We start from the raw sequence: 57,671 nt of genomic DNA on the forward strand, positions 1-57,671 counted from the left end.
CGGCGGAATTTTCGGGTGAAGTATCCGTCAAAAAGCTCACTCCACCAAGCCCAGGTCGGCCAGGTTCAGCACGCTGCGGTACTCCAACCCTGCCTCGCGGATAACGTCCGCGGCGCCGGTCGCACGGTCAACGACGGTGGCCACACCAACAACCTCCGCGCCCGCCTCGCGCAACGCAGCCACCGCGGTCAGCGGAGAATTACCAGTCGTCGTAGTGTCCTCAACGACCAAAACACGCTTGCCGACGATATCCGGCCCCTCAATGCGGCGCTGCATACCGTGACGCTTGGCCTCCTTGCGCACCACAAACGCGTCAATCGGACGGCCCGGCGCATGCATCACCGCCGCGGCAACCGGATCCGCGCCAAGAGTCAGACCGCCAACATGGTCGAAATCCCAGTCCGCGGTCATCTCACGCAGCAGCTGGCCAATCAGCGGGCTAGCTTCGTGGTGCAGAGTGGCGCGGCGCAGGTCAACGTAGTAATCCGCTTCCTTACCGGAAGAAAGAGTGACCTTGCCATGGACGACGGCAAGTTCCTTCACCCACTCGGCAAGGCGGGACTTGGCATCACTATTCATCTGCGGCTGGGGCATCAGCGGACTCCTTCTGCGGGTCGTTCGGGGTTGCCTCGGCTGAGGATGCGTCGGCTGGGGTTGCCTCAGCGGGGGTTGCCTCAGCGGGGCGGGCATCATCAAAGATTGTAGAAGCGGTGGACAGGCGGCGGATAATCCGGCCACCAGTGTTCGACGCACGGGTGTGGTCTGGGTCCGAACCAATCGCCGGCAAATGCGGCGACTGCGGACCATCGGTAGTCGGGCCACCCAGATTCGGGATATTCGCGACATCACCATGGGTTGTGCCGCGACTGCGCGACGGCAACTCCACCGGCTCCGTCGGCGCCATGAACGGTGGCTGCGCTGGCCGCCACACCGGCTCCTCCTCCATCGACACCACAGCATCCGGCACCGCTGGGACGGCACGCAGATGCCCGCGGTGGTTCGGATCCGACTGCTCCTCATCCTGAATGGTGAAGGGGCGCGGGCGGGATGGGTCGCGGAGCTGATCGTCGGAATGGGTGGTCAGGGCGCTGCGCGGCGGCAACATACGCAGGCAATCTGCGAGGCCAGCCAGCGGCTCGAATGTCGACTCCCATGCCTGCGGCGTGGTGCGATCCACCAGCTGCGCCAACACCCAGTCGCCTTCCGCCCACACTGCGGTGACTTCCGGTGGCATCGTGCCGAGGGCGCGGTCGGTGCGCTCATCGAACATGCGATGAATTGCCTCTTCATCATTGGCATACACGGTAAAGCCCTGCGCATCGCCGACTTCGTACAGGTCATCGGCGTCATCGTCGGCGACTGGGGAGTCCGGACGGCGGGCATCCATCACAACATTGGAAGCGCCACCACGACGCATCGCCACGACCGTGGTCTCGCCGAGGTCGGCGATGTGGATTTCCCGGCCGTTGACGGCGCCCGATACAACATCGCGGGTGGAATGACCGGATGCGGCGGCACCTCGAGCCCATTCCTCGGACAGGAAACGGTCTTCCTTTGCGAAATCAAAACCGTTGGCGAGCGCCCATTCTCGGCGCTGCTTGCGCAGATTGTTGCCTAGGTTCAGCAGGCCCGATAGCGGGTTGGTCGGGCGCTGGGCAACGTTATGCGGGACTGATTTCGGCTCGGCAGGTTCCGCAGGTTCGGGCTCTGGTTCGGGCTCTGTGTCCGAAGGCTCGGGCTCGGATTCGGTGTCGTGTTCGGTGTCCGCAGGCTCGGAAGGCTCGCTGCCACCAAACCCACCTTCACTAGATTCAAGGTCGACGTCGTCGGCGAAATCAGCGTGCTCGTGGAAGCCGAGACCACCAAATTCGTCTTCTTCGTCCGCGACTTCTTCCATTTCCGGTTCCGGCGCGGCCGCATCAGCCTCAGATTCGGCGTCTTCAGCATCAGTTTCTTCCGGAACCGCTAGCTGCTCCGGCAGCTCAACTGGCTGGTCATCGGCCCACGCAGCTTCGAACTCGTCAGCGTCGACCGGCTCAAGTACTTCCGGCTCAGCCACAGACTCCGGCTCGACCTCTTCGTCCAGCTCAGCGTCGACGGTCGCCGACTCAGCCACAGGTTCCGGCACCACAGGTTCCGGCGCCACAGGTTCTAGCTCGACGAGCTCCGGCTCCTCGTCAACCACTTCCCCATCAATCGCGCCCGCTGGCAACTCCGCAGGCGCATCCGCCCCTGCCGCCACGGGCTGCGGAGCTGATTCCGGCTGCTCCGAAACGTCAATAAGCCCATTGGCGGAACGCCGGCGCGCATCAACAATTAATAACGCAACACCAGTAAGAATCAGGACGGCCGCGGCGGCAATGAGTACATACATCACCGCCAATATTAGGCTAGTGACGTTCGAAAGGACGGGAAGCGTCCACCGACCACTGCGACCAACCACCAATGTAATTCGCCGCGCCCGGCATGCCCACGTTGTGCATCGCCGCAATCGCCAACGACGAATGCAGCCCGCTGCCCGAATACAGCACCGCCTGCGACGCATCCGTCACGCCGACCTCGGCAAACAGCGTGCGGACCTTATCCTCCGACGCCCACCCATCCCGACGGTTGTACAGCTGATCCACCGGAATATTCACGGCACCCTTGATATGCCCGGCCTGAAAATCAAGCTTTTCCGTCAAGCCACGGAACCGATTAGGTTCACGCGTATCGACGATTACCTTCCCGGCGTTCATCCACTGCAGCACTTGTTCAGTGTTCAGCGACGGGATCGAATCCAGCTGCACCTGATACTTCGACCGATTCGCCAGACGGCCCGGGCCACCGACAATCTGCAGCGCTTCCGCTTCCCACTCCTTGATGCCGCCGGTGAGGATTTTCACGTCGCGGACGCCCGCCCAGCGCAGCACCCACCAGGTGCGGCCTGCCATTTTGCAGTTCTCTGTGTCGTAAACAACGACGGAGCTGTCCGACGTAATGCCAGCTTGGCGGAGGAACCTCTGCAGACGGGAGGCCGTCGGAATCGGGTTGCGGCCCGCTTCGCGCGACGGCCAGGAACACATCGCTTCTTCAACGTTGCAGTACAGCGACTGCGGGATGTGCGCCATCGTGAACTGTGAATAAGACAGGATGCCCTTAGTCCAACGGGTGTCCAGGATTACTGGGGTATTGCCATCGTGAATTTGCGCGCTCAGTTCCTGAGCGGAGACAGACAGAGCCATACCCCTGACCCTAGTTCGGTGGCGGCGATGGCGCTGGGTGGGCGGTGTTGGTGCTGTGGAGGTGGGGCGTTGGGTGGTGCTGGGTGGGCGGTGGTGGTGGGCGGATTAGCTTGCGGCTGTACACACTAGATCGCGCATTTGCTGCTGCACCTTGTCGGTGAGTGCCGGGATGGCGAAGTGGGTTGGCCACATTTCACCGCTGTCGAGTGCGGCGGAATCGTTGAAGCCGAGCGTGGTGTAGCGAGTGTCGAACTTGCTAGCTACCTGTAGGAACACTAGGACGCTGCCGTCTTTTTCGTAAGCAGGCATGCCATACCAAGTACGCGGCGCGAGGTCAGGAGCGACTTCTGTGACCGCTTGGTGCAGCGCAACGGCGATTGCGCGATCGGCAGGCGGCATTTCGTCAATCTTTTCCATGAGGGCCTGCAAGTTGTCGGCCTTCTTCTTGCCGCCGCGCTCGCCTCGCAGCTCTTCAGCGCGCTCCTTCATGGCTTGGCGTTCAGCGGCGGAGAAACCCGTGCCTTCGGCTGTCGAGTTCGTGGCGGTGTTGGTTTTGGCTTCGGTGGCTTCGGCGTGTGGATTCGGTGGCTTCGGCGGTGGTAGTGCTGGTTTTGTCAGGTTCCGTTGACATGTTTCCAGCGTAGTGAGGCCTGAGTCGGGACGGAAGATCGTTTAGCCCGGCGTTTCGTAAATAAATAGGCCTAAAAAGGGCCCCTAATTTACGTTTTGCCGGGCTAACGAAAAATATGGTCATCAAAGAAGAAGTACCGCACATCTTGGGTGCAAAAGCGTCCATTCCGTGGTCACACGCGTCCATTCAGTGAGAATCGACCGAGGATATAAGGCGCCGCCACCTCGTATGCATAAAGAATTAATGTCAGCCGCCATCGGCGGCTGTCAGTAATGCCTTTTAGGGATCAAATGCTGGAGCCCTAGTTAGTAACCAGAAACTCACCGCTGAATGACGCGCTTACCGGCACCAGAGCGCATCATTGACGGACGAAACAGCGAAGAGGTGGTGCTGAAAACAGCACCACCTCTCCGGAGCGATTGGCTACCACAGTCCGCGGCCGGCTTAGCCCTACTCCGCGGCCAACCCACTCCCGCCCGCCTACTCCACGACAGTCTGCGCAGTAATGGTCAGGCCTTCGGCCTCATCCACATCGCCAGCAACGTCGACGGTGACAACGTCGCCGTCGCGGACGTGTCCGGCCAGCAGTTCCTTGGCCAGCTGGTCGCCGATTGCCTTCTGAATCAGACGACGCAACGGACGGGCACCGTAAGCAGGCTCGTACCCGCGGGTACCCAGCCACTGCTTAGCCGCATCGGTCACATCCAGCGTCAGGCGACGCTGTGCCAACCGGTCTGCCAGGCCGCGCAGCTGGATGTCGACAATGCTGGTCAGCTGGTCGGCAGTCAGTGCGTGGAAGATGATGACATCGTCCAGACGGTTAATGAATTCTGGCTTAAATGCTGCCTTCACAGCCGCCATAATCTGCTCATCCGACCCGCCGGCCCCCAGGTTGGATGTCAAAATCAGGATGGTATTCCGGAAATCAACAGTCCGACCCTGGCCGTCGGTCAAGCGACCTTCATCAAGCACCTGCAAGAGCACGTCGAAGACGTCTGGGTGAGCTTTCTCCACTTCGTCAAAAAGCACAACGGTGTATGGCCGACGTCGAACCGCTTCGGTCAGCTGACCGCCGGCATCGTAGCCAACGTATCCCGGAGGCGCACCAATCAAACGTGCGACGGAGTGCTTCTCGCCGTACTCGGACATGTCGATACGAACCATCGCCAGTTCGTCGTCAAATAGGAACTCCGCCAACGACTTTGCCAGCTCAGTTTTACCGACACCGGTGGGGCCGAGGAACATGAACGAACCAGTTGGTCGGTTCGGGTCGGCGACACCAGCGCGGGTACGGCGCACCGCATCCGACACCGCTTCGACGGCCTTTTCCTGCCCAACAACGCGGCCACGCAGCGCTGCTTCCATGTTCAGCAGCTTCTCGGTTTCACCCTGCATCATGCGGCCAGCCGGAATGCCAGTCCATGCCGACACCACTTCCGCGATTTCGTCTGGCCCAACTTCCTCATTCAGCATCTTCGACTCTTCAGCCTCCGCTGCCTGCTGTTCCGCCCCAACCAGCTGCTTCTCCAGCTCCGGAATCTGCCCGTAGCGCAGCTCCGCAACGCGCCCGTAGTCGCCTTCGCGCTCGGCCTTCTCCGATTCAGTGCGCAGCGCTTCCAGCTCCTCGCGCACTTCACGAACCCGGTCGATGGAGCCCTTCTCCAGCGACCACCGTGCGGTCATCTGGTCGAGAGCTTCCCGCTCGTCAGCCAATTCTTCCCGCAGTTTCGCCAGGCGCTCCTTCGACGCTTCATCGGTTTCCTTCGCCAGCGCCATCTCTTCAATTTCCAAGCGTCGAACCACGCGCTGAGCGTCGTCGATTTCCTGTGGGTTGGAATCGATTTCAATGCGCAACCGCGAGGCAGCTTCGTCAACCAGGTCAATGGCCTTGTCCGGCAGGAACCGCGAGGTGATGTATCGGTCCGACAGCGTTGCCGCCGACACCAGCGCCGAGTCCGTAATCCGCACACCGTGGTGCACTTCGTAGCGTTCCTTCAGGCCACGAAGAATACCGATGGTGTCTTCCACGGAAGGCTCGCCAACGTACACCTGCTGGAAGCGTCGTTCCAGCGCAGCGTCCTTTTCGATGTACTTGCGGTACTCGTCCAGGGTGGTCGCGCCAACCAGTCGCAGTTCACCGCGGGCCAGCATTGGCTTAATCATGTTGCCGGCGTCCATGCCGGATTCACCGGTGGCACCAGCACCGACAATGGTGTGGATTTCATCGATGAACGTCACAATCTGCCCGTCGGATTCCTTGATTTCATCCAGGACAGCCTTCAGCCGCTCCTCGAATTCACCGCGATATTTCGCACCCGCGACCATCGAACCCAGGTCGAGGGAAATCAGCGTCTTACCCTTCAGCGACTCTGGAACGTCACCGGCAACCATGCGGCGGGCAAGCCCCTCCACAATGGCGGTTTTACCGACACCAGGTTCACCAATCAGCACTGGGTTGTTCTTCGTGCGCCGCGACAGCACCTGCACCACACGCCGAATCTCCGCGTCACGCCCAATCACTGGGTCGATTTTGCCTTCGCGGGCGCGAGCAGTCAGGTCAGTCGAGTACTTCTCCAAGGCCTGGAACTGGCCTTCTGGGTCCTCGGTCGTCACCTTCCGGTTGCCGCGGACCGACGTCAGCGCACCTTGGAGCGCATCAGCTGTGGCACCGGCGTTTTGCAGGGCTTTTCCGGCTTCCGAGTCGCCCTTGGCAATACCAATGAGCAGAATCTCGGTGGAGACGTATTCGTCACCGAGTTGCCCGGCAAGCTCTTCAGCTGCGGTCAGCGAGTTCAGCGCATCCCGGTTGAACTGCGGGTTCGCCATGTTGGAGCCCGATGCCTTTGGGTAACCGTCAACAATGCGCTGTGCTTCGGTGAGCAGCGCCTTTGGGTCCGCCCCGGTGGCCTGGATCAGTGGGCTGGCGAGGCCTTCAGCCTGCTCAAGGAGAGCCACAAGCAGGTGCGCTGGCCGAATATCTGGGTTGCCGGCGGCCGATGCGGATTTCAGCGCCGCCTGCAGGACCTCAGCTGTCTTGGTGGTTGGGGTAAATGACATCTAATTTCCCCTTTCTGTGGGCGGTCATTTATGTGTTTGTGTGTTTGGTTTCACTAGCTATAACGCCCCAAGACTTGAGTCTGTTCCGCTCAACCTTCCAAACCGGGGTGACTTGTCTCACATGGTAGCCATGTGGGTTCGGTCGTGCGTTTCCACGGTTGTGGGTTTCCACGGTTGTGGGTTGTGCCTTTTGACGATTATGAGGGCAGCTCGGGCACCCTGCGCAACATGCAGGCACTATGGATGTCATGCGCGTCAATATCGTCGAGGTCACTCATCGCAATCGTACTGTCACCGTCATTCGAGCGCTCGCGGCGCCAGAATCGGAAACCGAACCATCGCCGGGCTCGGTCGCACATGCGTCGCACGTTCCTGGACAGTCAATCCAGGTGCAGGTGCCACATCTTCCCGGGCAATGGCTCCAGGTGGAGTCCTCATTAGCGGCCAACCCGGACGGGCAGTTCGAGTTCCATCTACCCGCACATGAAGATGCTGGGGTGCTTCGCGAGGTCGCCCGCGTCACGCGTTCCGGCGACCAATGGGAGCTCGGCGCGAGCTCCGGCGAAATGACTTTCGACCCGCAAACGGAAACTCTCATGGTTGCCGACGGCCTAGGTTGGGCAGCTATGAAGTCGCTGCTCACCGGAACTTTTGGCGGCCCCACCCCGATTTCGCTGCACCTGTTTCTTGGGGCGGACTCCCCCGGAAACCTCTACGACCTGCAGTATGTCTGGCATCTAGCGGCCACCAGCCCATGGTTACACGTGCACCCTGTGGTGCGGTCGCTAGAGGATCCGTGGTGGCTCGGTGCCGGTCCAGATTCGCGGCCACCTGCTGGCCTGGGGATCCCTCAGGTCGGTGAAGTCGGCGAAATTGTGTCCCGCTTCGGGTCCTGGCGGCACGCCGATGTGCTGGTAGCCGGTGGCGTGGACCAAGTCCAAGCGATCCGCACGTTCATGGAAGCCAAAGGCACGCCGTCAGAGCTCATCCAAACGCACACCGTTGCGCAGATTTAGGTGATGTTGCGTTCGCGGATTGCGAGCACCGGGATTTCTTTGCGAATGCGGGTCACATAAGAGTCCACGTCGACGTCAATAAGCAACGATGCGGGGTCATATCCCGCCTCCCCCAACCGATGTCCATCCGGCCCAATAACCACCGAATGGCCAATTCCCGTCGGGCCCTCACTTGGCCCAGCGTTGGCCGCCCCGCCCGGACGCGCCTGCCCCGCCGAGACGAGCACGCACGTGGAATCCAGCGCGCGGGCAGCGGTCACTGTGCGCCACTGCTCCAACTTGCCCGGACCATCATTCCAGCTGGTCGGAAGGGCAATAAGCTGCGCGCCAGCGAAAGCCAAACTGACGAACTGCTCGGGGAAACGGACATCGAAACAGGTGGCCAAGCCCACCGAAACCCCAGCGATTTTCACGACCGCTTCCTGGTGGCCCGGCGCGATGGTGTCTGACTCGCGGTAGCCGAAAGCGTCGTAAAGGTGGATTTTGTCATAGTGCGCGTTCGTTTCCCCGGCGACCAGCAGCGTGTTGTAGATCCGGTTAATGGTTTTTCCGTCGCGTTTCACCTGGTCAGCGGGGCGGAACATCCCAAGTACGACAGTCAGGTTCGCGTCCTTTGCGGCCTGACGCACGGCACTGGCAAATGGGCCATCCAGCGGCTCTGCAACGGTGTCCAGGCGGCCCGCACCAAATGGGTACATGGCGGCTTCCGGGAAAACTACCAGGTCAGCGCCGCTGACTCCGGCGCGGGCGATGCGTTCGGTGATTTCCTGCAAATTCGCCTGCTTATCAGGGACGGCGGACATTTGTTCCACAGAGATGCGCATAATCCACAGCCTAGCGACCGTGGCGGAGTAATCCACAGGTTTGCGGCGAAGCGGCGCCATGGGCAGCTGCGGGGTCTGGGCGGTTTGTCACAGTGTGGCCATGACAAATGCGACTTATAGCCACGTACACATCATCCCAGCTGACGTCACTGACCTCGCCACCAAACTCGATGACGCCGCGATAACCGCCGGTGGCGCTGCCCCGCCGAACTACACACCCGCTGGGTGGGCTGGCACAAAAACAGCAGCGGCATTAGCGAAGGTCGGTGAATTCTTCGCGGACCAGGCGAAACAGATGTCACAGCACGGCGGTGGGTTAGCCGGGCAGGCGCGCATCACGGCCGCGGCGTTTGCTGAAAGTGACGCAGTCATCGCTGCAGCTATGCAGGAAATTGGGTAGCTGCAATGACGCTAACTTTTGCCCAGGCCCGAGCGCTGAACCCGGAAGCACTTGCCGGTAGCGCACTGGATTACGCCTCCTGTGCGCAGACGTTGCTGCAGGCGGCGACCGACACGAAGACGAATATGTCGGGGCTGAGCACGGTGAGTTGGTCCGGGCACGTGCGCGATCAGGCGGAGCGGGCGGTGAAGGGCTGGCTGCGGGCGCTTGCGGGCAATGAGCAGCGAGCGGAGAAGGCAGCGGAGCTGATTACCAGTGCGGTGCTGGACTTTTCGGCAGCCTCGAAGCTGCTGCTCGGCGCGGTGACTCTGGCGGAAAACGCTGGGTTCGTGGTCGACAAGACGACCGGGGCGGTGACGGTTGCGGCGGGTGCATCCAAGTTAGTGACTGGGTTGGCGGCGCAGGCGGCTGCGGATGCTGCGGCGGCGATGTGGTCAGCGCTGATTAAGTCGCTGGTGGAGCTATTGTCGCTGCGTGATGAGCTGCTGGCCGGGGCACTAAAGCTGTTGTTGGCGCCAACTCGGGCAGGTGTGCCGCGTACGAAGGAAGCGTATGAAATCGGTTCGGTGGAGTCACTGGATTCGCCGAGTGGCCCACCGATGGCTGCCGCGCAGCTGAATTCGCATAATCGGCAGAAGTTGGCGCAGGATATTGCGGCGCTGGAGAAAAAGGTGGCGGAACATGGGCCGCTGACGTCAAGCAATCCGAAGCTGCTGGCGGCGAAAAAGGCGTATGCGCAGTTGGAGCGGTTGCGGAGTCTGCAGGAATCTTTGAACCAGCCGGATATGTACCTGTTGCAGTACACCGATGAGACGGCGGCGGTGAGCTACGGCAACCCGGATACTGCGCAGACCGTGGCGACCTTCGTGCCGGGTACCACGGCAAATGTGCACAGTTTCCCGGGCTATACCGCGTTGTCGCAGCAGTTGACGGGTGCGGCTGGCGGGCCATCATCGTCAATCCCGGGGGCGGCGGGTGTGGGGCCGAGTGGTTCGACGGCGATGATCACGTGGTTGGACTATGGGGCACCGCAGTCTGCGGCGAACGCGGCGTTTCCGCATGCGGCGCATAAGGGCGCGCCGAAGTTGCGGGAGTTCCAGAATTCGCTGGCTGCGCGCAGCAATGGCGATCAACGGTTCGTCGTGATTGGCCATTCGTATGGGTCGACGGTGGTTGGGGTTGCCGCGTCCGAGGAGGGTCTGCGCGCCGATGATGTGCTGTTTGTGGGCTCCCCCGGCGTTGTGCATAACAGTGCGTCCGACATGGTGCTTATTGACGACCATGGGCAGCGCCTTCCCGCGGATGCGGTCGCGGAGCGGGTGCATGCGACGGTCCTGCCCAATGATGCTGTCGGGTGGATTGGCGCTGACCATGTGGGTCACTTTGGTCCGGATCCGGCGCAGGATGGGTTTGGCGGGCAGACTTTCAGTTCAGAGGATCCAAAATGGTCGGGGTGGCGCAAGCTGTCTGACCCGATTGGTGTGCATACTCGCGGGTATTGGGAGTCGGAAGCTTTCCAAGACTACTTGCGTGATTTGCTGCTGGCGCGAAAATGATGCCCAAAACGCCACAGCGGCCGCGCCCTAGCGGGCACGGCCTAGCTGGAGCTGGTTGGTTGGGGCCGCCTAGCTTTGGCCACTTAGCTGGAGCGGCGGCTGCGGATTGGCCGAGGCTTCCAGAGCACCACGGCTGTGGACGGCTCATGCAGGATAAGTTCGCGGGAGGGCGCCTGTGGTTTGGCGCGTTCTGCGAGCTGCCTACGAAGAGTGACGTTTTCTTCCATGAGCTGGTCGACGCGTTCAGTTAGTTCGATGATGGATTTGATGCCGGCGAGGTTGACGCCTTCGTCTTGGCTGAGGCGTTGAATTTCGCGGAGTCGTTCCACATCTTTATGGCTGTAGCGTCGGCCACCACCGCGGGTCCGCCGCGGTTGTACGAGCCCGAGACGGTCGTAATTGCGCAGGGTTTGCGCGTGCATGCCAGCCAGTTCAGCTGCCACCGAAATGACGAAGTATTCGACGCTACTGGTCGGATCGCGATCCGGGCCGCCTTGCGGTCCTGGTTGCATTGCGCTCACCTCCTTTGTGCTGCGCACTGGTTCCACAGTCTCGGATTAGTTTTTGCCTACCCAGTTGGCACGTGGGTCGAACCCGCTTTGCCGCTCGGCTTCTACGTAAGAACGCAGTGCCGATGTGGCTTGGTCATCCAGATTCTTCGGGATGGCAACCTTAACGGTGACAAGCAGGTCACCTGGTTCACTGTTGCGTTTCTTCACACCGCGGCCACGAACCCGCAGGGTGCGTCCGTCTGCGGTACCGGCTGGTACCCGCAGTCGAACCGAGCCATCAATGGTTGGCACTTCGATGGTGCCGCCCAGCGCGAGTTCACCGAAAGACACCGGGACGGTGACTTCCAGGTTGTTGCCAGTTCGGGTGAAGACTTTGTCTGGTGCGACATGCACCGTGACGTACAGGTCCCCGGATGGTTTGCCTTGCATGCCAGCTTCACCGCGGCCGGCTAGACGAATCTTCTGCCCGTCGGTAATTCCTGCTGGTACCCGAACAGTCATGGAACGAGTCCGGGTGACTACGCCGGTGCCATTGCAGTCTGGGCATGGGTCTTCGATGTACTGGCCTGTGCCGTGGCAGTGAGTACATGGCCGAGTCATGGCGAATCCGCCACGAGTATCGGTTTCATAGCCACTGCCGTCACAGTATGGACACTTGACCGGTGGTTTCCCGTCACGGGAACCCGACCCGTGGCACGTGGTACACGGTGATGGCTGAGTTAGTTTGATAGGGACATTCGCACCTTGGACGGCTTCACGGAAGTCCAGAGTGATTTCCGTTTCGACGTCCGCGCCACGCTTACTGCGGGCTTGTCGACCAGCGCCACGGGTAGCGCCGCCACCTGTACCAGCTCGTTCGAATAGGTTGGAGAAAATATCCCCAAAGGAAGTCTCTTCACCAGATGCACCGGTAAAGACGTCTCCCATATCGAAGTTGCTGGTGCCGCCAGAGAATCCACCGCCAGGGTAGCCCCCGGAGCGGCTGAAGCCGCCGAACCCGCCTGGTGCAAAACCGCCACCGAAGCCAGAGCCCAGCATCTCCTTCATCTCGTCGTACTCTTTGCGCTTATCGGCATCGCCGACCACCGAGTAAGCTTCCGAAATCCGCTTGAAGCGGTCTTCAGCTTTCTTGTCACCCGGGTTGGAGTCCGGGTGGTTTTCTCGAGCCAGCTTGCGATATGCCTTTTTAATCTCTACTGCCGATGCGGACTTAGAGACGCCTAGATCAGCGTAGTAGTCCTTTTCAGCCCATTCGCGATCTGCCAAAGCTCATCTCCTTCCACATCGCACAGTTGAAATGGGTATTCAGTTGTCGTGTTCAGTTGTCTTATCTCGAGACGTTGTCGTATCCGACTACTCGGTTGGGTCACCAACGATGACCATTGGCAGGCGCAGGTTACGCTCGCCCATCCGGTAGCCCTTGTTCAGAATCTCAACCAGCACTTTGTCATCACCGGTCGACAGGTCTTGGACGGCCTGGTGCTTTTCGAAGTCAAAGACTTCGCCCTTCTCGCCGAAAGGTTCCACACCCAAGCTGCTCAGCACACTGGTGAACTTGTCGGCAAAAGCCTTCAGTGGGCCTGCTTCCAAGTCGCCGTGCTTTGCGGCTAGGTCTAGGTCGTCAGCCAGTGCCAAGAACTTCAAGACGATGGACGCCTTGGCGTTGTCCGCAGCGGCTTGACGTTCCCGGTCGGTGCGGCGCCGGAAGTTAGCGAACTCAGCAGAGACGCGCTTGACGTCATCCGTGCGTTCGTCAAGCTCTTCCTGCAGGCGTTCAATTTCCGACTTGCCGGTGTCCTCGGAAGAGTCAGCCGCGTCGCGGTCTTCGTCATCAAGCCCACCAGCGTCGGTGTCTGATGCACCGGCACCGGCAGCGGTCGAGGTACCAGCGTGGTCGGCAGTTTCCATGCCTGCTTCGCCCTCACCAGCGGCGGCCGAGGCGGCCTCCGCGGTGTGGTCTGGGTGTTCCTCGCCGGTGCTCATTTACTTGTCTTCCTTTGGTTCATCTTCGTCGACAACCTCAGCGTCAACGACATTGTCGTCTTCAGCTGCAGCATCGTCGGCAGCGTCAGCCTGGGTGGCACCGGAAGCAGCCTGTGCTTCGTAGATGTGCTTACCCATTTCCTGGGACTCGGTGGACAGCTTCTCCACTGCGGACTTGATGGCATCCAGGTCGTCGCCCTTCAGTGCCTCTTCCACAGCCTTCGCTGCTTCCTCAACGCGGTCCTTCAGTTCTTCGGTGACCTTGTCGGAGTTGTCCTCGACGAACTTGCGGGTCTGGTAGACCATGCCTTCCGCCGAGTTGCGGACTTCCTGCTCCTCGCGGCGCAGGCGGTCTTCTTCAGCGTGCTGTTCAGCGTCCTTGACCATGCGGTCGATTTCTTCCTGAGACAGGCCGGAACCGTCCTGAATGGTGATGTCAGCTTCCTTACCGGTGCCCTTATCCTTCGCGGACACCTTCACGATGCCGTTGGCGTCGATGTCGAAGGTGACCTCAATCTGTGGCACACCACGTGGAGCTGGAGCAATGCCAGACAGTTCGAAGGAGCCGAGCAGCTTGTTAGCCGATGCCATCTCGCGCTCACCCTGGAAGACCTGGATCTGCACCGAAGGCTGGTTATCTTCAGCAGTGGTGAAGGTCTGGGACTTCTTCGCTGGAATGGTGGTGTTGCGCTCAATCAGCTTGGCCATCACGCCGCCCTTGGTTTCAATGCCCAGGGACAGTGGGGTGACGTCAAGAAGCAGAACGTCCTTAACTTCACCGGACAGCACACCAGCCTGCAGAGCTGCACCTTCAGCAACGACCTCGTCTGGGTTGACACCCTTGTTTGGTTCGCGGCCGCCGGACAGTTCCTTCACCAGTTCGGTCACAGCTGGCATGCGGGTGGAGCCACCAACCAGAACAACGTGGTCGATGCCCGAAGCGCTGATGTTAGCGTCCGACAGCACCTGCTGGAATGGCGCACGGGTGCGGTCCAGCAGGTCCTGGGTGATCTTCTGGAACTCAGTGCGGGTCAGAGTCTCATCCAGGAACAGTGGGTTCTTGTCGGCATCAACAGTGATGTATGGCAGGTTGATGGAGGTCTGCTGCTGGTTAGACAGTTCAATCTTGGCCTTCTCCGCTGCTTCACGCAGACGCTGCAGAGCCATCTTGTCCTTGGTCAGGTCGATGCCCTGAGCAGCCTTGAACTTCTCTACCAGCCAGTCAACGATGCGCTGGTCCCAGTCGTCACCACCGAGCTTGTTGTCACCGGCAGTTGCGCGAACTTCCACAACACCGTCGCCAATTTCCAGCAGGGAGACGTCGAAGGTACCGCCACCGAGGTCAAAGACCAGAACGGTTTCTTCGTCTTCTGCCTTCTCCAGGCCGTATGCCAGCGCAGCTGCGGTTGGCTCGTTAATGATGCGCAGCACCTTCAGGCCTGCAATTTCGCCGGCTTCCTTGGTGGACTGACGCTCAGCGTCGTTGAAGTAAGCCGGGACGGTAATAACGGCTTCGGTGACAGATTCACCGAGGTAGGACTCCGCGTCGCGCTTCAGCTTCATCAGAGTACGAGCAGAGATTTCCTGCGCAGTGTACTTCTTGCCGTCGATTTCGACGGACCAGTCAGAGCCCATGTGGCGCTTAACCGAGCGGATAGTGCGGTCGACGTTGGTAACAGCCTGGTTCTTTGCGGACTGGCCAACCAGAACCTCACCATTCTTAGCGAATGCGACCACGGATGGGGTGGTGCGGGAACCTTCAGCGTTGGCGATAACCTTTGGTTCGCCACCTTCCAGAACTGCTACGACCGAGTTAGTGGTACCCAAGTCGATACCGACAGTGCGTCCCATAGTTTTCCTCCTGTGGATGCGGGCGGACTGCCCGCCCAGTTGACTTCATTGTTTTGGCCGGTTGAGCCGTATTGACTCAACCTTCTGCCCCTTACAACGACCCACATCCCAAAATTGTTCCCACCCGACTCAACTTTCTTTCTTGTGATTGCGGTCACAGCCTATTTTTTGACGGGACACCGCTGCCCCATGTCCGGCTTCGGCTTTCGCCTACTTCCGACGCAGCGCCAATGCCACACCAACGGCCGCCATCACAATCGCGCCCACGCCGACACCGATGACGAGCCACTTCACCTTGTCCCAAGTGCTTTCGGAAGCAGTGTTCCCCACGTCGGGACTATCAGAGCTATCAGAACCGTTCTGACCACTGCCGCCAGCTCCGCCCTCGGCGCCACCTTCTGTGTTGTCGCCAGGGGCAGCTTTCACCGGAATCGGCCCGCTGGCGTCGAGGACCAGTGCGACTTTGTTTCCTTCCGCGCCATGTTCGCTTGGTGACGTATTGGATTGAGCGCTGGCTATGTGCAACGCGCCGAACGCGCCAGTAATAAGGAGCAAACTAAAAGCGGCCCAGATACTGACAAGTGTTGTGGACGGGATGCGTTGAGGCATGACTAATCACTTTCGTTGGCGAAGAGCAATAAAGAGCACAGCTTGGCTTTGCCGAAGAAAGTATCATGGTCGCTTCCGGCGGGAGGGGTGAAGTTTGCGCTTACCTGTGTAAATGCGCAGGAATTTTAATGTTTAGTTATGAACTGGGCGTAATTTGTGCACTTGCCCCAATTTTCGGCGTCCCGTCGATTCGGTGGTGCGGGAGCCAACGGAAAATCCACGGTGATGCGAAAACGGCAACAGCCATGATGGAAGCAACCGCCCCGAGACCGAAAGTCCAGCCTGCAATAACAGCGATGGGGGCGATGATAGTCATGCCAATTTCGAAAGGCGCAAAGCCAATATAGGCAACGCCATATTCATTCAAGGTGCCGGATTTAAGTTTCGGGTCCACAATCTTGAGCAATGCAATACCGGTGGCAACCGCTGCGGTACCCCAACCCCAGCTGAAGACGCCACGTTCCAACCAGTTTTCGCCGAAGAACACCGGCGCGACGAAGATCATCAGCGCCGCACAGTACACAATGCCTAGGACGAACAGCACGATAAGCGGCACCAAGTAGTCGGCGAGGGCCTGCGGCACAATGGAGGCAATACCGAAGGCAATGAGGTAATCCGTGGAGGCTCCGGAGACGGACTTCATGGTTTCTTTGTCCAGGTAGCGTGGCTTATTCGCTAGTTTCAGCAGTCCCATGCCGATGCCGCCGAATACAAACGCTACGGCGAATAGTGGGATGGCAACGTTCGGGAACATACCGGTGATCCACTGATTAAATAGGTACGCCAGCATCACAGTGAAGGCGAGGACACCAACGTGTAGCCCAAGGGAATCGATGGCAGAAGGGTTCGTGGTGGCGCGGCCGATGGATGGGCGTTCGGATTCCTTGTCGATGTATCCGGAGCGCATTTCCCATGGCAGTTTCCCTGGCACTGCTGCGGTTTTGCCGCGTTTGATACCCCAGCTGGTGGCAATCAGTCCACCAATAATTGCCGCTAGCGTGCCGACGGTTGCGGCGGTGAAACCAAGAGAGCTTGCCGCGTCAGCGCCGATGGTTTCCAGGGAGGTGCCCACGGCCGCGGCGGTACCGAAACCGCCGACGAAACCGACCGGCAGCATCATGCCGAACCAGTCTTCAGTGCCCCACACTGGGGCAAAGAGGAAGACACCCAGCAGGATGAAGAAGCCCCATTGACCGAGGAACATGGCGGTCGAGTACGCCCACATAGTGCGGGCGCCTTGTCGGACTCCGCGGTCAAAGGTCATGGAGTACGGCATTGCCGCGAAGACCACCGCAATGAGCAGCGAAGTGTAGCTGCCCATGTGGCTGGAAAATCCGAGTAGGCCGAGGACCTGCGGCCCAAGCAGCAGACCGAAAAGGCCCGCGACGATGGGGCTAGGTAGGAGCAGAGTTTGGAAAAGTGGGATGCGCCGCCGCAGTTCACTGCCGATGAGCATTAGTAGCGATATCCAACCAACGTCAATAAGCAGGGTATATGCGGTAAATTCCATCTCGATTCCTTTTGATTGCCCGTTGGTTGCGTGGATTTCGCACCTCATACGAGTCAACCATTAACCGAGGTAGCATTTCACCTGCCCCGCGGGTTTATTGCGCCTGCCCGGCGCTAATTCGGAAGCACCGCAAACGCCCTTGCCGGGAAGCCAGTGCCTGCCTGTGGCTTTGGCCAAGACGCCACAATCAGCGCGCCAACTTCAGGCACTTGGTCCAGGTTCGCGAGCAATTCAATCTGCCATTTATCTTGCTGCAGCAAGTACAGCTCGGTTGGTAATTGCCCTTGCGCGGCCACGACCCCTGGGTCAGTGTCAGTGGTTTCGTGGCCAATGGCGGTAATGCCTCGCTCTTCAATGAGCCATTGCACGGTGGGGACGTTCCACCCTGGGAAGCGAGTGATGCCGTTGGCGTCCTTGTTGGCGACGGCGGCGGGGTCGGGCCACCGTTTGTGCCAGTCACTACGGAAGGCGACGAAGGCGCCCTCGGGGATGCGGCCGTTGCGCGCTTCCCATGCTGTGATGTCAGCGACGGTTGGGGAGTAGTCGGGATTGTCGGCGACTTCGGCAGTGAAGTTGAGCACTACCAGCGGCAGGATCATGTCGGTGACGGGCAGTTCGTCGAGGGTGCGGGCGCGTTCGACAAAGTGGACGGGTGGGTCGACGTGGGTACCCCATTGGCCGACGAATTGGTAGTTGTCGATTTCAAATCCGTGTTCGGCGACGGTGAAAATGCGGTCGCACTTTTCGTCGGGCAGCGCTGGGAAGTGGGGTTGACCTGCATGGAAGGCGTGGGTGAGGTCGATGTAGGTGTGGTTTGTGCGGAGAGTTTGGGCTAAATCCCAGAGTTCATATGCTGCCATATAGACAGCTTTGTCTAGTTGAGTTTTCAGTGCCAAGTTAACCCACACCCCACAAACCGTGATACAACTCACAAGTGAGCAAATTTCGCTCAGCCGCCACAGAAAGCTCTGAAATTAGCTGTAAAGCGTCGATAAACGCAATAGTGTGAAAGCAGATGCCAACTGTTGCAAAGGTTGTGCGGAACTACCCCAGATATAAGGAATGTCATGAGCGCGCTAACTCTTGCCGCCGATACCGTCAACGGCCAGGTGACTAGCAATAGTTTCACCATCACCGTCGGCGTTATTGGTGTGCTGCTGTCACTTCCCTGCTGGTTCATCTTTATTAAGGGCTTCGTCTACATGGTGAAGACCGTCATGATGGGCCAGAAAACCTACGGGCACACCGGCCAATGGGGCGCCCGCATCTGGACCACCATCCGTGAGATTGTCGGCCACACGAAAATGGCGAAAAAACCAGGCGTGGCCATCGCCCACTGGTTCGTCATGGTCGGATTCCTGCTCGGCTCCTTGGTGTGGTTCGAGGCCTACATTCAAACGTTCTGGCCAGCCGGCGGTTGGCCAATCCTCAAGGACCTCACAGCCTGGCACTTCATCGACGAAATCCTTGGCCTGGGCACCACCCTGGGCATCCTGGCACTGATCATCATCCGCCAGACCAACCTGGGCAAAAAGCGCCTGTCCCGCTTCTATGGTTCCAACGCCAAGGCCGCCTACTTTGTTGAAGCGGTCGTCCTCATTGAGGGCCTTGGCATGATGCTGGTGAAGGCTGCGAAGCTGGCCACCTACGGCGACCACGGCAAAACCGGCCTGGACGTCTGGACGTGGGCGAACTTCGCCACCGGCGGCATCGCGCAGATCCTGCCAGCTTCCGCTACCTTGGTGTCCCTCTTTGCACTGGTCAAGCTACTCTCCGGCATGATTTGGCTGTACGTCGTTGGCCGGAACCTCTCATGGGGCGTCGCATGGCACCGCTTCTTGGCGTTCGCCAATATTCTGCTGCGCCGCAACGCCGACGGTTTCAACGCTCTCGGCGCCGCCAAGCCAATGACCTCCAACGGCGAAATCCTCGACCTTGAGGAAGCCGACGAGGACGAAGTCATGGGCGCCGGCACCATCAAGGACTTTTCCTGGAAGGGCATGCTGGACTTCACCTCGTGCACCGAGTGTGGCCGCTGCCAGGAGCAGTGCCCAGCGTGGAACACCGAGAAGCCACTGTCACCAAAGCTGCTGGTCAATGCCCTGCGAGACCAAGCGCTGCGTTCTGCACCGTACCTGCTCAAGGGCGATTCGGAAGCAGAAGTTCCGAACCTTCCGCTGGTTAGCCAGGACATCATTGAGCCGGATGTGCTGTGGGCGTGCACCAACTGTGGTGCGTGTGTGGAGCAGTGCCCAGTCGACATTGAGCACATTGACCACATCATTGATATGCGCCGCTACCAGGTGCTGGTCGAGTCCGACTTCCCTACCGAGCTGAGCGGTCTGTTCCAGAACCTGGAGACCAAGGGCAACCCGTGGGGCCAGAACCAGTCGGTGCGTGCCGATTGGATTAATGAGGTCCGCGCCGACGGCATTGAAGTGCCGGTGTGGGGCGAGGACGTCGACAGCTTCGACAACACCGAGTACCTGTTCTGGGTCGGTTGTGCCGGTGCGTACGACGACAATGCGAAGAAAACCACGAAGGCGGTTGCGGAGCTGCTGCACACTGCTGGCGTGAAGTGGGCGACCCTGTCGACCGGCGAGACTTGTACTGGTGATTCGGCTCGCCGCGCCGGTAATGAGTTCCTCTTCCAGATGTTGGCGGAGCAGAACATTGAGACCTTGGATGAGGTTTTCGAGGGTGTGCCACCGAAGCAGCGCAAGATTGTTGTGACCTGTGCGCATTGCTTCAACACCTTCAAGAATGAGTACCCAGAGCTGGGCGGCACCTATGAGGTTGTGCACCATACGCAGCTGCTGAATAAGTTGGTTCGCGAGAACCGTCTGCAGCCGATTTCTGGTAGCACCACGGGCCGTTCCGTGACGTACCACGATCCGTGTTTCTTGGGTCGCCACAATAAGGTCTTCGAGGCGCCACGTGAATTGGTTGCCGCGGGCGGTAGTAATTACGTCGAAATGCAGCGCAGTAAGGACACTGGATTCTGTTGTGGTGCTGGTGGTGCGCGCATGTGGATGGAAGAAACCATCGGCGAGCGCATTAACCTGAACCGCACGAAGGAAGCGCTGGCAACCGGCGCGGAGACCATCGCGGTGGCGTGTCCGTTCTGTAAGACCATGATGAATGATGGCGTCGCGAAGCTGTCGCAGGATGACGACAAGTCGGTGGACGTCGTTGACGTGGCGCAGATGTTCCGCGATTCCGTGCTTATTGACGGTCACCTGCCGGAGCCTCGAGAGAAGGAATTCCTCGTGGCGCCGGAGCGTGGCTGGGTGGATGTTGAAAAGCAGCGGGCTGCTGAGGAAGCCGCTCGAAAGGAAGCGGAAGAGGCTGAGCGTAAGGAAGCTGAGCGGGCTGCCAAGGCTGCTGCGGCGAAGGAAGCGAAGGCCGCTGAAGCTGCCGCACCTGCTTCCCAAGCAGGCGGTGCACCAACTCCAGGTGGTGCTCCGAAACCGGGTGGTGCGCCTACTCCAGGTGGCGCACCAAAGGCCGGCGCTCCAACCCCTGGCGGCGCTCCAAAGCCAGGCGCTCCTGCTCCAGGCGGCGCTCCGAAGGCCGGCGCCCAAACCCCAGGTGGCGCTCCGAAGCCGGGTGCTCCTGCCCCAGGTGGCGCTCCGAAGCCGGGCGGTGCTCCGAAGGCTGCTGCTCCAGCTCCTGGCGGCGCACCGAAGCCTGGCGCCCCTGCCCCAGGCGGCGCTCCTAAGCCTGCTGCTGCAACCGCGCCAAAGGCGGAAGAATCCGAGGCTCCAACCGCGGATGTTTCGGAAGCCCCAGCACAGGAAGCTCCGGCAACGCCAGCGCCAAAGGCCACGGGCGCTCCGATCCCTGGTCGCGCCCCGGCACCTGGCGGCGCCCGTCCGGGTGCGGCCGCTCCTAAGCCTGCTGCGGCGGCCCCAACGCCGAAGCCAGCTGAGGAACCAACCGAGTCCGCACCGACTGAAGCAGCAGAACCAGCACAACCAGCCGCACCGACTGAACCAGCCGCACCGGCACAACCAGCTGACTCCCCAGCGCCTTCCGCTGAGCAGCCAGCTCCACGGAAGCCGGGCGCACCGCTGCCTCCAGGCATGAATAAGGCACCTCGCCCAGGTCAGAGCTAGTCCGCTCCGGCCACACCGCCGCCAGCCTCGTCACATGATTCGAGGCTGGCGGTCTTTTAGTGCGCTCCCGCCATCTACCAACTCGCCCTGCCGTCCCGCGCCGCCGCCGGTCTCGTTTCGGCATCATCTGCGCCCGCAGCCCCTCCCTCTGCAGATTTGCTAACTACACTGGAACACATATCTCCGCGGGGCTCACCGTCCACCGGAGTACATCTGCCCGTGTTGTCGGTTCCTAGAAAGGCTTGCGCGTCGTGACCGAACCCCATTCCCCCAAAAGTTCGACGCCACCCATGGAGCCAACCACACCGGAGGTCGACGACCGACCAACGGCGGTGCTGCCAGTTGCCTCCGATCGGACCGGCGATCAGCCAACTGCGCTGCAGATGAAAGATAAAGACAAGGAGCTTGGTGACGTTCACCAAGCCACTGACGGTTCCGCCGACGGCACTTCCACCCCAGACTCTGACGAATCCCGGACCGCCACTCAGAAACCCCGGAAGCGTCGCACCCGAACTGAGAAACCCTCTGGGTTCGGCTGGCGTTCGCAGTTGATTGTGATGGCGGTTATTTACGTTGTTGCCATCGTTCTTGGCGTGCTTCTTGGCCTGTGGCTGACTAATTCGATGGATACGATTCCGGGCGTGAATTAGTCTCACCCCCGTTTTCCTGTACTTTTTCGGCCGCTTTTGCCCAGCATTGGCGTTTGCGTGTGCCCAAGGTGGCATACTCGAGGTGTTATGAATAGTTCACAGCAGCCTCGCCGTCGCCGCGTGCATCCGCCGCGTAACCACAATCTGCGTCCGTTGGATCAGTCGGACAAGCTGAAGAATGTCTTGTATGACATCCGTGGTCCAGTGGCGTCGCTCGCCCAGGAGATGGAGAATGACGGCCACCGCATTCTCATGCTGAACACGGGCAATCCGGCGAAGTTTGGCTTCGATGCTCCGGACACCATTGTCCAGGACATGATTCGTGCGTTGCCGCATGCGCAGGGCTATTCAGAGTCGAAGGGTATTCAGGCCGCGCGCCGCGCCATTGTGACGCACTACGAAACAATGGACGGTTTCCCTTACTTCGACATTGATGACGTGTACTTGGGCAATGGTGTCTCGGAGCTCATCTCGATGACGACCCAGGCGCTGCTCAACGAGGGCAATGAGGTGCTTATCCCAGCGCCCGACTACCCGCTATGGACTGCGGCCACGACACTAGCTGGCGGAAAGGCTGTCCATTATGACTGTGTCGAAGAGGACGATTGGCAGCCGTCGATTGAGGACATTAAGTCAAAGATCACGCCAAATACGCGCGCCATCGTGGTGATCAACCCGAATAACCCAACCGGTGCGGTGTATTCGCGCGAACTGCTCCAGCAGATCGTTGATATTGCGCGCGAGCATTCGTTGCTCATTTTCTCGGACGAAATTTACGACAAGATTCTGTATGACGATGCGGTTCACATCCCAATCGCTTCGCTTGCCCCCGATCTCCTCGTCGTCACCTTCAACGGCCTATCAAAGGCGTACCGCGTGGCCGGTTATCGTTCCGGTTGGATGATTCTGACTGGTCCGAAGCGCCATGCAACCGGGTTTATTGAGGGTATTGATTTGCTCGCATCAACCCGCCTGTGCCCGAATGTGCCGGCACAACACGCGATTCAGGTGGCGCTCGGCGGCTACCAGTCGATTGAAGACCTCGTTTTGCCCGGCGGCCGACTGCGACGTCAACGCGACACTGCCTATGAGATGTTGTCCAAGATCCCTGGGGTATCCGTCGTCAAGCCAATGGGTGCGCTGTACCAGTTCCCGCGCCTCGACCCGGAAGTTCATGAAATCCACGACGACCAGCAGTTGATGCTGGACTTGCTCCGCGAGGAAAAGATTTTGATGGTGCAGGGCACGGGTTTTAACTACAAGACCCCGGATCATTTCCGCATTGTGACGTTGCCGTGGCCATCGCAGCTGGAGGAAGCTATCGAACGACTCGGCAACTTCCTGTCGCACTACAAGCAGTAGTTTTCCTACCACTACATGCAGGCTTCGCCGACCCACCGCTTCCATTTCAACCCATTGAACTTTTCCAGTAGGTTGAAGGTTGCATTCAAGCAACTGTGGAAGGCAAAACATGGGTCGGCATTCGCTACACGCTTCCGGAAACTCCAATTCTCGTCGCGCCCGCACCTCGAGCGGTGCTCACAGGTCCCGTAGTGACCGCAACGCCACTGGGCGTAATGCCGCTACCCGCAACGCCACTGGCCGCGACATCGGCGCCCAGTTCAACAGCCTGACTGCACCCCGCAAAACCCTCATTGTCGGACTTGCCGCCGCGCTACTTTTCACCCTCATCGGCGCGCTACTGTTGTGGCCATCGGGCCCAGCCCCAGAGCCTGCCGCCGGTTTCCGCGAATCCCAACATATCGCCGCGAACACCGTCACCGGCACGGTCATCGAAGCTGATGACGGGCCGTGCGGGTCAGCTGAAGTCGGCCGCGTTTTCGACACCTCCCCCACGTTCCCCGAGGGCTCCCATAAGTGCCACCGCGCGCTCATCAAGCTGACCTCCGGCGACGAATCCGGCCGCTACACCCTCATTGAGACCTCCGGCCAACCGGGCGAGCCGACCCTCGCCAGCGGCGACCGCGTCACCTTGGCGGTACATGACGGCCCACACTTCACGTTCGTCGACATGGATCGCACCATCCCGATCTGGATTTGGATTGTTGTCACCGTCGCCCTCATCGCACTGGTCGGCGCGAAACGCGGCCTCCTCGCCCTCGTCGGCCTAGCCATCACACTGCTAACCGTTGCAGTGTTCCTCGTGCCAGGGCTGCTACGTTCCGGCGACCCGGTATGGCTGGCGGTGGTCACGGGCGCGCTCGTCATGTTCCCCGTCATCTTCCTCGTCCATGGCGTCAACTGGAAATCTGCATCGTCGCTGGGCGGCACGCTCATCACATTGGTGCTTTCCGCAGGCCTCGCCCAGGTCGCCATCGCCACAACACAGCTACGCGGCCTATCCGACGAATCGAACCTGCTGCTGCAGCTCTATTTGCCTTCCGTCAGCGTCACTGGTCTGCTTCTTGCCGGGTTCATTGTGGGCGCCCTCGGCGTACTTAATGACGTCACCATTGCGCAGGCCTCCACCGTGCAGGAGCTTTATGACGCCAACCCCACGCTCAAACCGTGGCGCGTCTTTAAATCTGCCATGCATGTGGGCCAGGACCATATTGCCTCGATGGTGTACACCTTGGTGCTGGCGTATTTGGGTGCGGCGTTGCCTATGTCGATGCTGCTGGCGGTCGCGGATCGCCCGGTTTTGGGCATCATCTCTTCGGATCTGGTGGCGGTCGAGCTGATGCGCTCGGCTGTCGGTGCGTTGGCGCTGACCGCTGCGGTGCCCATTACAACAGCAATTGCCGCGTGGACGGTGCAGTCCACGCGGCAATCGAAGTGATTCAGTTATTTGATTGTGGCGCTACCTTCGGTGCTGGTCAGCACCCCTCGCCTTCGGTTAATTCACCACGCCTTCGCCTCATCTAGGCCAGCTTTCGCCGCAGACCCATCGCCGCACCGATGAGCATCATGGCGCTGAGCAAGAAACCAGCTAGACCTGGGCCGCCTGTGCGCGGCAGATTGCCAACTTCGTAGTTCGCTAGGGTAATAACCGCTTTCTGCCCGTTTTCAACTTTGATGTATTCCACGTCAGCGGGAACCGTATTGTTATCGTCCAAGATCTTGACTTCAGTCAAGTATCCGCCCTGTCCGTCGGGAATGAGTTTGCCATTTTCGCGCTTATAGTCGATATTGATTCGAATTGGCTTCGGCAGCAGTTGATACCCCGGCGCAGACTTCGTCTCTACGATGTAGTAGTCGCCTGCAGGCAATTCCGCAATGCTGTACATCTGCGATGCCGAGTCGAACGCCAATTTCTGTTCAACTTCTTCACCACGAGATCCGTCCGGTAAGCCCTTAAAGAGTGTGAACTCTGCCGTTGAGATAGCTTCATCTACCATTCGACCATCTTTGAAGCCAACCTTTTTGAGCGAAAACCCAACTGGCTCAAGTTGTTTGTTGATTACTTCGCACACCACAGGACCCTTCATGTCGACTTTCACCGCAAAGCCGCTTTCGGAATTGGGATCCTCGGCCAACAACGCTTGCGGTTCGCCCCAACGGGTGCATTTTGCACGCTTACCGTCTTGGAGCTCCAGTGCATACCCAGGTTGCTGGACCTCTTCAACTGTAACCTTTGCATGAGGCGGGTTATTCAGATCAATCGTTTGGTTAGGTTCCTTCAGCTTGTAGTGCCACATTGCATTACCAGACGGGTCTGTGATCTGAGTTACAACGCTGTCATTCTCCATCGCCCCGTCGTAAGCATTGGCCTTAAAAGTCCAACCAGCTCCGTCAACCAAATCGCCGTCGATCAGCCGAATCTTCTTTTTGACGATTAGTTTGCTCTCACAGTCTTTGAGCACTCGGTCAGCGAGGTTCTTAGCCAAATCGGCGTAGCTGTCCACTTTGAACCAGTCTTCGTTCAGAGTCGGTCCGGAAACGGAGGACAGCAAGTCTAATCTCGGGACAGTCTTATACACTGCTTCCGGCTTGTAGTAGCGGTAATCGCCAACGGTGACTGCACCGGGACGATCCGTCGAGTCGCTGGCTTTTCCCCAAAAACCAGAGTTTTTCTTGTTGTCTGGAATCCAAGTCGCCGTGGAACCTGTTTGTCGGTATATGGCTGAGTCATAAAGAACGTCAACTTCAGGCCCCAAGAATGTGAGATTGACACCGATGGTCTCCACTCGAGTGCCCTGGTCCTTGAGGGCGTTTGCCGCAATAATCGCTTTATTGATATCTCGAAAATGGGTTACTCTGCCAGGATCACCCGCATAATCGCCGAAATAAGTGCCAGATGCCCACTCACTACGCCAACCATTAACTGCAGTTGGCTCGCCGTCAGTGACAAGGTAAACGGTGTCATACTCCTTGTCCTTCACTCTTTTCAGGGCGCCTTCCCAGTTCGTGCCGCCTTCCCAGCTTCCAGAGTTCAGCGTCATGGCTTTAATTTTCTGGGTTAGAGTCTCCGCATTGTTTGGATCCTGGAGATCTAAAGCGTCTGACTCGTTGTCCTTGTTATCGCCACGCGGCGCATCGGACGCAAAGTTGTAGATTCCGAGTTCAGTTGGCGTACCTGTAAGACGCTTGACAATCTCTTCACCAGCATCCTTGGTGTTTTGCAGACCGTTTACTCCGTCGCGTTCGATGGAGTTTGACAAGTCGAAGATCAATGCGATCTTCTGCCCACACTTCTTTTTGGTAGGGGGGTTCGGGAGCGCGTCCTCAAAACCATCAGTATTCGGCGGTAGAGCCTTGATCGGGTTACCGCAAGCGCTGACGCGGTGTTCAGTTCCATAGTAGTAGAGATCTGTGGAGTTGATGCCATAGATCCGAATGCGAATCGTATCACCCGCTTCAACCGCAACTCCATCAGGCAGCACAAATTCTAGATTATTCCCCGAGCGCGCCCATTTGATTTCTCCGGCATTAAACTCTCGTTTAATTCCTCCTTGAGAATTCAAGTGTCTGCCATTGACCGTAATACTTGATGAAGGCCACACATTGTGGTTTTCGTCAACATTCAACGTCAGCTTCTTAATGGTGCCATCATCGACCGGCGTGAACTCAATATGCTCACGCGAACCGTAGTAGTCGCTGTACCAATACACTAGGCTGGACCCTTCGAAAGAATCGCACTGCCCAACATCGGGGAGAGGCTGCTGGCGGTCAACTACATAAGCAGCAGTCGGATAAGCATACGCCCAGTAACCGTTGTATCCGCTCGAAATCTCATGGTAACCACCGGCAACAAATTTGGAGTCAAAACGTAGGTTCTGGCCCGTGCGTACAAGCACTGGTTCCGCCAAAATGATTTCAATTCTGTATGCATCCACAATTTTGATCGTGGCAGTCGTAGGAGCCTGCACACCATTTAGAGTCACCTTGACGGCGTATTCATATCCTTGGGATCCGTTGTGTGTGCGAAGGTACTGGCGGTCTGGAGTTGTAAATTCTAACTGGAAGCGCTTCAGATTCAGGTCACGTGTTGGAGTAACGCGAAAGTACCAGTTATACATGTCAGTAAACTCTTCCCGCCACTCGTTCCAAGCTAGGGTAACCATTTGCTCATTCGCGGCAGCCGGGGTAGCCGCAATGGAGAATGCAGAGCGGGCTGTTGTGGCCTTGGGCTGCTCAGCAAGTGTCGGACACTTCTCTGCAAGAACTCCCGGATTCTCGGAGTCGTAGTTTTCAATGCACCACTGTTCAGGGTCCTCCTCGTAAGTCCCACCCGTCGCAGGCTTAGCAGTGGAAGGCTCTGTTGCTGGACTTTTAGCATCAGGCTCCGGCAGATCGGCAAGATCACCAGTATTAACCTCTGCAGGATCAGCAAACCCATCCGTATCAATCGCTGGGTCCGCAACGTCAGAAACCCCAGGGATGTCAACCTCGTCTTGGGCTTGTGCGGCAGGAACGTTCACACCGACGGCCAACGCAAAGACCATCAAAACGGAACCAAAAATGGCCATGAGCCGAACTAGATAGCTTTGGTAAAGCCCAGTCCCTACCCGAGTCGTCGTCGCTGATTCAGCAGACAGCAGCACGATGAATCCTTTCGCTGCGAAGCTAAAACTACAGCGGGTGCGACTCCCTTTCAGAAGCTGAGAGCTTAGCCCGCAACACTTAATTTGATCACAGTATCGCACACTTAGGAAGCAACTTCTAATTCTCTACACTTATTTTGATCACACTTTTGAAAATCTCACGACCTCTTTCAAGGAAGTCAGAAAAGATTCCCATCGCAGCAGGTCACGGACATGCGGATGCGTCAAAGTGCGGCACGTCAAGATGCAATCCGTGCCCAATTTCAGGTGAGATACAGCAATGTATCTACACAACGGCACCCCAATAGCCAGAAAACACTCAGCTCTCGGCATGAACCAAGTGTGTATCTACTCAGGAAGCAACCACGGACTAGCGAAAGTTCAAATACGCCTTCGACGGGGTTGGGCCACGCTGCCCTTGATACTTTGATCCCAAGGCACCTGAGCCATACGGAACCTCCGCAGGAGAGGTCATTCGGAACAGTGCCAATTGCCCCACCTTCATCCCCGGCCACAGTGCAATCGGCAAATTGGCCACATTGGAAAGCTCAAGGGTGATGTGGCCGGTGAACCCTGGGTCGATAAAACCTGCAGTGGAATGCGTCAATAAGCCCAAACGCCCCAGGGAGGACTTACCCTCCAGGCGGCCGGCCAGGTGTGGCGGAATAGCGAAGGACTCCAACGTGGAGGCCAGCACAAACTCGCCAGGGTGCAAGATGAAGGGCTCGCCGTCGGTGACCTCGGTCAGGGTGGTCAGTTCATCCTGCGGCAACTTCGGATCGATGTGCGTGTAAATCGAATTGTTGAAAACACGGAAGAACTTATCCAGCCGCACGTCAATAGACGACGGCTGAATCATCTCCGGGTCAAACGGCTCGACACCCAAATGGTCCGAACCAGTTGCGTTGACAGCGGCACGAATATCACGATCTGAAAGAAGCACGACCACAAGGTTACCCCGTTGCAAGTTCCGCCGGGCCGAGTGCTACTGTGGGGACTTAGCAAAAGCGCAATTGCCGGTGTAGTTCAATGGTAGAACTCCTGCTTCCCAAGCAGGCGGCGCGGGTTCGATTCCCGTCACCGGCTCAAATTTTTTGGCCCACAGCGTGCCAATCCAGCTTCGGGCAATCAATCCAGCTTTATGGTCCGCTTCACTCGCGTCGCCAAGCCCACAACGCCCAGCGCAATCACCGCGCCGACCACGAAAGCAACCCGGTAGCCGCTCATCACCTGGGCGTCGGACGCAACAGCGCCACCGGCCACGCCGCCACCGACAATCACGCTCGTCGCCACCACACCGACCGCCACATACAGCGCGGTACCAACACCGCCGAAGACCTGCTGCAACGTACTGACAATCGCCGAACCGTCCGCGTAACGCGACATCGGCAGCTCGCCCAAACCCCAGCTGAACAGCGGGGTGAACAAGAAGCCCAGCCCGATTTCCACCAGTACGTGGCAGAAAATGATCTCCCACAGCGGCATGTCCAACCCGAGCCGCCACGCCAACCCGGCGATCCCCAGGAACACCAGCGTCGCACCGGAAATCACCAGCGCCCGCGGCCCGTACTTGTCGTACACGCGGCCCACACTCGGCCCCATCAACCCCATAATCAGCGCGCCCGGCATCAATGACAGTCCAATGGTGCGCACGTCGTAGCCCATCAGCGCCATCGACAGGGGCAGCAAAATAATCAGACCAAACATGGACACCATGCCCGCCGAGAGCACCATGGTCGACAGCCGGAAACTCCGCGTTCGGAAACACCGCAGATCCAGCAGCGCCTGCTCCGCGTGCCCCAACCGCAACTGCCGCCGCACAAACCACACCAGCGCAGCCACACCCAGCACCAGTGCCACAGCCAACTGCCACACCTTCGGCTGCCCCACCAAGCTCAACGCGTAAATCAGCCCGCCGAATCCCACAGCAGACAGCACCACCGACAGCACGTCAATGCGCTTGTCGCTGCGCTGGCCCACGTCCGGAATCAGCAGCGCCCCCGCAACCAGCACCAGCACGGAAATCGGCACCATTGTCCAAAACAGCATGTGCCACTGGTTATTGAACATCGCCAAGATCTGCCCCGACGCCGCCGGACCAATCGCCGGCGCCACCGCGATCACCAGCGTCAGGTTGCCCATCATCTGGCCACGTTCGTGCTCTGGCACCAGCCGCAGCACTGTCGTCATCAGCAGCGGCATCATAATCGCCGTGCCGCACGCCTGAATCGCCCGGCCTAACACGACAAACACAAACGCCGGTGCCACCGCACCAATCAAGGTGCCTGCAACGAACAACCCCATCGCGCCGATGAACATCTGCCGAGTCGAGAACCGGTCAATAAGGAACCCGGAAATCGGAATGACCACGGACATCGTCAACATGAATGCGGTGGTCAGCCACTGTGCCGTCGCCGAAGTGATCTGCAGGTCATCTTTGATCACCGGGATGGCCACCGACATGATGGTTTCATTCAAAATCGCCGCGAATGCGGCGGCCAACAGGATATAAATCGCAAGGTTCCGGGTGCCTCGAGGCAGGTCCGGCGTTGTAAAACTCTCGTCCATCACCACTACTTACAAACCACAATTGGGTTCGGGTCGTACACTGTCGTCTGCGTTTCGCGGGATAGCTCCGCGCCGTTCAAGTCTTTCACCACTCGGGTGTCCGTCACGGTGAAGCCCCGGCCGCCGCCCGATGGCGAACAGTTCTCGTCGGTCACTTCCATCCGCTGCGGGTCGGTGTAGTTCGTCCGTGGCCCCGGAATCGACTGCACATCAACGGTTTTCACACCTTTCAGCCGCACGGTCACCTGCGAGCTGTCGGCAGTGGCCTGGATATACACCGGATACTTGCTCGTATTCTTAAACTGCAGGTCAATGGCCCCTTCGAAGACGGTTGCTTCCCGCCCGGCTGGGTACCGGCTGATGTAATAACTGTGCGGGGTGTGCGCCACGTCTTCCATCCCGGCGAAGTATGCAGCGTTGTACAGCGTCGTTGCGAACTGGCTGATGCCACCACCGACAGCCTTGTCCGCCCGGCCATTGAGGATAATCCCCGATTCGACAAAGCCTTGGGCAGTGCCGCGTGGCCCGGTGTGCCCGTTCAGGCTGAAGGTATCGCCTGGGGCGACCACCGCTCCGTCAACAAGCGCAGCGGTACGACGAATGTTTTCCCCGGACGGCCCGGAAAATCCGCCAGTGGTGAACTCGCCGACGGTGTCGTCAAAGGTCGCGGCCTCGGCGTCCTTGGTGGTGAAGGTGGCTTTATCGTCCTTGTACTGCATCTCCACGCGCGCGGCTTTGTCGCTTCCCGCGCCCTCGGTGAGCAACTCCTCCACGTCCTTCAGCGACTTCTTCCACTCAATCAGTTCACCGTCTTGGCTCGGCGTCACCGTTTTCGCGCCCCCAGCCAGGGAAATCTGCGCGTTTTGCTTCTTCTTTTCGGTGTCCTTTAGTTGCGGCGCCAACACTGCTTGGAGCTTTTTGACGTCCGCTTTCGGCGTTAATTTATTGCCATCCGCCTCAAACTTCAGCACCGCATCCATGTCCTGCGCAGGAATAGTCGCAGTGACGTCTTTCCGGCCCACAAACTGCAGTGGGTGCTGCTGATGCTTCTTCACCACACCAGACATAATGTCTTCGGCCGCATCCTGTTTCACCTCAGGTTCCAGCACCTCTACCGGCAGGTCGAGACGGGCATCGTCTTGCAGCCACTGCTCCGACAGCATCTCCAGCACCGTGTCGTGGTTGACGGTCTGCCCGTCAGCAGCATCGGTGACCTTCGGCTGGCCTTTCTTGTCGTAGGCCACGGCAGCGTTGACCGGTGGGATGGTCAAGTCCTGCTGAATGCGGGTCACTTCCGTGTTCAGCTTCGCGGAGTCAATGTCAGAGACCACGCCGACTTCCCGAGTGGTGAAAAAGGAGCCGATCCGCACCAGGGGGTTCAGTGGTTGTTCCCCAGCGGCGGCGATTGTTTTATCCCAATCCAACGTCAAACCGGCGGCCTGCGGGGTCACTTCGGTGGTTTTCTCCCCCGCGGTCAAGGTGACCGGTTCGTTCAGTTTGTCTTCGAGTCGTCCACGTAGTCGGTTCTTCGCTTCCTGTTCGTTCAGGCCACCGATTTCAATTCCGGCGACGGTGACGCCGCGGGGAACGGTATTTTTGGAGAAGAACAGATCGACGGCGTAAGCGAGCCCCGCCAGCAGCACAATGGCGAGCAGAGTCAACGCAATAGCTCGGCCGCCGGAGCGGCGTGGTTCTGCATAGTTCACAGCAGATACACTAACCCCCAAATGGTGCAAAACACTAGCTAGAACGCGTTTTGTAACAATAGAGTTAAGAGGGAACGTTCCCTGTAACAGAGTGTGAGAAGGCCACGATGACTACCGAAAAAAGCATGCTGATTGCCTACGACGGCTCCGCGGAAGCACAGCGGGCGCTGGAGTACGCCGCGCATTACTTGTCCTGCGAAAAGGCTTACATCATTACGGCCTGGGAACCACTGCACCGCCAAACGGTGAACGCGGCTGGCGGCCCAGCGGCAATGGTGCAGGTTAATTGGGGTGATGTCACCCCGGATGATGACGATCCTGCCTACACCGAAGCCCTCGAGGTAGCCAAGGGCGGTGCCGATTTCGCAAAAAACCTTGGTTTTGTTGTGGAACCTTTCCTAGTTGAGTCCTCAACTACGGTATGGTCAGCCATTGTTGACGCTGCCAACGAGCTTGATGCTGACATCATCGTCAGCGGCACTCGCGGCACCACCGGCCTCCGCGGACTCCTGCAGTCTTCGGTCGCCGACGCGGTGCTCAAGCACGCTGGTCGGCCGGTCTTCATTGTTCCGCCAAAGAAATAAGGAGGCACATTTTGCCTTACGAATCTGATTCCGAACCACGCCGCACCCTCGGCCCGGCGCTCGCATCCGCACTGGTCGGCGGGCTCCTCGGTGTCGGCGTAGTGTTCGCCATCGCGGAAATCGCCAAGGATAGCGAGCTGCCGGAAGCACAAGCTGTGTCCACTGAAGACGCCATCATGGGCGGCGTGGAGTACGGCACCCGCTAAGTTGCGGTGAAAGTTTCCGCCTCACCACGCCCCCGCCCCCACCTCGGTCGCGGTCGTCTGCCCCGGCTTGCCCCGTGGTGGCTACTGCTGACGCTGCTCGCGTTCATCCAGTCGCCCGGCCGCACCGCAGCCGACACCAAACTCGACCTCGTTGCCGACCCGTGGGGATTCCTGACCCAGGCCACTCGCGTCTTCACCGACGTCTTCCCCCTCGGTCAGCTCCAAAACCAGGCCTACGGCTACCTGTGGCCCCATGGCCTCTTCTTCGCCGTCCTGAGCCCCCTGCCCGACTGGTTTGTTCAGCGCGCGTGGTGGGCGCTGCTGCTGTGCCTCGCCTTCACCGGGATGCACCGCCTCCTGGCAGCACTACGCATCGGCTCCCCAGAATCCCGCATCCTCGCGGGCCTGCTGTACGCACTTTCCCCACGCATCATCGCCACCATCGGCGCCATCTCTTCCGAAGCGTGGACTTTTGCGTTAGCCCCCTGGGTGTTAGTTCCACTCCTTTCCGCGCTTAATGACGATCACCGCCACCGATCCGTCTTTCTGCCCACGCTGACCTCAGTTATGGCTGTCTGGTGCCTCGGCGCCGTCAACGCGGCTGCGACTCTGGCGGCACTGGTGCCAGCTGGTTTGTGGCTGCTGCTGCAAATTGTGAATGGCCCGCAACGTCAACAAGCCCTCAAGGTCGCTGGGTTATGGGGCGTTGGGGTGAGTGCGGTGAGTGTGTGGTGGATTGTGCCGCTGCTGATTCTGGGGCGCTACTCGCCGCCGTTTATCGAGTTCATTGAGTCTGCGGAAACGACGACGCGGTGGCTGAATCTGACCGAGATGCTGCGCGGCGCGACAAGTTGGACACCGTTCGTATCGACGGAGCGACTGGCCGGACATGAACTGACCACCGACCCGGTGCTGATTATGGTGACGGTTGCGCTGGCGGCGGTGGGGCTGGCCGGTCTGGTACTGCTTCGGCGCGCAGGCCGATTCTGGGTGCTATTGCTGCTGCTCGGCGTGCTGGTGATGGGCGCAGGCAATGCAAGTTTCGCACCGTTTTCCGACGCAGTGAAAGCGCTTTTTGACGGTTCATTGTCGCCGTTTCGGAATGTGCATAAGTTCTCGCATCTGGTGTGGATGCCGCTGATGGTGGGGCTGGCGCATGCCTGCCGGAATCTGCCGTTTCGGGCTGGTGCAGGAACATGGGCGCATCCGGAGAAGCGGCCAGCGGTGGCCGTTGCCATGTTGATGGTGGTGCTGACGGTGTCGGCGACCTCGCTGGGTTGGTCGGGGCGGCTGGCACCGGAGGGCACATACCGGCAGGTACCGGAGTATTGGCAGCAGGCAGCGGACTGGCTCGGCGATGCGCACGCCCAAGTGCCCGACGCCGGTCGGACGCTAGTGGTGCCGGATGCCCCGTCTGCGGAGCAAACGTGGGGGCTGACGCGGGATGAGCCGCTGCAGGCCCTCGGGGATGTGCCATGGGTGGTGCGCGATGCGGTGCCGTTGGTGCCGCCGGAAGCGATTCGCGGGCTCGATGGGCTGATGGGGCAGCTCGATTATGGGTCGGATGTGCCGGCGCTGGCGCAGACATTGCGGGCGCAAGGTATCGGCTTTGTGCTGGTCCGGCGTGATTTGACGGAGTCAGAGCGCACTGGTTCGGCGAAAACGATGGCGACAACGCTGCGGATGTCAGATGAGATTTCTGCGGCAGCGTCCTTCGGGAAAGTGGAGATTTTCCGGGTCGGCGACGGTGCCGCGCCTGCGTCGGTGGTGTCGGCGGCGGATGTGTTGCCGGTCGCTGGCGGGCCGGAGGTACTGCCGGTGCTGGATGCGATTGATGGTGCCGCGGCGCCGCGTACGTTGGCTGCGCCCGGCGCGGACTCGGAGCTGTTGACAGTGACGGATACTCCGTCTCGGCGCAGCCGCAACTATGGCGAGGTCCGCGGCGCAAACTCCGATGTGCTCGCCCCGGGCGATGACACTGGGGTGCCGAATCGGCTGCCGGATTACCCAGTCGCAGGTCCTGCGCTGACCGAAGTGGTCGAAGCAGGTGGCCGGGTGCGCGTGTCCTCCTCCGTCTCGGATGCCTACGCCTTTGGCGGCTCGGTGCCCGGCCGGTCGGTCAATGCGTTGGTGGATCGGCGCACGGACACTGAGTGGCGACCGAAGCTGGGTTCGGGGCGCGGCGAGAAAATCACCTTTGAGCTGCCCGATGGTGTGGAAGCTGCGCGCGCGAAAATCACTGCGGGCACGAGCGCGCAGCACTTACAGATCACGGGCCGCGGGAGCCATCGTCCGGCGGCCAGCACAGAGCGCACGGTAATGCGGCGCGCAACTGCGGACATCACGATCCCTGGTGGCAGCGCCAACGTGGTGACCATCACGCTGCTCGGCACCTTTGACCAGCCCGGTTTGGCAGAAGTGTCACTGTTCGACCGCGCAGGCAAGGACATCACTCCCACTCGCCTCATTACCGTGCCCGATGCGACTGGGTCTGCGGAAGCGGGTAAGTCCGCGACTAATCCCGCTCGCTGGGTGTTCACCCGCTCGGATCGCCTGATGCAGCGCGCGTTCACAGTGCATCAGCCCACGTCAGTGCGGGTTCGCAGTTCCGCGTGCGGCGAGTATGTGCATGGCACCGTTGGCCTGGATATTCGGATTCGCACCGGCGGTTTCGGCAGCGCCGATGAGCAGATTCACTGGGTCCGGAACTGCGATGAGCAGGTGAAGCTCCCAGCTGGCCAAGTAGTAGTGGAGACCACCGCCTGGTGGTTGGAGTTAGCTACTGACACGTGGCTTGCCCATACTGCTGCGCCTTCGGCGACTCCGCTGCCGCTCGATCGTCAGGCGACGGGCAATCACTTGTCGGGCACCATCGCGCCGGCCGATCATGCTCGCATTGTAGTGTTGCCGCAGGCCCGCTACGACTTCCGCACAGCTCGCATCACCACAAGTGGCCCCACCACTGAGTCCGACAGTGACCACACCACTGAGCTCGTCCCGACCACGCTCAACGGATGGCAGCAGACATGGCTCCTGCCTGCAGGAACCGGCGGCGACCTGACCATTGACACCACTGTCGGCACCACCTACCGCTGGGCCCTCGCCCTAGGCCTAGCCCTAGCTGCGCTGTTAGCCGTGTTGTGGTTGGCGTTAAAGATTGTTGCTTATCGACGACAACCTCCCGCGCCTGCCGAACCCGAAGCCACTACCCCACTGGCGTTGCCAAGTCCCGTACTGCTCACGGCTGGCGCTGTGACATTGGGGCTCGTCGCTGGGTGGCCGGGTCTGCTCATTACAGCCGTGGCGACCGCCGCAGGTATCACGCTGCATCGCTTCTTGGGCGGCACTCAGCTCGTCGCCGCTGCAAGCGCTGGTGCCTTCCTGATAGCGGGTGCCTTGCTCGCCCGCGATCCGTGGCCAACCAGCAACTATGCCGGATTCGACTGGCCAACCGAGCTTTTCGCAGCCCTCGCTGTCGCTTTGCTGCTGGTAGCGGCGCCGCCACGGCTACGAATCCACGCACCCATTCGCTTCCGAGCCGGCTCTTCCACCAGCGCAAAGGACGCTGCCGCCACTGGGATAGACAGCGCCGCCGTCGCAACGAACACAACCAACGTGTCCCACAAGCTCGAGGAAAACATTGGCACGCCCAACAGTGGAAACACCACAGACAGCACCGCCACGTGCCACAAGAAAATGCCATAAGACCAGCGGCCCAACATCTGCATCACCGGATGTTCCAGCCACCGGGACTGCGGCGCCAACGCGTAGGGCGCAATAATCCCCGCAGCAAACAACATGCCGCACAGGGTCCGCGCCGCGAAGTGACCATCAGGCGCTCGAACGAGACCCTCCGGGCCGATCATCGCGGCAGCAACCAGCCCCGCCAGCGCGATGGTGAACCATAGAAAACGCCATCGGCCTAAACGTCGCAAAGCCCTAAACTGCTGCGGACCTGCCGATTCAATTTCTGCCAACACCATGCCCACGGCAAACCAACTGAAAAACGCGGGCGGCAAAATATGCGGATTCAAGCCCTCGGGAAGCGGCAACGGCAGGAACGCCCACCCCAGGCTGGCGGCGGCGACAGCGGAAATCGTCGCGATGCGGGCACCGATCCCCACAATCGGGGACAGCGCCCACGCAATCAGCGGCATCGCCAAGTAAAAGGACACCTCCACCGACAAACTCCACAGGTGGGTCAGACCGCCGGAGAGGACATCGGGGACATAGACCTGCAGCAGGAACAGGTTCGCGAGCCAGGCCTTCGCATCGGTGCCGAAAGCGACCGGAAAAAACAGCAGCACCACACCGACACACACCCAATACGCAGGCATAATGCGTGCGACACGCTTGAGGTAATACGTCTGAGCCATCGCCCAGCCCTGCCACCGGCCGTGGGAACGCCACAGCAAAAACCCAGACAGTGCGAAAAATACCGCCACGAAAAAGTCGAAGCGGCCAAGCACACGCTGAAACAGGCCGCCGACATCCTCACCGGTTTGAAAGGCGACGTGTGTCACAATAATGCCCACCGACGCAATCGCGCGTAACCCCTCGAGCGCAGGCAAAAAGCCGCGATGAGACGGGCGTGGTGATGGGTCTGACACATCGGCTCCTGAGCGACGAACTTGTAAATGACGGACTGAAGTTTCATAAAACACTACCGCCAGTAGGATTACTTGTTAGTTTTTCCTACAAAGCCTTTGCACATTTTTAGATCGATTTTTAGATACAGCCACAGGAGGCCACCGTGAAGCGGACACTGTCCCACGTATTAATCGTGTGCGGCGTTGCTATTGTCGTCCTTGCCCTCGCACTGCCATTCTTCCTCGTGCCGGCGATGAAGGTGCTTCCACTGGACACCGTCAGCCAGTCCGAAACCCGGGAAGCTGAAGCGAAACTGCTGGACGCGTCCGCTCTGGCCAGCGGCAAGCCACTCGACATCCACAAAGACAAGCCGGAATGCAAGCCGAAAGACAAGAAGAAGGAACCGGCACTGTCCTGCTTCATGGGCCCAACCGACGTCAAAGCGATCCGCTATGTCACCATGCAGGCCCCAGCCGACGACAAAGTTGTGACCTTCGAAGCTGGCCAGACGCTGCAGCGCACGGACCGCCAGGAACCACACTCGCTGGTCACCGCATCGGTCGACCGCATCACCCTGGACCGCAAAACCGCGTTCCCAGTTCCAGAACCGACCTCCAGCTACGAAATCACCGCGCCAGCGACTGGTAACCAGCCAGCGGAAACCCCACAGTTCACCCGCGACGGCTACCAGTACCAGTTCAGCTTCGGCACCGACAAGAAGTCCTACCCATACTTCGACGTCTACGCCCTGGAATCCAAGCCAATCGATTTTGTGGCCGAAGAAGAACAAGAAGGCGTCAAGGTCTACAAGTTCCACCAGACCGTCGGCCCAGTGAGCCTGCACGACTCCATCACCCGGATGGCAACCTCCCACGGTGTGCATGACCTGTCCGAAGGCCACAAGCAGGTGCTGGCCTCCATGCGGCTGAAGTTCCCGGCGTACCGCTGGGGTCTGGAAGGTGACGAAGACGTCTCCATGGACCGCTACTACTACACCGAACGCACCCTGCGCGTGGAACCATCCACCGGCATGATCACCAACGGTACGGAAAAGATTTTCCAGTTCTACGCCAAGGACCAGGAAGAAGCCGAGTACATTGTTGGCCCCGGTCGCGAAGAGGAAAACAACAATCCAAAGCGCACCGCCACTAACTTCACCGGCCAGTGGAATGACGAAACCATGCACAAGCAGCTGACCAAGGCCAAGGAGAAGAAGCGCTCCATGGACCTGGCTGCTGGCGTGGCACCGTGGATTCTCGGCGTGGTCGGCGTGGTGCTGGCTGTGCTCGGTATCCGCCTGCACCGCAATAGCTAACGCACCGGCTTCGGCCTGATGTTGTACCCGCCGCCGTATCGGTTGGCGGGTATTCTTTTTCCTTATGAGCACAAAGCAGCGCCCCACATATGTGGCCATCGTGGGCCCCTGGGCGCTACTGCTTACCTTCCTACTGACCTGGCCACTGCTCGGCGACGGTGCGTTAGTACTGCGCGACATGGTGGTCCCGGCCTCCCCCGCCCTCACCGATGCCAGTTTAGGGCTTACCGAGGCAGCCGCCCGAGCATTACCGCAGGATGCACTTCTAGCGATCGCAGGCCGATTCATCAACGCCGCCATGCTGGTCCGCGCAGTTTTGTGGCTCGCCATGATTGTGGGCGGAGTGAGCGCCGCGTACCTGGCACGCCGACTCATCGGCGCTGGGCTCATTGGCCAACTTGCAGCGACCACCATGACGCTCTGGAACCCATTTGTCGTTGAACGGCTGCTCCAGGGGCAGTGGTCCGTGGTCGTCGCGGCGGTGCTGCTCCCGGCGGTGGCCTACTTGGTCAGCCGGGGTTTTTATGCCGCGGCCATTGCGACGATTACCTTATGCGCACTGACCCCCACTGGCGCGATTATGGCGACAGTCGTGGCAATTGTGGCCGCTCGACGCTGGGCCGAACGCGCCGGCGCTGTGCTGCTCGGGGTGCTGGTGTCCGCGCCATGGCTGTGGGCCACCTTCGCTCATCCGAAGGGTGCAGGGCTGACCAGCAGCGATGCTGCTGGTGTGACTGCGTTTGCCGCGCGGGCCGAGCACGGCACCGGCACCGTCGGTGCGGTTCTGGGCCTTGGCGGTATCTGGAACTCCGGAGCCGTGCCCGCCTCCCGGGAAACCGGCTACTGGGGGCTGAGCGTCCTGCTGCTGTTGGCGCTCTTCGGCGCCGGGCTGTGGTGGCTGCTCCAGCGCCAGCACAAGCTTGCCGCGGATAGACCGCGTCACATTCACGCCGCTGCCGCTCGGCGCCTGCTGATTCTGGCCGCGCTTGCGGTGGCGCTGCCGATCTTCTTCGCATTCCCACCCGGCATCAACCTGCTGTCCTGGGCAATTCAGCATGTGCCGGGCACCGGACTGATTCGCGATACCCAGAAGCTGGTCGCGCTGGCACTGCCCGGGTATCTACTGCTGGCAGCCGCCGGTGCGGAAGCTGTAGCGGTACGGCAAGGCGACCGGCTGCGCAGCATCGCGGCGACTGCCGCGACCATCGGCATCATTGTCGCCGCGGTCCCCGATGCCCCGGCTGCCGTCGCTCCATTGAAACCACAGCCGCTGTGGCAGGAATGGAATGTGATTTCTGGGCTGGTCGCCCAAGACGATAGTTCTGTTGCCGTGCTCCCGGGCGGGTCCTACCGCATTATCGACGGCACCCCTGTGCTCGATCCGGCACAAAAAATCCTGCCCGCTAACGTCCTGACCACCGGAAACCTACTGGTCTCTGGCACAGAAGTGACCGGCGAAGGCACCACCGCCGCTGAAGTAGAAGATATTTTGCTCAGCGGCTCCGCCCCAGCGGATGAAAAGCTCGCAGCAGCATTGGCTAGCCGCGGTGTCGGCTGGGTGCTGGTCGAAGACTCCCCGGGCCCACTAGGCAACTCCGCTGACGCGCTAGCTGAGCTGGACCTGGTGTACGACGGTGAAAGACTCATCCTCTACCGCGTGCCCGGCGCGATTGACTTGCCACCGGCGGCGAACCGCACCGGTGTGTATGGCACGTTAGTGCTGTGGCTTAGTGTGCTTGGTGGCAGTTTGATGGTCGCGCTTTATGCTGCGACTCGTCGTCCGCGGCCTGCGCGAGCACCGCGCCGACAGCCGCAGCCGTCCGCTGCCAGCTAAACTGCTGCGCGCGTTCCTGCGCCGCTGCGCCCATCTGGTGGCGCCGTGGCTCGTCCGCCAAGAGCTGCCGGACTGCGCTAATAAAGCCTTCCGTATCGTCAACAAGCACCCCGGTGACGCCATCAACAACGCTGTCGCACAGCCCGCCGGAATAGCGGTAGCCAATCGTGGGGACGGCGTGCAGGCCCGCTTCGATAACGACTAGGCCCCAGCCTTCCTTGCGCGACGGCAGCAACATAATGCTGCTGCGCGACAAAATGGTGTGCTTTTGGTACTCGTCCGCGTGTCCGTGGAACGTGACGTGGTTTTCGATGCCGCAGTTGCGGACATGCTCCACCAGCTTGTCGTGCCACCAGCCAGAACCCACGATGTCGAGGTGAATGTCGGGGAATTGGGTGGCCAGCCGCGCGGTGGCATCAATGGCGTGCTCAATCTGCTTATGCGGCACAAGCCGGGACAGCACCACCAGGTGCGGGCCAGCGTGGTCGGCTGGGGAGCCGAGTTGTGCATCTGCGGGGGCAGGGTCGACGCCGTTGCGGACAATGTCGATGCTGTCGGCGGGAATGCCGAGGGTGCGCAGTTCCTTCGCCGATGGTTCAGAGACGGTGATCCAGCGCAGTTTGCGGTGCAGCCACGGGGAGATGGTGCCTTCGATGAACCAGCCGATGCGGCCGAGGATTGGTCCGGCGACTGGCCACTGTTCGCGGTGGCAGTGGTGGGTGAGCATGACGGTGGGGGCGCCGGCGAAAATGTGGGCGAAGAAGGGCACACCATTTTGCACGTCCACCACGACGTCGGGGCGGCCGAATTTGCCGAGGGAACCGAAACCGAAGCGGGCCCACCACATCGCCCACCAGGCACGTGGGTAGACCGAGAGGTGGCCACCGGCGCGGGAAATCTGTACACCGCTAGCCAAGGTTTCGTGGGCGGCGCCGCCGGGGTAGGCGGCTGCGCGGATCATCACGTCGTGGCCTTGTTCCACTAGGTGGCCGGCGACCCGTTCTAGGTAGCGTTCGCTGCCGCCCCCTTCTGGGTGCGAGGTATCTCGCCAGCACAACATGAGAATTCGCATCTTCGCCTCGTTGGTACTTTCCTTGCTTACTCTGGAACGTATGAATTTATCCGTCCCCCTGCGTTCCCTGCGACGTTACGCTACTTTGTCGCGATCTCTTGGACTTCTCGCGGATTTCAAATACGAACAAACTGATCCCGCCCGCTTCTATGGCCACCTCGCCGATGACACCGTTGAACTGCTCACACGCATCTGGCAGGACTGCCAAGGCAGTGCGGGCGACAGCCACTCGGCGCTAGCCGGCCGCACGGTGCTCGATGTTGGTGGCGGGCCGGGTTATTTCGCGCGCGCGTTTGCCGACGCTGGTGTGGACTACGTGTCCGTGGAGCCAGATGTTGGGGAAATGTCGGCCGCTGGGATTGAGCTGGAGTCGTCGGTGCGCGGTTCCGGGTTGGATTTGCCTTTCCGCACCGGCTCTTTTGACTTGGTGTATTCCTCGAATGTGGCGGAGCATGTGCCGCTGCCGTGGCGGATGGCGGAAGAGATGCTGCGGGTGACCAAACCTGGCGGACTCGCGATTATTTCCTATACCTGCTGGTACGGACCATTTGGTGGCCATGAGATGGGTCGGACGCATTACCTTGGTGGGCATCGCGCCGCCCGGATGTATACCAAGAAGCATGGCCACCGCCCGAAGAACCTGTATGGCGAGTCGCTGTTCAAAGTTGGTACGGCCGAAGGGTTGCGTTGGGCGAAGAACACGAGTGCGGGCACGCTGGTGGCGGATTTCCCGCGGTATCACCCGTGGTGGGCGTGGTGGATTAACCGGGTGCCGGTGCTGCGGGAGCTAGGAACGTCCAATTTGGTGCTCGTGATGCGCCGGTAGTTTCGGCCACTGGTGGCCCGGTAGGTTAAGCGACGTTTACCCCAAAACGTCGCCAAGCAAAAAATAAATAATTAAATAGCAACACGGGTCACTCAAACCTCGCTAAAGTGACAAACAGCACATATTTCGACCGCACAGAGGAATGACAATGACGACCCCTTCCACCGCTGGCCAGCACGCCGGCGCACCCACGGATGCGTTCATTTTCGATGCCATCCGCACCCCACGCGGCAAAGGAAAAGCCACCGGTAGCCTCCACTCCGTCCGCCCAATTACGCTGGTAGTTCAGCTTATTGACGAAATGCGACGCCGATTCCCGAACCTTGACGAAAATCGGATCGCCGACGTCATCCTCGGTAACGTCACACCCGTTGGCGACCAAGGCCAGGACATCGCACGCATCGCGGGACTGCAGGCAGGACTGCCGTACTCCACCGGCGGAATCCAAATTAACCGCTTTTGCGCCTCCGGTCTGACCGCCATCAACCTGGCTGCCGCCAAAGTGAACTCCGGCATGGACGACCTGGTGCTGGCCGGCGGTGTGGAATCGATGTCCCGCGTTCCGATGGGCTCCGACGGCGGCGCCATGAGCCTCGACGCGGAAGTTGGTTTCGACACCGGCTTCGTGCCGCAGGGCATTTCCGCTGACCTGATTGCCACTCTCGGCGGGTACGACCGCGACACCCTGGATGAACTGGCGGTGTCCTCCCACGAACGCGCCGCCACCGCGTGGGCTGAAGACCGCTTCGGCCGCTCCGTCGTGCCGGTCAAGGACCAAAACGGTCTGACCATCCTGGACCGTGACGAAACCATCCGCCCCGGCACCACCGTCGAATCTCTATCCGGCCTGAAGCCAGCCTTCGCCATGATTGGTGACCTCGGCGGCTTCGACGCTGTCGCACTGACCAAGTACACCCAGCTAGAGCAGATTAACCACGTGCACCACGCCGGTAACTCCTCCGGCATTGTCGACGGCGCCGCACTGACCCTGGTCGGCACCGAAAAGGCCGGCGAAGAGATGGGCCTGACCCCACGCGCCCGCATCGTCGCCAACGCCGTCTCTGGTGTGGAACCAACCATTATGCTCACCGGCATCGAACCAGCAGTGCGCGCCGCACTGGCAAAAGCTGGCCTGGGCGTGGGCGACATTGACGTGTGGGAAATCAACGAAGCCTTCTCCGCCGTTGTGCTGCACGCCCGCGACCGCCTCGGCATCGACCCAGCCAAGCTGAACATCAACGGCGGCGCCATCGCCATGGGCCACCCACTGGGTGCAACCGGCGCAATGATCACCGGCGCTGCTATCGATGAGCTGCACCGCTCCGGCGGCCGCTACGCTGTCATCGCCCTGTGCGTCGCCGGCGGCATGGGCGTGGCCACCGTCATCGAGCGCGTCTAACCAACCACCGAAACAACTCACCGTGGGGCTGTTCCCGCGGGCATGAACACGAAGATAAGGAACGAACCATGACTGACAACATGTTCCGGTGGGACCGGGATGACGCAGGAATTATCACCCTGACCATGGATGATCCGACCGCCAAGGTCAACACCATGAACGACAAGTTTGTGGCGGACTTGCAGGAAACCGTCAATAAGCTCGAAGAGGCAGTGGCCGGCGGCGACGTCACCGGCATCATCATCACCTCCGCGAAGAAAACCTTTTTCGCTGGCGGCGACATCGCCCACATGGTGACCGTCGGCCCCGAGGACGCCGAATCCATGGCAAAGTTCCTCGCACAGACCAAGGATGGATTCCGCCGCCTAGAGAAACTGCCGGTGCCGGTGGTCGCTGCGATTAACGGCGCGGCGCTCGGCGGTGGCCTGGAAGTCGCGCTGGCCTGCAATTACCGCATCGCTGCCGGGGATGTCCGCGCGAAACTTGGCCTGCCGGAAGTCACCCTCGGACTGCTGCCGGGCGGCGGCGGCATCACTCGCGTGGTGCGCATGCTGGGTATCCAATCCGCCCTGATGGATGTCATTTTGACCGGCGCCCAGATGGATGCCGAAAAGGCCAAAGACAAGGGGCTTATTGACGAAGTGGTGCCGCTGGCAGAGCTGCTGAATGCTGCCCGCGCCTACTTGACCGGCAAGTCCGATGCCGGAGTACCACGGGCCGTGGAAGCGCGTGCGGTGCAGCCATGGGATGAGAAGGGCTACCGCATGCCAGGTGGCACCCCATCGACCCCGAAGCTGGCAGTGAACTTGCCGTCCTTCCCAGCGAACCTGGTCAAGCAGCTCAAGGGCGCGCCGTTTGTGGCGCCGAAACGTGCGATGCAGGCCGCAATTGAAGGCGCGCAGGTCGACTTCGATACTGCGCAGCTGATTGAATCGCGTTACTTCATCGAGCTGGTCACCGGCAGCCAGTCGAAGAATATGATGCAGGCGTTCTTCTTCGACCTGAACCATGCCAAGGGCGGCGGCTCTCGGCCAAAGCAGGCTGATGGCACCCCGTACCCGGTCACTGAGTTCAAGAAGGTGGCGGTCGTTGGTGCCGGCATGATGGGCGCCGGTATTGCCTATGTGTGTGCCAAGTCCGGCATGGATGTGGTGCTCAAAGACATTTCCATGGAAAACGCTGAGCGCGGCAAGCAGTACTCCGTCGGCCTGGAAGAAAAGGCGCTGAAGCGCAGCAAGACCACCGAGGAGAAGTCCGCGGCGTTGCTGGGACGCATCACCCCAACCGATTCCTACGATGACCTGGCTGATGTTGACCTGGTCATTGAGGCGGTTTTCGAGAACACGGACCTCAAACACAAGGTCCATGCCGAAATTGAGGCTGCGGTACCGAACACCGCCATCCTGGGTTCCAACACCTCTACCCTGCCGATTACCGAGCTGGCAGAGCACGTCGACCGCTCCGGCGACTTCATTGGCCTGCACTTCTTCTCCCCAGTGGACAAGATGCAGCTGATTGAAATCATCTCCGGCGACCAGACCAAACCAGAAACACTCGCGGCCGCCCTCGACTTCGCAGTGGCAATCCGCAAACTGCCAATTGTCGTCAATGACTCCCGTGGTTTCTACACCTCCCGCGTCATCGGCACCGTCATCAACGAAGCGATGCGCATGGTAGTTGAAGGGTACGCCCCAGCGACTGTGGAGGCAGCTGCCCGGCAGGCAGGGTACCCGGCGTCGCAGCTTCAGCTTGCCGACGAATTGAACCTGAAACTGATGCAGAAGATTTCCGCGGAAAATGCGACTGCTGCTGAGGCCGCCGGCCGGAAGATCGACGACGGTGGTGTGGCGAAACTGGTTGCGGAAATGCTGGAGCTGGGCCGCCACGGCAAGCTCGATGGCAAGGGGTTCTACGAGTACGTCGACGGTCGGCGTGCTGGTCTGTGGCCAGGGCTTGCGGAGCTGGATTCCGTCAATAAGCACAAGGTGGCCGCGGAAGACGTGGACCTGCAGGAACTCATCGACCGCATGCTGTTCATTGAGGCGCTGGAAACGCAACTGTGCTTCGATGAGGGCGTGATTGAGGCCGATGCTGATGCCAATATTGGGTCGATTTTCGGGATTGGCTACCCGGCGTGGACCGGTGGCACGCGGCAGTTCGTGAAAAACTACGACGGGGCGGCGACGAGTGCGCCGGAGCGTCGTGGGGTTGCTGGGTTCGTGGCGCGAGCGGATGAGCTGGCGGCGAAGTTCGGAGAGCGGTTCACCGCACCGGATTCCCTGCGGTAAGTGCTAGCCGTCACGGGCGGGTGCGGCGACGGTCACCGCTGAGTGCGGCGACGGTCACAGTAGCGATAACAGTTGAGCCACACTCGCCCGAATTGCCCGTTTGCGTTGGGAATCCCACCGGCGGCGGGCGTACGATGGCGGGAACGTTAGTTCACCACTAGGTGTTCCCAGCAGGAAAGACCATGTCAGCTACTGTGACCAACCCAGACTCCACCGCCGGCGCCAACGATGCCGCACCAACTGATGCCAACGCTGAGGCTCGCACTGAAGCCAAGCGCGACCAGCGTGCCCGCACCAAGCTTGGCGTGCTGCAATTCATCAAATTCGGACTTGTCGGCGGTTCCGGCGTCATTGTCAACTGGGTGATGGCTGTCATCCTGGTGAAAGTGTTCGCCCACTACGGCATCGGCGAAACCGACATTCTCAGTGGCATTACCGGTTCTCGGTTCAATATCCGCTGGTACCACGTCTTTTCGACGATTGCCTTCGTGGTGTCAAATGTGTGGAACTTCCAGATTAACCGCGGCTGGACCTTCAAGGGCACGCACCGGCGGCCGTGGATTAAGCAGTTCGTACCATTCCTGCTCATCGGTGTCGGTGCATTCGTGGTGTCGCTGGCGGTCCAGACCCTGCTGATGAATGAGACTTCTGCGTTGGCGCTGCCAACGGATGTCTTCGACGGGTCCTCTGGTCTGCGCACGCCGTACTACTGGGCCCTAGCCATCGGTACGATTGTCGCGATGCCGGTGAACTTCCTATTCAACAAGTTCTGGACCTTCCGCGCTAAGCGTGTGGCGACACCACCGAATGAGCGCAAACGCTACATCCTGGAGTAGCGCTATAGGCAGTGCTAGGCGCTGGTAGCGCGGGCGTAAGCTGGGGTTATGGAATCTCAGAAGAAGTGTTGCGGGCCAAAGTCCTGCGAAAAGACGTCTTGGTCCGACCTTTCCCAAAATGAGCAGTACGCCGTCCTTGGCGGCGCCGCCGTGGAACTAGTGCTGAAGCTGACCGCATGGCACTTCCTGTACCACGACCCGAAGGAAAAGATTCGCGGCAGCAAGTGGGCCTGGTTCCCAGTGACATTGGTGAACTTTATTGGGCCGCTGGCGTTCCTGCTGTTTGGTCGAAAGAAATAAGCGGGCCTGCTCAGCAGACCCGCCTCAATTCGTGTGCGCCGAAGTTAGAACAGCACGCGCAGGATGGACACTGTCGCGGCGGATACTAGGGCCGCCGCCGGCAGGGTGATAACCCACGCCATGCCGATTGGCTTCATCAGCTTCCAGTTCGCGGCCTTGTTCACCAGGCCCACACCGAGCACCGCGCCAATCAGGATGTGGGTGGAGGACACTGGCAGACCCAGCAGCGAGGCACCCATCACCACAGCGGCAGCGGACAGTTCCGCGGCGAAACCAGACGCTGGGTGGATCTCGGTGAGGTTAGTGCCCACCGTCTGAATGACGTAGCGGCCAATGAACCACAGACCGGAAATCAGAGCGATACCCATGGCCACCATCACGGCCAGCGGCACGGCAGCCTTGGAGTTAATCTCACCGGTCGACAGCACGTCCAGCACCGCAGCGAATGGCCCAATCGCGTTGGCAATGTCGTTGGAGCCGTGGGAGAACGCGAACGCCGACGCGGTAAACACCTGCATCCAGCTAAACAGCAGGAAGGTGGCGCGTTCGAGGTTGTACTTCTGCAGGGAGCGGGCGAAAATGAACACGGCCATCCATACGGCCGCACCGACCATACCCATGATGAGGAAGTTATCCAGGGCGGTGGTGTCCATCTTGATGTTCTTCAGGCCCTTGAACAGCATCATCGCGGTGATGATCACTGCTCCGAGCGCCGCGAATAGTGGCACCCAGCGCTCCAGTGCGCGGTGTGCGCCCAGTTCGTAGCTTTCCTTATTCAGCCGGTGCAGTTCGCGGTAGTAGTCCGATTCGAACTCTTCTGGGTCGAAAGCTTCGTCACCGTTAATCAGCGCGGCGTCACGTGCCATCGAGTGCGTGTAGGAGATGCGCTGCAGTTCGCCGAGCTTTTCGAAGTCGCTGAGCTGTTCGGTGCGCAGTTTGTGGCGACGCTCATTCAGTTCGTGCAGCTTCAGTTCGGCCTTCTCGTTGTAGGTCAGAATCGACACTTTGATCCAGCGGTACAGGAAGTAGGCGACCACACCGCCGAGTACTGGCGACAGCACCCACGACACGGCGATTTCACCGATTTTGTCCCACTGAACCATGTCCCAGCCACCCTTGCCGGTGGCAAAACCAACGGTCAGCGCGGCGCCGACAATACCGCCGACAATGGAGTGGGTGGTGGACACTGGCCAGCCCAGGCGGGTGGCAACCAGCAGCCAGACAGCAGCGCCGAGCAGCGCCGCCATCATGATGTAGACGAATTCGTATGGGTCCAGGCCTTCGATGCTGTTGAGGTCGACGATGCCGCTGCGGACAGTGTCGGTCACTTCGCCACCAGCCATAATGGCACCGGACACTTCGAAAATGGCGGCAACAATCAGTGCCTGTTTCATCGAGAGGGTGCCGGCACCGACGGAGGTACCGAAGGAGTTCGCAACGTCGTTACCACCGATGTTGAACGCCATGAACACTGCGAAGCAGATGGCGGTCAGCAGGATGAAGTGGTTTGCACCTGGTGCAACGTAGCCCCAGGACCAGATGGTGAAAGCAGTAAGGGTAACTGCCATCAGCCCGCCGAAGAATAGGTGCCAGCTGATGTCTCTGCCTTCGGAGACTTCGCCGCCTCCGGCTTCTGAGGTTTGCGATTCAGTTACGGTCGCCAATTTTTACGTTCCCTTCGGATCGACCAGACCAATCATGAGAAAACTTAAGGTTCAATTTCTATAACTTAAGTAGCGAATTCACTTCTTGCATCTTTTAGTTGCGCTACCCTGCCACTGCCCGCGGCCAGTCGTGGGTTTTCCTTTGCTTTTCGACGTTATGGGGGGGATTTTTCGATTCCCCCCTTATCCGTCTTGGTAGCACCTGCGCTGTCGCGAGTATGCACGCGTTTTCGCATGCGAAAGGCCCGGCCGAGCAGTTGCTCAACCGGGCCTTGCTAGCTAGTCGCGCCGCCGTCGCGGCCGCTATCTAGGTTCGCTTACTTCGCGTCTTCGATGCGCTTCTTCAGTGCTTCGAATTCTTCAAAGACTTCAGCTGGAACCTTGTCGCCCAGCTTCTTCAGCCAATCCTCGATGGAAGGCAGTTCGCGTTCCCAGTCCTCTGGGTTGACCTGCAGGGCTTCCTTGACGTCTGCCTCTGGGGTGTCCAGGCCGTCCAGGTTCAGGTCTTCAGCGCGTGCGGTGTAACCAGCGATGGTTTCGTCGGCTTCGACCTTGCCTTCGATGCGGTCCACAATCCAGTTTAGGACGCGGGAGTTCTCGCCGAAGCCTGGCCACAGGAAGCGACGGTCTTCGCCGCGGCGGAACCAGTTGACAAGGAATACCTTAGGCATCTTGTCGCCGCCCTTTTCACCCATGTTGACCCAGTGCTGCAGGTACTCACCAGCGTTGTAGCCGATGAATGGCAGCATTGCCATTGGGTCACGGCGAACCGCGCCGACCTGGCCTTCTGCTGCAGCGGTCTGGCCGGAGGACAGGGTCGCACCGATGTAGACACCGTGGTTCCAGTCACGTGCTTCGGTCACCAGTGGGATGGTGTCCGCGCGACGGCCACCGAAGAGAATGGCGTCGATTGGCACACCCTGTGGGTCGTCCCATTCTGGGGCAGCCACTGGGCACTGGGAGATTGGGGTGCAGTAACGGGAGTTAGGGTGCGCAGCCTTGACATCCTTTTCAGGGGTCCAGTCTTCGCCGTGCCAGTCGATGAGGTGAGCTGGTGGCTCCTTGGTCATCTCTTCCCACCAGACATCGCCATCGTCGGTCAGTGCGACGTTGGTGAAGATGGTGTTGCCCGGTTCCATGGTCTTCATGGCGTTCGGGTTGGAGTCGTAGTTGGTGCCTGGTGCCACACCGAAGAAGCCGTTTTCTGGGTTCACGGCGTACAGGCGGCCATCTTCACCGAAGCGCATCCATGCAATGTCGTCACCGACGACCTCTGCCTTCCAGCCTGGAATGGTTGGCTGCAGCATTGCCAGGTTGGTCTTACCGCAGGCAGATGGGAATGCAGCTGCCATGTAGTAGACCTTGTTTTCTGGGGAGGTCAGCTTCAGGATGAGCATGTGCTCAGCCATCCAGCCTTCGTCGCGGGCCATCACCGAGGCGATACGCAGCGCGTAGCACTTCTTACCCAGCAGTGCGTTGCCGCCGTAGCCGGAGCCGTAGGACCAAATCTCACGTGCTTCTGGGAAGTGGGTGATGTACTTGTTCTTGTTGCATGGCCACTCGGTGTCAATCTGACCCTTTTCCAGTGGCGCTCCAACAGAGTGCAGACCCTTGACGAAGAAGCCGTCACCAATCTTGTCCAGAGCTTCCTTACCCATGCGGGTCATGATGCGCATCGACAGCACGACGTATTCGGAGTCTGTGATTTCCACACCGAGCTTCGGGTCGTCAGCGTCAATTGGGCCCATGCAGAATGGCACGACGTACATGGTGCGGCCCTTCATGGAACCGCGGTACAGCTCGGTCATTTCTTCGCGCATCTGCTTCGGGTCGCGCCAGTTGTTGGTTGGACCAGCGCCGTCCTCGGTCTCCGAGCAAATGAAGGTGCGGGATTCGACGCGGGCGACGTCCGCAGGGTCGGACAGCGCGAGGAAGGAGTTTGGACGCTTAGCGTCGTCCAGGCGGGTGAACGTACCCTTCTCAACCAGCTTCTCAGCCAGGCGGTCCCATTCTTCCTGGGAGCCGTCTGCAAATACGACCTTCTTTGGCTGGGTCAGCTCTGCGACCTCAGCAACCCACTCCAACAAAGCCTTGTTGGTAGTAGGGGCTTCGCCCACCAGACCGGGGATGATAGGTGCGGACATCAAGTTCTCCTGACTGTCGTTGGGTGCTCTTCTTCAGCCTACCTATGTAATTCACTTGCGGGTGGGGCGATAGTCTTTGACCTTCCCCACAACCGGGGGCAGTAGTCCTAGACCGAGTGCTACCCCACCTGCCTCTGCACTCATTACTGCGCTCATCACGTCGCCCATCACGGCACCCATTTGCCTGCTTCCACTTCTTCCCATGCCGCGCCGTCCCAGGTTTGCTTGCACAGCTCCTGGTCCGCATCAAGCGCGACATCCTGCTCCCCGAGCCCGGATTGCCGCCACGCCCCAAAGCTTCCGTCAAAACGCACGGTGGTCAGATAGTCCACGGCCCCGTCGCCGTCGGTGTCGGAGTAGATGGTCAGGCCGGTGTCATCCGCCAAGGTGACGCTGTCCTGCCCCAGCAGGTACGGGTCAGCGCCCAGCACGTAGGTTTCGCCGCCGACGGTCAGCGTCATGCCGCTGCGTCCGCTGCCCTCCGTCGCCTTGTTCGGGGTCAGGGCATCAATGCCGCAGAGTTTGTTCAAAAAGTCATCCATGGGTCACTCCTTTGGTGAGTTGTCGGTAGCGCCACCCCACCGCGTCCGCCTCCACGGCGTCGCAGGCAGCAGCAATATCGCTGGTCCAGGTGCGTTTTAATGTGTCGGTGAGTTGGTGGGTCGCCTTCTGGGCTTGTTGACGATTACCGGCCCGGATCTGAACCGCAGCCGCCAGCGCAGCGCAACCCACACCGCTAATTGCCATACCTGCGGTCGCCAGCCACGGGACGAGCCACGAAGCGCTGCCCAGCCACATCGCGACGATGGCCAGCAACCCGCGCCCGATGCCGGCTCCGGCGGCAGCGCCGGCGATAGCGGCAATCGCCACTTCGGCGCGGCGCGGCGCGGATGTGCTTATCTCAGTGGCTTGAGCAGGGACGGTGAGGTGAAGACTGACCCCACGACGGTGCGCTGCTCGATTGAGCCGGCGGGCGGCGCCTCGGATCGCCGGTTTCGTGGGAATAGCACTGGGATCGTCGGTGGTCAGCGCCGTGAGTTCGTGTTCCAGTCGACTAAAAAGAGCGCGGGTGATCTCGCGCCGCTGCTTCTCACCGGTTCGAACCCTGCGGCTACGTTCCGTACGAGCGGCCTCATTCCGAAAATCCAATGCCGCGGTTTGCGGATCGTCGCCAGGATCAATGGTGGCCAAGTTATGGACCGCCGCCACCAATGCCGCTGCCCCATCAGCTGTCGGTGGCACATCAATACTGCGGATCGTGGCTGGCCAGTGTGCGGCACCGGCCCTTTTGCCGCTCGCAGCATCGCTGGTGCCGCTATCACCGGTGCCAGCACCGGCACGGTCACCGCCACTGTCACTGGCCCCAGTCTCATCCACCAAACAGGCGACAATCGCGGCATGAGTGGCGCGCTCAATCGACTCTGCAATACCCAGTTCAGTAGGTGTCGGCGCTAATTCGCCAGCAACCGCAATAATTACTGCGTCGCAGGGGTCGCCCGGTTCGGCATCCACGGTCGCCGCAACTCCCGGCTGGTCATTGAGCAACTTCGCCAGTGCTGCCGCCCGGCGGCCGTCCGGACCGGTAACAATCAGCGCCAACTCCACCACCTGCACCACATCCGGCGCTCGCGCTACTTCCGCCACAGCACATCCTCCAGCTCATCGCGCAGCTCGGGGAAGGCGCACGCTACCTCTGATAGCCGCCGCCGCAACTGCGCGTGCCGCCCCGGGATGCCGGTCTCAGGACCGTCAGTACTGCCAGCACCGTCAGCGGACTGCGCTGCCGCCACAATCTCCCCAACGGCAGTGCGCGCGACATCGACGACCTGCGACCACGGCGGCGCCACCACAATTACTTGCACCGCAATCGGCAGCTCCCGCAGCGCCCGCTCCACCACAGACACATACGGACACAGCACCAACACCAGATCCGTATTCGCTGGCACACCAAACAGCGGCGCCTGCCGGATCGTCGCACCAAGATCGCTGCCCAATCCGTCAATAAGCAATTGGCACGGCATACCCGGCCGGCCCGCAACAATAATGCGTGGCGGCGCGGAAAAATCATCCACAATGCTGGCGACCCATGTGATGGCGGCGGCGCGATCTGACGTTGGTGATTGCTGCGCCAACCAGCGTGAAATCCGCGAATGCAACGGTGCACGTACCGAAACGTGGCTCATCTGTCCCCCCGAGCTGATGTCCCTCCCCGCAAATAAACCCCAGCAACATGCAGCCCGCAACCCGAAGCCCACTACGCTAGATGCCATGAGCTCCACCCCTGCACCCCGCCACGCCCCACGCGACGGCAAAGGCGAACTGCCCTACGGCCGCCCACTGCAATCCGAATTCGACGACGACCTAGACTACCCACGCATCTCCGGCGTCAGCTTCCGCCGCGGCACTCTCACCCCTGGCCAGCAGGAAGTGTGGGACAACAACTGGGACCGCATCGGCACCATCATGTCCGACGACGAAATCGACGTGGAGAAATGGTTCGGCCGCCCCGGCCCCACCGTTGTAGAAATCGGCTCCGGCACCGGCACCTCCACCGTCGCCATGGCACCACTGGAAGCAGACCACAACATCATCGCCGTGGAACTGTACAAACCCGGCCTAGCGAAACTGCTCACCGCCATGAAACGCGAAGACGTCGACAATATCCGCATGGTGCGTGGCGACGGAGTGGAAGTACTCCAACGCATGATTGCGCCCGAATCGCTAGCTGGCGTGCGGATTTTCTTCCCCGACCCATGGCCAAAAGCGCGGCACCACAAACGCCGCATCGTGCAGTCCGGCACTTTGAACCTGATTGCGTCGCGGCTCAAGCCGGGCGGGGTGCTGCATGTGGCGACCGACCACGCCGAATATGCCGAATGGATTGATGAACTGGTGGGTGTGGAACCGCTGCTGGAACCGCGTCCGTTCCCATGGCCGGAATCGCCGCTGCTGCTTGACCGACCAACCACAAAGTTCCAGCGTAAAGGCCTAGAGAAGGGCCACAGCATCCACGAATACGTGTGGCAGAAAGTTAGCTAACCAAACATTCCGCTCTCGTTCCGCTCTGACTTTGGGGCGGAAGGGGCTTATCCTGGGAACTCACGTTCAATAACGTGACCCTATATTGCTCTTTTGATATTTTCCCAGGATTTTGCCGTGACTAATACTGCTCATAACGCCGCTGGTGCCCATGGCGCTGGCCCGGCTGCCAGCTCCACCACCCCATCGGCCTACCGGGCACTGCCCCAAACCGAACCAACCGTCCTGCTGGTGTGGGACGCGCCGAACCTGGATATGGGGCTCGGCTCCATTCTGGGTGGCCGCCCCGACTCCGAACACCGCCCACGGTTTGACGCACTCGGCCGCTGGCTGGTCGGCTACACCGACGAGCTCGCCCGCGAACGCCACGAAGACCTCGGCGCAGAAGCGACCGTGTTCACCAACGTTAGCCCAGGCGGCGCCGATATTGTTCGCCCATGGGTAGAAGCCATCCGCAACGTCGGTTTCGCAGTGTTCGCCAAACCGAAAGCCGACGAAGACTCTGACGTCGACGACGACATGGTCGACCACATTCGGCTGCGCTACGAAGAAGGCACCCTGCGCGGAGTGGTCGTGGCGTCGGCAGATGGCCGCTGTTTCCGAGATGTGCTGGAAGAACTAGCATTTGACGGAATCCCCGCAACTGTCATTGGCTTCCACGAGCACTGCAGCTGGGCGCTGACCAGCCCAGACATCGAATTCATCGACCTGGAAGACATCCCGGGCGTTTTCCGCAAGCCACTGCCACGCGTTAACCTGGATAACCTACCTGCAGAAGGCGCCTGGATGCAGCCGCTGCGCACGCTTTCTGAACTGTTTGACGAAAGGCACTAACGCGTGTTCAACCTTTGGGGCGACCTCGCCTACCGCCACCGCAAACTGATGCCCGTGGTCATCATTGCGATCATCGGTGCACTGTACTTTTTTGCGGGCACAAAGCTAGACGAACGCATGAGCACCGAGGGTTGGGACGACCCAGGTTCCTCCTCCACCGCCGCCGCCCGCATCGAAGCGGAAACCTTTGGCCGCGACTCCTCCGGCGACGTCGTCGTGCTCTACCACGCCCCAGAAGGCAAAACTGTCGACGACCCAGAGTTCGCGGCGAAGGTGTCGCGCTCCCTGGAGGCGCTGAAAACTGAGCATGCCGACGCGGTGAAGCAGGTCACCAGCTACCACACCACCCGCGCGGCGAAAATGGCGACGCAGGACCGGCAGACCGCCTTCGCGTCCGTTGGCCTGCAGGGCGATAAAGAAGAGGTGCTGCAGAACTACCGGAAGATTAAGGACGCCCTGCCGGTTGACGGCGTGGACACCGAAATCGCTGGCGCTACCCCAGTGGCCGACGCCCTCGACGAAGGCATGGGCAAAGACATCCAGCGCGCCGAACTGATTGGCCTGCCGCTGGTGGCGCTGCTCCTGCTGTTCGTGTTCGGTTCCGCAGTCGCCGCGGTGATGCCGCTGCTGGTGGGCATCTTGTCGATTCTCGGGTCGCTCGGCATTTTGTCGCTCATCGCGTCGGTCACCACGGTGAATACGTTCGCCCAATCCGTCGTCACGCTCCTTGGTCTTGGCCTTGCCATTGACTACGGCCTGTTCATGGTCTCGCGCTTCCGGGAGGAACTCGCCGAGGACGCCGAGGTGCCGGACGCGGTGCGCACCGCCACGGCAACGGCCGGTAAAACGGTGGTGTTCTCTGCACTGATGGTGATTGTGGCGCTGTCCGGTCTGTTCCTATTCCCGCAGGCCTTCCTGCAGTCGGTGGCCTATGGCGCGATTGCGGCGGTCGGTTTGGCGGCGCTGCTGGCAATTACCGTGCTGCCGGCGGTGCTGGGGCTGCTGGGCAAGAATATTGACCGGTTGGCTATCCGCAAGGTCGGCCACACGAAGGTGGAGGCGACCCATTCTTTCTGGGGCAAGATCCCGGCGTGGGCGATGCGCCACTCCAAGGTGATGGCGGCGTCGCTGGTTGGCTTGCTGTTGCTGTTGACGTTCCCGCTGGTGGGCATCAAATTCGGCGGTATTAATGAGACGTATCTGCCGCCGAAGAATGAGACCCGGCAGGCGCAGGAGCACTTCAATGAGCTGTTCCCGGAGTTCCGGACGGAGCCGGTGCGTGTGGTGGTGGCGAACGCCGAGCCGCAGCAGTTCGTGGAGGTGTACCAGAAAGCCAATGAAGTTGAGGGGCTGACGGGTCGGTTCACGGTGGCGCGGGAGACGGTCAACGGCACCACGGTGATTTCCGCGGGTATTGCCGACCGTGCCGATTACACGCGCGTGGTGCATGAGCTGGAGGCCATTGAGGCGCCGGAGGGCGCGCAGGTGTACATCGGTGGCACCCCGGCGATGGAAGTTGAGTCGCTGGATGCGCTGATGGCGAAGCTGCCATGGATGGCGCTGTACATGATTATTGCCACGCTGATTCTGTTGGCGGCGATGTTCGGTTCGGTGATTTTGCCGATTAAGGCAATCATTATGAACTTCTTGGGGTTGGGCGCCACTTTGGGCTTGTTGACGTTGATGTTCGTCGATGGCGTCGGCGCGAATCTGCTGGGCTACTCCCCTGGCCCACTGATGAGCCCAGTATTGGTGCTGATTATCGCCATTGTCTACGGCCTATCCACCGACTATGAGGTGTTCCTGCTGTCCCGAATGGTGGAGGCCCGCGAGCGCGGCGCCACCACAGAGCAGGCGATCCGCTACGGCACCGCGAATACCGGCAATATCATTACCGCCGCGGCCGTCATCATGATTGTGGTGGCTGGCGCCTTCGGTTTCAGTGACATCGTCATGATGAAGTACATCGCCTTCGGCATGATTGCCGCGCTGGTGCTGGACGCCACCATCATCCGAATGTTGCTGGTCCCGGCGGTCATGAAACTGCTGGCCGACGATAACTGGTGGGCGCCGCGTTGGGTGAAGCAGGTCTCTAAGTTCATTGGCCACCAGGAAGAGTTACCGCAGGCCACTGCGCTTTTCGACGCAATGGACGACGAGAACGCCACCAAGGCTCTCCCGCCGGCTCCTCGGCACGCGGATGCACAGCCGATTACCGTCGCGGAGCTGATGGCCCGGCAACAGCAGCAACTCCGCGAACTGCCACCAGGGCGCCGTTAGCTGGCCCTGCGGTATCGGGCATCTTGGCATGAAAGCGAAGCTGGCGGCACTCTGGCGACAAAGCTGGTTCCGGTGGGGACTCGGCCTTGTCCTCGCCGTGGTCGCGGCCTACCTGCTGTGGGATAACGCCCAGTTTGTGCAGGACGGCTGGCACGTTCTTGTCCGAGCTGACCTGCGCTGGATTGCCGCGGGCATCGCGATGCAAGCGCTCGCAATGTACGCAATGGCGGAAGTGATGCG

Annotated in this window: 44 protein-coding genes, 1 tRNA gene and 1 pseudogene (1 of these 46 running past the window's edge); 22 read left to right on the forward strand and 24 right to left on the reverse strand. The window is 60.2% G+C overall.

Going from position 1 to position 57,671, the window contains the following annotated elements; genetic code table 11:
- Positions 1 to 36: 36 nt before the first annotated feature.
- The 5 genes from pyrE to clpB form a co-directional block, all read right to left on the reverse strand.
- Positions 37 to 594, reverse strand: a complete 558-nt coding sequence (gene pyrE, locus A3EC_RS0109340; protein WP_018024920.1) for an orotate phosphoribosyltransferase — start codon at positions 592 to 594, stop codon at positions 37 to 39.
- Entirely contained in the window at positions 572 to 2,374 is a 1,803-nt protein-coding gene (locus A3EC_RS12575) for a type III secretion system chaperone family protein (RefSeq protein WP_018024921.1), read from the reverse strand. Before A3EC_RS12575 ends, pyrE begins: the two co-directional genes overlap by 23 nt.
- A 16-nt stretch (positions 2,375 to 2,390) precedes the next feature.
- Positions 2,391 to 3,224 carry a sulfurtransferase gene (locus tag A3EC_RS0109350; RefSeq protein WP_018024922.1) on the reverse strand — a complete coding sequence of 278 codons (834 nt, stop codon included), beginning with the start codon at positions 3,222 to 3,224 and terminating at the stop codon, positions 2,391 to 2,393.
- A 105-nt stretch (positions 3,225 to 3,329) separates the two neighbouring features.
- Entirely contained in the window at positions 3,330 to 3,713 is a 384-nt protein-coding gene (locus tag A3EC_RS0109355) for an iron chaperone (RefSeq protein ID WP_018024923.1), read from the reverse strand.
- A gap of 622 nt (positions 3,714 to 4,335) precedes the next feature.
- Positions 4,336 to 6,912: an ATP-dependent chaperone ClpB gene (gene clpB / locus A3EC_RS0109360; RefSeq protein ID WP_018024924.1), complete on the reverse strand. Its 2,577-nt coding sequence runs from the start codon at positions 6,910 to 6,912 to the stop codon at positions 4,336 to 4,338.
- 248 nt (positions 6,913 to 7,160) lie between these two features.
- On the opposite strand from clpB, the gene A3EC_RS0109365 reads away from it, so the two are divergent.
- Complete coding sequence (locus A3EC_RS0109365; RefSeq protein WP_156812917.1) at positions 7,161 to 7,928, forward strand: ferredoxin reductase domain-containing protein; 768 nt, start codon at positions 7,161 to 7,163, stop codon at positions 7,926 to 7,928.
- Here the strand turns inward: A3EC_RS0109365 and A3EC_RS0109370 are convergent.
- Entirely contained in the window at positions 7,925 to 8,752 is an 828-nt protein-coding gene (locus A3EC_RS0109370) for a carbon-nitrogen hydrolase family protein (protein ID WP_026162376.1), read from the reverse strand. The genes A3EC_RS0109365 and A3EC_RS0109370 overlap by 4 nt on opposite strands.
- A 100-nt stretch (positions 8,753 to 8,852) precedes the next feature.
- Between A3EC_RS0109370 and A3EC_RS0109375 the strand changes: the two genes are divergently transcribed.
- Together A3EC_RS0109375 and A3EC_RS0109380 are read left to right on the forward strand one after the other, a co-directional pair.
- Entirely contained in the window at positions 8,853 to 9,152 is a 300-nt protein-coding gene (locus A3EC_RS0109375) for a hypothetical protein (protein WP_018024927.1), read from the forward strand.
- A 5-nt stretch (positions 9,153 to 9,157) separates the two neighbouring features.
- Positions 9,158 to 10,708: an alpha/beta hydrolase gene (locus A3EC_RS0109380; RefSeq protein ID WP_018024928.1), complete on the forward strand. Its 1,551-nt coding sequence runs from the start codon at positions 9,158 to 9,160 to the stop codon at positions 10,706 to 10,708.
- 83 nt (positions 10,709 to 10,791) lie between these two features.
- Here A3EC_RS0109380 and A3EC_RS0109385 read toward each other — a convergent pair whose 3' ends face one another.
- The 7 genes from A3EC_RS0109385 to A3EC_RS0109415 form a co-directional block, all read right to left on the reverse strand.
- Positions 10,792 to 11,220, reverse strand: a complete 429-nt coding sequence (locus A3EC_RS0109385) for a heat shock protein transcriptional repressor HspR (protein ID WP_018024929.1) — start codon at positions 11,218 to 11,220, stop codon at positions 10,792 to 10,794.
- A gap of 45 nt (positions 11,221 to 11,265) precedes the next feature.
- Positions 11,266 to 12,486, reverse strand: a complete 1,221-nt coding sequence (dnaJ, locus tag A3EC_RS0109390; RefSeq protein WP_018024930.1) for a molecular chaperone DnaJ — start codon at positions 12,484 to 12,486, stop codon at positions 11,266 to 11,268.
- An 87-nt stretch (positions 12,487 to 12,573) separates the two neighbouring features.
- Entirely contained in the window at positions 12,574 to 13,203 is a 630-nt protein-coding gene (gene grpE / locus A3EC_RS0109395) for a nucleotide exchange factor GrpE (RefSeq protein WP_018024931.1), read from the reverse strand.
- Positions 13,204 to 15,054 carry a molecular chaperone DnaK gene (gene dnaK, locus A3EC_RS0109400; RefSeq protein WP_018024932.1) on the reverse strand — a complete coding sequence of 617 codons (1,851 nt, stop codon included), beginning with the start codon at positions 15,052 to 15,054 and terminating at the stop codon, positions 13,204 to 13,206.
- A gap of 210 nt (positions 15,055 to 15,264) precedes the next feature.
- A complete protein-coding gene (locus tag A3EC_RS0109405) occupies positions 15,265 to 15,663 on the reverse strand; it encodes a hypothetical protein (RefSeq protein ID WP_018024933.1) in 399 nt (132 codons plus the stop codon).
- Positions 15,664 to 15,799: 136 nt separating this feature from the next.
- Positions 15,800 to 17,173, reverse strand: coding sequence for a sodium/glutamate symporter (locus A3EC_RS0109410; protein WP_018024934.1), 1,374 nt, complete (start codon positions 17,171 to 17,173; stop codon positions 15,800 to 15,802).
- Between the two features lie 113 nt (positions 17,174 to 17,286).
- Positions 17,287 to 18,033 (reverse strand): cyclase family protein, encoded by a 747-nt coding sequence (locus A3EC_RS0109415; protein ID WP_026162378.1) that lies wholly within the window; start codon positions 18,031 to 18,033, stop codon positions 17,287 to 17,289.
- Between the two features lie 207 nt (positions 18,034 to 18,240).
- Here A3EC_RS0109415 and A3EC_RS12580 point away from each other — a divergent pair, with 207 nt between their 5' ends.
- The 4 genes from A3EC_RS12580 (at position 18,241) to A3EC_RS0109435 (ending at position 24,741) form a co-directional block, all read left to right on the forward strand.
- Entirely contained in the window at positions 18,241 to 21,291 is a 3,051-nt protein-coding gene (locus tag A3EC_RS12580; protein ID WP_018024936.1) for a (Fe-S)-binding protein, read from the forward strand.
- Between the two features lie 290 nt (positions 21,292 to 21,581).
- Positions 21,582 to 21,941: a hypothetical protein gene (locus A3EC_RS0109425; protein ID WP_018024937.1), complete on the forward strand. Its 360-nt coding sequence runs from the start codon at positions 21,582 to 21,584 to the stop codon at positions 21,939 to 21,941.
- A gap of 87 nt (positions 21,942 to 22,028) precedes the next feature.
- Entirely contained in the window at positions 22,029 to 23,303 is a 1,275-nt protein-coding gene (locus A3EC_RS0109430) for a pyridoxal phosphate-dependent aminotransferase (RefSeq protein WP_018024938.1), read from the forward strand.
- A gap of 109 nt (positions 23,304 to 23,412) precedes the next feature.
- Positions 23,413 to 24,741 carry a YibE/F family protein gene (locus tag A3EC_RS0109435; protein WP_018024939.1) on the forward strand — a complete coding sequence of 443 codons (1,329 nt, stop codon included), beginning with the start codon at positions 23,413 to 23,415 and terminating at the stop codon, positions 24,739 to 24,741.
- 82 nt (positions 24,742 to 24,823) lie between these two features.
- Here A3EC_RS0109435 and A3EC_RS0109440 read toward each other — a convergent pair whose 3' ends face one another.
- Both A3EC_RS0109440 and dcd read right to left on the reverse strand, forming a co-directional pair.
- Complete coding sequence (locus A3EC_RS0109440; RefSeq protein ID WP_156812918.1) at positions 24,824 to 27,946, reverse strand: SpaA isopeptide-forming pilin-related protein; 3,123 nt, start codon at positions 27,944 to 27,946, stop codon at positions 24,824 to 24,826.
- 370 nt (positions 27,947 to 28,316) lie between these two features.
- Positions 28,317 to 28,889 carry a dCTP deaminase gene (gene dcd / locus A3EC_RS0109445; RefSeq protein WP_026162380.1) on the reverse strand — a complete coding sequence of 191 codons (573 nt, stop codon included), beginning with the start codon at positions 28,887 to 28,889 and terminating at the stop codon, positions 28,317 to 28,319.
- A gap of 72 nt (positions 28,890 to 28,961) precedes the next feature.
- Here dcd and A3EC_RS0109450 point away from each other — a divergent pair.
- Positions 28,962 to 29,032: transfer RNA gene (locus A3EC_RS0109450), tRNA-Gly, on the forward strand.
- Positions 29,033 to 29,074: 42 nt separating this feature from the next.
- On the opposite strand, the gene A3EC_RS0109455 is transcribed toward A3EC_RS0109450, so the two are convergent.
- Both A3EC_RS0109455 and A3EC_RS0109460 read right to left on the reverse strand, forming a co-directional pair.
- Positions 29,075 to 30,514 (reverse strand): DHA2 family efflux MFS transporter permease subunit, encoded by a 1,440-nt coding sequence (locus A3EC_RS0109455; protein WP_156812919.1) that lies wholly within the window; start codon positions 30,512 to 30,514, stop codon positions 29,075 to 29,077.
- 5 nt (positions 30,515 to 30,519) lie between these two features.
- Positions 30,520 to 32,220 (reverse strand): VanW family protein, encoded by a 1,701-nt coding sequence (locus tag A3EC_RS0109460; RefSeq protein ID WP_018024943.1) that lies wholly within the window; start codon positions 32,218 to 32,220, stop codon positions 30,520 to 30,522.
- 107 nt (positions 32,221 to 32,327) lie between these two features.
- On the opposite strand from A3EC_RS0109460, the gene A3EC_RS0109465 reads away from it, so the two are divergent.
- The 3 genes and pseudogenes from A3EC_RS0109465 to A3EC_RS13185 form a co-directional block, all read left to right on the forward strand.
- Positions 32,328 to 32,804, forward strand: a complete 477-nt coding sequence (locus A3EC_RS0109465; RefSeq protein ID WP_018024944.1) for a universal stress protein — start codon at positions 32,328 to 32,330, stop codon at positions 32,802 to 32,804.
- Positions 32,805 to 32,815: 11 nt separating this feature from the next.
- On the forward strand, positions 32,816 to 33,010 hold the full coding sequence (locus tag A3EC_RS0109470; RefSeq protein ID WP_018024945.1) for a DUF2613 domain-containing protein: 195 nt from the start codon (positions 32,816 to 32,818) through the stop codon (positions 33,008 to 33,010).
- Between the two features lie 6 nt (positions 33,011 to 33,016).
- Positions 33,017 to 34,981 (forward strand): annotated as a pseudogene (locus A3EC_RS13185) (alpha-(1->3)-arabinofuranosyltransferase domain-containing protein); the annotation flags it as partial.
- 1,457 nt (positions 34,982 to 36,438) lie between these two features.
- Here the strand turns inward: A3EC_RS13185 and A3EC_RS12795 are convergent.
- Positions 36,439 to 37,620 (reverse strand): acyltransferase family protein, encoded by a 1,182-nt coding sequence (locus tag A3EC_RS12795; protein ID WP_169331407.1) that lies wholly within the window; start codon positions 37,618 to 37,620, stop codon positions 36,439 to 36,441.
- Positions 37,621 to 37,763: 143 nt separating this feature from the next.
- On the opposite strand from A3EC_RS12795, the gene pgfA reads away from it, so the two are divergent.
- Positions 37,764 to 38,915, forward strand: coding sequence for a cell envelope lipid trafficking protein PgfA (gene pgfA / locus A3EC_RS0109490; protein WP_018024950.1), 1,152 nt, complete (start codon positions 37,764 to 37,766; stop codon positions 38,913 to 38,915).
- 64 nt (positions 38,916 to 38,979) lie between these two features.
- The gene (locus A3EC_RS12040) at positions 38,980 to 40,749 is read left to right on the forward strand and encodes an MmpA family trehalose lipid delivery protein (RefSeq protein ID WP_018024951.1); all 1,770 of its coding nucleotides are present in this window, start codon (positions 38,980 to 38,982) and stop codon (positions 40,747 to 40,749) included.
- On the opposite strand, the gene A3EC_RS0109500 is transcribed toward A3EC_RS12040, so the two are convergent.
- Positions 40,643 to 41,821: a glycosyltransferase family 4 protein gene (locus A3EC_RS0109500; RefSeq protein ID WP_018024952.1), complete on the reverse strand. Its 1,179-nt coding sequence runs from the start codon at positions 41,819 to 41,821 to the stop codon at positions 40,643 to 40,645. The genes A3EC_RS12040 and A3EC_RS0109500 overlap by 107 nt on opposite strands.
- Positions 41,822 to 41,861: 40 nt before the next feature.
- Between A3EC_RS0109500 and A3EC_RS0109505 the strand changes: the two genes are divergently transcribed.
- The 5 genes from A3EC_RS0109505 (at position 41,862) to A3EC_RS12050 (ending at position 47,470) form a co-directional block, all read left to right on the forward strand.
- Positions 41,862 to 42,647: a class I SAM-dependent methyltransferase gene (locus A3EC_RS0109505; RefSeq protein WP_018024953.1), complete on the forward strand. Its 786-nt coding sequence runs from the start codon at positions 41,862 to 41,864 to the stop codon at positions 42,645 to 42,647.
- A 148-nt stretch (positions 42,648 to 42,795) separates the two neighbouring features.
- Positions 42,796 to 44,046: an acetyl-CoA C-acetyltransferase gene (locus tag A3EC_RS0109510; RefSeq protein ID WP_018024954.1), complete on the forward strand. Its 1,251-nt coding sequence runs from the start codon at positions 42,796 to 42,798 to the stop codon at positions 44,044 to 44,046.
- A 68-nt stretch (positions 44,047 to 44,114) separates the two neighbouring features.
- Positions 44,115 to 46,334: a 3-hydroxyacyl-CoA dehydrogenase NAD-binding domain-containing protein gene (locus tag A3EC_RS0109515; protein ID WP_018024955.1), complete on the forward strand. Its 2,220-nt coding sequence runs from the start codon at positions 44,115 to 44,117 to the stop codon at positions 46,332 to 46,334.
- Between the two features lie 182 nt (positions 46,335 to 46,516).
- Positions 46,517 to 47,170, forward strand: a complete 654-nt coding sequence (locus A3EC_RS12045) for a GtrA family protein (protein ID WP_018024956.1) — start codon at positions 46,517 to 46,519, stop codon at positions 47,168 to 47,170.
- 48 nt (positions 47,171 to 47,218) lie between these two features.
- Positions 47,219 to 47,470 (forward strand): PLD nuclease N-terminal domain-containing protein, encoded by a 252-nt coding sequence (locus A3EC_RS12050; protein WP_018024957.1) that lies wholly within the window; start codon positions 47,219 to 47,221, stop codon positions 47,468 to 47,470.
- Positions 47,471 to 47,514: 44 nt separating this feature from the next.
- On the opposite strand, the gene A3EC_RS0109530 is transcribed toward A3EC_RS12050, so the two are convergent.
- The 5 genes from A3EC_RS0109530 to A3EC_RS0109555 form a co-directional block, all read right to left on the reverse strand.
- Positions 47,515 to 49,134 (reverse strand): inorganic phosphate transporter, encoded by a 1,620-nt coding sequence (locus A3EC_RS0109530; RefSeq protein WP_018024958.1) that lies wholly within the window; start codon positions 49,132 to 49,134, stop codon positions 47,515 to 47,517.
- A 317-nt stretch (positions 49,135 to 49,451) separates the two neighbouring features.
- Positions 49,452 to 51,278, reverse strand: a complete 1,827-nt coding sequence (locus A3EC_RS0109535; RefSeq protein WP_018024959.1) for a phosphoenolpyruvate carboxykinase (GTP) — start codon at positions 51,276 to 51,278, stop codon at positions 49,452 to 49,454.
- A gap of 167 nt (positions 51,279 to 51,445) precedes the next feature.
- Positions 51,446 to 51,820 (reverse strand): DUF6802 family protein, encoded by a 375-nt coding sequence (locus A3EC_RS12055; RefSeq protein ID WP_018024961.1) that lies wholly within the window; start codon positions 51,818 to 51,820, stop codon positions 51,446 to 51,448.
- Positions 51,813 to 52,922 carry a hypothetical protein gene (locus tag A3EC_RS0109550; protein ID WP_018024962.1) on the reverse strand — a complete coding sequence of 370 codons (1,110 nt, stop codon included), beginning with the start codon at positions 52,920 to 52,922 and terminating at the stop codon, positions 51,813 to 51,815. Before A3EC_RS0109550 ends, A3EC_RS12055 begins: the two co-directional genes overlap by 8 nt.
- Positions 52,910 to 53,461: a hypothetical protein gene (locus A3EC_RS0109555; RefSeq protein WP_156812920.1), complete on the reverse strand. Its 552-nt coding sequence runs from the start codon at positions 53,459 to 53,461 to the stop codon at positions 52,910 to 52,912. Before A3EC_RS0109555 ends, A3EC_RS0109550 begins: the two co-directional genes overlap by 13 nt.
- 85 nt (positions 53,462 to 53,546) lie before the next feature.
- Between A3EC_RS0109555 and trmB the strand changes: the two genes are divergently transcribed.
- The 4 genes from trmB to A3EC_RS12060 all read left to right on the forward strand — a co-directional run.
- Positions 53,547 to 54,317: a tRNA (guanosine(46)-N7)-methyltransferase TrmB gene (gene trmB / locus A3EC_RS0109560; RefSeq protein WP_026162383.1), complete on the forward strand. Its 771-nt coding sequence runs from the start codon at positions 53,547 to 53,549 to the stop codon at positions 54,315 to 54,317.
- A gap of 117 nt (positions 54,318 to 54,434) precedes the next feature.
- A complete protein-coding gene (locus tag A3EC_RS0109565) occupies positions 54,435 to 55,151 on the forward strand; it encodes an NYN domain-containing protein (protein WP_018024965.1) in 717 nt (238 codons plus the stop codon).
- A 3-nt stretch (positions 55,152 to 55,154) separates the two neighbouring features.
- Complete coding sequence (locus tag A3EC_RS0109570; protein ID WP_018024966.1) at positions 55,155 to 57,431, forward strand: MMPL family transporter; 2,277 nt, start codon at positions 55,155 to 55,157, stop codon at positions 57,429 to 57,431.
- A gap of 28 nt (positions 57,432 to 57,459) precedes the next feature.
- Positions 57,460 to 57,671, forward strand: partial view of a lysylphosphatidylglycerol synthase transmembrane domain-containing protein gene (locus A3EC_RS12060; RefSeq protein ID WP_018024967.1) — the beginning only. It continues 850 nt past the right edge of the window; only the first 212 of its 1,062 coding nucleotides appear in the window; its start codon is at positions 57,460 to 57,462; the stop codon falls past the right edge of the window.

This window comes from Corynebacterium ulceribovis DSM 45146 (assembly GCF_000372445.1).
Taxonomy (GTDB): domain Bacteria; phylum Actinomycetota; class Actinomycetes; order Mycobacteriales; family Mycobacteriaceae; genus Corynebacterium; species Corynebacterium ulceribovis.

Excerpts from the sequence above, each read along its gene's own strand:
- A3EC_RS0109465 (WP_018024944.1), top strand. The coding sequence starts at position 32,328 with ATGACTACCGAAAAAAGCATGCTGATTGCCTACGACGGCTCCGCGGAA.
- A3EC_RS0109405 (WP_018024933.1), bottom strand. The coding sequence starts at position 15,663 with ATGCCTCAACGCATCCCGTCCACAACACTTGTCAGTATCTGGGCCGCT.
- A3EC_RS0109380 (WP_018024928.1), top strand. The coding sequence starts at position 9,158 with ATGACGCTAACTTTTGCCCAGGCCCGAGCGCTGAACCCGGAAGCACTT.
- A3EC_RS0109435 (WP_018024939.1), top strand. The coding sequence starts at position 23,413 with ATGGGTCGGCATTCGCTACACGCTTCCGGAAACTCCAATTCTCGTCGC.
- A3EC_RS0109515 (WP_018024955.1), top strand. The coding sequence starts at position 44,115 with ATGACTGACAACATGTTCCGGTGGGACCGGGATGACGCAGGAATTATC.
- clpB (WP_018024924.1), bottom strand. The coding sequence starts at position 6,912 with ATGTCATTTACCCCAACCACCAAGACAGCTGAGGTCCTGCAGGCGGCG.
- A3EC_RS12575 (WP_018024921.1), bottom strand. The coding sequence starts at position 2,374 with ATGTATGTACTCATTGCCGCCGCGGCCGTCCTGATTCTTACTGGTGTT.
- A3EC_RS0109430 (WP_018024938.1), top strand. The coding sequence starts at position 22,029 with ATGAATAGTTCACAGCAGCCTCGCCGTCGCCGCGTGCATCCGCCGCGT.
- A3EC_RS0109375 (WP_018024927.1), top strand. The coding sequence starts at position 8,853 with ATGACAAATGCGACTTATAGCCACGTACACATCATCCCAGCTGACGTC.
- pyrE (WP_018024920.1), bottom strand. The coding sequence starts at position 594 with ATGCCCCAGCCGCAGATGAATAGTGATGCCAAGTCCCGCCTTGCCGAG.
- A3EC_RS0109370 (WP_026162376.1), bottom strand. The coding sequence starts at position 8,752 with ATGCGCATCTCTGTGGAACAAATGTCCGCCGTCCCTGATAAGCAGGCG.
- A3EC_RS0109350 (WP_018024922.1), bottom strand. The coding sequence starts at position 3,224 with ATGGCTCTGTCTGTCTCCGCTCAGGAACTGAGCGCGCAAATTCACGAT.
- A3EC_RS0109535 (WP_018024959.1), bottom strand. The coding sequence starts at position 51,278 with ATGTCCGCACCTATCATCCCCGGTCTGGTGGGCGAAGCCCCTACTACC.
- A3EC_RS12045 (WP_018024956.1), top strand. The coding sequence starts at position 46,517 with ATGTCAGCTACTGTGACCAACCCAGACTCCACCGCCGGCGCCAACGAT.
- A3EC_RS12050 (WP_018024957.1), top strand. The coding sequence starts at position 47,219 with ATGGAATCTCAGAAGAAGTGTTGCGGGCCAAAGTCCTGCGAAAAGACG.
- A3EC_RS0109365 (WP_156812917.1), top strand. The coding sequence starts at position 7,161 with ATGCGCGTCAATATCGTCGAGGTCACTCATCGCAATCGTACTGTCACC.
- A3EC_RS12040 (WP_018024951.1), top strand. The coding sequence starts at position 38,980 with ATGAGCACAAAGCAGCGCCCCACATATGTGGCCATCGTGGGCCCCTGG.
- A3EC_RS0109505 (WP_018024953.1), top strand. The coding sequence starts at position 41,862 with ATGAATTTATCCGTCCCCCTGCGTTCCCTGCGACGTTACGCTACTTTG.
- A3EC_RS0109410 (WP_018024934.1), bottom strand. The coding sequence starts at position 17,173 with ATGGAATTTACCGCATATACCCTGCTTATTGACGTTGGTTGGATATCG.
- trmB (WP_026162383.1), top strand. The coding sequence starts at position 53,547 with ATGAGCTCCACCCCTGCACCCCGCCACGCCCCACGCGACGGCAAAGGC.
- A3EC_RS0109510 (WP_018024954.1), top strand. The coding sequence starts at position 42,796 with ATGACGACCCCTTCCACCGCTGGCCAGCACGCCGGCGCACCCACGGAT.
- grpE (WP_018024931.1), bottom strand. The coding sequence starts at position 13,203 with ATGAGCACCGGCGAGGAACACCCAGACCACACCGCGGAGGCCGCCTCG.
- A3EC_RS12580 (WP_018024936.1), top strand. The coding sequence starts at position 18,241 with ATGAGCGCGCTAACTCTTGCCGCCGATACCGTCAACGGCCAGGTGACT.
- A3EC_RS12055 (WP_018024961.1), bottom strand. The coding sequence starts at position 51,820 with ATGGATGACTTTTTGAACAAACTCTGCGGCATTGATGCCCTGACCCCG.
- A3EC_RS0109355 (WP_018024923.1), bottom strand. The coding sequence starts at position 3,713 with ATGAAGGAGCGCGCTGAAGAGCTGCGAGGCGAGCGCGGCGGCAAGAAG.
- dnaK (WP_018024932.1), bottom strand. The coding sequence starts at position 15,054 with ATGGGACGCACTGTCGGTATCGACTTGGGTACCACTAACTCGGTCGTA.
- A3EC_RS0109415 (WP_026162378.1), bottom strand. The coding sequence starts at position 18,033 with ATGGCAGCATATGAACTCTGGGATTTAGCCCAAACTCTCCGCACAAAC.
- A3EC_RS0109425 (WP_018024937.1), top strand. The coding sequence starts at position 21,582 with ATGGAGCCAACCACACCGGAGGTCGACGACCGACCAACGGCGGTGCTG.
- A3EC_RS0109455 (WP_156812919.1), bottom strand. The coding sequence starts at position 30,514 with ATGGACGAGAGTTTTACAACGCCGGACCTGCCTCGAGGCACCCGGAAC.
- A3EC_RS0109500 (WP_018024952.1), bottom strand. The coding sequence starts at position 41,821 with ATGCGAATTCTCATGTTGTGCTGGCGAGATACCTCGCACCCAGAAGGG.
- A3EC_RS0109555 (WP_156812920.1), bottom strand. The coding sequence starts at position 53,461 with ATGAGCCACGTTTCGGTACGTGCACCGTTGCATTCGCGGATTTCACGC.
- A3EC_RS0109385 (WP_018024929.1), bottom strand. The coding sequence starts at position 11,220 with ATGCAACCAGGACCGCAAGGCGGCCCGGATCGCGATCCGACCAGTAGC.